The sequence below is a fragment of the Candidatus Zixiibacteriota bacterium genome, from assembly GCA_029860345.1.
Lineage (GTDB): Bacteria > Zixibacteria > MSB-5A5 > GN15 > FEB-12 > JAJRTA01.
Window position 1 is genome coordinate 1 of sequence record JAOUBJ010000001.1, and the last position, 57,671, is coordinate 57,671.

A 57,671-nucleotide genomic window follows, 5' to 3' on the forward strand; every position below is an offset into this window, starting at 1 on the left:
GGGGGAAGATCATTTGGGGGTGATCCTTGTAACCCGCCCCAAACAAGGTTTGAGACGGCCACCCGACGGCGAGTGGGTGGCACCCTCAAAGCCGCTTTGGGGGTGATCCTTGTAACCCGCCCCAAACAAGGTTTGAGACGGCCACCCGACGCCTGCGCTCAGGTTGACAGGCGAAGAGTCTGATTGTTACCACCCTTGCACATAGTGTATCGATCTGCGACCTGTGCAAAGAATCAGCATCCACAAAACCACACTGTGGGCAATCGTTTACGCCGCGGCACAGTTTGTCCATCGGTCGGCACGGTTGTTGTCCTATTACTGTCTGAGATGGCTTTTGGAATCGACATACTTGACCGCCTGGAATGTCCCTCCCGGCAACAGCGCCCACCGGTAGAGGCCACAGGTTGCCGAACCGGCCGACGGCCTTCCCGCCCTGCTGCCGATCTGCGGTCCGCGGCTATCACCCGGTGGCCACGGGGCCATCGCCGGTCGGCGGACAACTTCGGCGACAGAGCGGGACGGGGACGACCCAGCGACGGTCGATCGAGAGCAACCCGTTCCACCTGGGTCGACCCTTCCGACTCGACCTGATCTGACCCGGCTGACTTGAAGTGTAAACATGAACAGACCAACCCCAACAACCGCAGGAAAACCTGGATACCGCCGGGCGATCTTGACCGTGATCAATACCGTGACGGTTCTCTGTCTTGTGGCACTGCTGCTTCCCTCCCCAGCGGCATCGTTTGATCTGCCCGACTTCGATCCCTGGTACTATCAATCGAACGACGAATGGCAGTTCATGGTGCCGGACAAGGCTCAACACTATTACGGCTCACAGTTGCTGGTGGAAGGTGGCATGCACCCCGCCGCAGCGTTGGCCGCTGGGTTCATGTATGAAGTTTATCAGAACGAAATCGGGGTCGGGTTTTCTTACAAGGATTTGATTGCCGACGCTTTCGGCGTATTGGCGGGTACGGTCAACAGTGATAAATTCTACCTGTTCATGGATTACTCGACCCGCGACGAATTCGTCAAGCTCAACGCCGTGTTAACGTTTTGAGACTTACTCCTCTTGGGCAACTTTCGCGACATCGGTGACAAGGTCACCATCGGACATTTTGATCAAGCGTACGCCCTGGGTGTTGCGACCGATCACCGAGATATCTTTCACCGCCTGGCGGTTGGCTATCCCTTCTTTGGTAATCAAAATCAACTCATCGCCGTCGAGAGCTTCCATTATCGTGACGACCTCACCATTGCGGTCGGATGTCTTGACATTGATGATCCCTTTGCCGCCACGATTGGTGACCCGGTAATCGTTGACCGAAGAGCGTTTGCCGTAGCCGTTCTCGGTGACAACTAAGAGAGAACTGTCACGTTTGAGCACGACCATCCCGATAACATAGTCACCCTTGCCGAGGTTGATCCCCTTGACGCCATAGGCGGTGCGACCCATAGAGCGCACTTTGCTTTCGGGGAACCTGATGGCCATGCCCTTACGACTGGCCAGCACGATATCGGATGAACCGTCGGTTATCTGGGCTTCGATCAACTCGTCGTCGGTGGGCAGATTCATGGCGTTGACGCCAACGACGCGCGGATTGGAGAAAGCATCCAAAGGCGTCTTCTTGATCACACCCGAGCGCGTAGCCATCACCACGAACCGGTCGGGCGAGAAATCGCGGACGCGACAGAAAGCAGTGATTGTTTCGCCGCGCTCCAACTTGCACATGTTGACGATCGGTTTTCCCTTGGCCAGTTTACCGCCGGTGGGGATAGCGTGTACCTTCACCCAATAGCAGCGTCCCTTGGTGGAGAAGAAGAGAATAAATTCATGCGTTGAAGCGATAAAGAGATGCTCGGCAAAATCCTCTTCTTTGGTGGCGATTCCCTTCACGCCGCGACCACCACGGTTCTGGCGACGGTAGGCCGACACTGAGAGTCGTTTGATGTATCCAAGGTGCGAGATAGTGATAGCCATCTCTTCTTCAGCGATGAGGTCCTCGACACTGAGTTCCTCGGCGGCGTCCTGGATTTCGGTGCGACGGTCGTCGCCGAACCGTTTGGCCAGGTCCTCGGTCTCTTCTTTGATGATATTCATGCGCAGCGCCTTGGAAGCGAGAATCGCTTTGAGTTGCGTAATGCGCTTTATCAGTTCGCGGTATTCATCTTCGATCTTCTTGCGCTCAAGACCGGTCAGTCTTTGCAGACGCATCTCAAGGATGGCCGTCGCCTGCCGGTCGGAGAGCTTAAACTTCTTCATCAAACCGGCATGGGCGGTGGGAGTGTCTTTGGACTTTTTGATCAGCGTAATAACGGCGTCGATGTTGTCCAGGGCGATTCGGTATCCTTCGAGAATATGAGCCCGGGTCTCCGCCTTGTTCAGTTCAAACTGAGTGCGACGGGTGACAACCTCATGGCGGTGATCGACAAACGATTGGATCAGTTGTTTCAACGTTAGAAGCTTGGGAATACCGTGATCGAGTCCCAGCATCATCACCGAAAACGTCGTCTGCATGGTGGTGTGTTTGTATAGTTGATTGAGAACGATATCGGCTTGCTGATCGCGTTTGAGTTCCACGACGATACGCATGCCGTCACGATCGGATTCGTCGCGCAGATCGGAGATGCCTTCGATAACTTTGTCACGCACCAGGTCGGCTATTTTTTCAAGCAGGTTGGACTTGTTGACCTGATACGGAATCTCGGTGACGACTATAGCTTCCTTGCCGTTGGTCATGTGCTCAACGGCGGCCCGTGCGCGGACCAGCAGGCGACCCTTGCCGGTGCGGTAAGCTTCACGGATACCTTCGCGACCGTTGATAATGCCGCCGGTCGGGAAATCCGGCGCCGACACTATCTCCATCAGATCCTCGTTTTCACAATCCGGTTCGGCGATCGTTTTCAAGATAGCTTCGGCAATTTCGCTGAGGTTGTGCGGAGGTATACTGGTAGCCATGCCGACCGCGATGCCGGTGGTGCCGTTGCAAATCAGATTGGGAAACTTACCGGGCAATACGGTGGGTTCTTCACGCGTGGCGTCATAGTTGGACATGAAGTCGACCGTCTCTTTGTCGATGTCGGCGAGAATCTCTACTGCAATCGGCGTCAGTCGCGCTTCGGTGTAACGCATGGCCGCTGCGCCGTCACCATCGATGGAACCGAAGTTACCCTGACCATCCACAAGCGGATAGCGCATGTTGAACGGCTGGGCCATCCGCACCAGAGTCGGATAGACCACTTGTTCACCGTGCGGATGATAGTTACCCGAGGTGTCGCCGGCAATCTTGGCGCATTTGCGATGGGCCTTGCCGGGGTTCAGATTAAGATCGTTCATTGCCACCAGGATTCGACGGTTCGACGGTTTCATCCCATCACGGATATCCGGTAGAGCGCGGTTGGTGATGACCGACATGGAGTAGTCGAGATATGATGACTTCATTTCCTCTTCGAGGAAGACCGTTTCGATCTTTTCGCTTTCAAGCGGCATGAGGCGAATTCCTTATAAATCCGGGCAGTTTCGGTCAATTCATGGACTTTCAAAGTACGCATCTTAGTGGTTCAAGGCAACAAAAAACAGACCCCGGCCGTCAGTTGTATCCACTTGGGCTACTATCGGTTACGTCGCCACAGACAGGTCGTGCAAGGGCGTGGGTTGCATTGCTTTGGGCGAGTTGCATCGTTGAATCTTGACATCAACCGCCAAAACTGCGTATAAGATTAGAATGCATTACAAGCACACTCACAGTCTTATTGTTGTTACATGCATCATAGCAGTGGTAATGACGACCGTTGTAGTTGCCGTCGGCGACGAACCGCCGTTCGATCCATACGTCCTGCTGGGAGAATGGAGCGGCGCCGGAATGTTGGTGATGCCGATGACGGGTGTCGAGCTGGAGGTTGAAGGGAGCGCCAGCTTTGTACAAGATTCATCAGGTGGTTACATTCGCACCGGCATATCCGGTACCAAGTTTCTCTACACCTATTCAGATTCAGGACACTTCTACGTCAACCCCGACAACGACTCCCTGATCTGGGAAGTTTGGGACGGGTTTGGCCGCCACGGTATCTATGAAGGGATCGGCAGGGGCGACACGTTGACAGGTCGTCGGAGAGGCGGCAATGCTGTTTTCCAGGTCACAACGACGATGGTAACACCCGACAGCCTGGATTTGCATTTGTACTACCTTGACAACAACGGACGTCGGTACCAGAAGGCTCGGCTTAACCTGGGACGTAACAGGTAGGCGCCGCTGCATCACTCCTCAAAAGGATGATGATTGTCGAAATCCGGCAGATAATGCGCAGAGCTGGACAGGTCCTGCACCCATCCGCGATAAAAACCAAGAACCTCAAACTCATCGATCACGCGATTGTATTCTTGGACACCGAGACACCGGTGCAATTGTTCGTGGCCCCTTACGGCGGCTGTGGGGTGGTATTGGGCCATGAGCGAAATGTGCACGTCCACCGACAGTTCCTCGGCAATGAAACGCAAGACCTCTATACTGTTTTCGACGTGACCGGGCAACACCAAGTGTCTGATGATCAAACCGCTCGTTATGTAGCCGTCGTTATCCAGCTCAATGGCGGCTCCTTTTTGTCGGTACATTTCGTTGAGCGCTTTCGTAGCTACGCCGACATAGTCTGTTGCACCGGAGTACCGATGGGCTAGCTCATTGTCCATATACTTCATGTCCGGCAGGTAGACATCAATGACTCCCTCCAGGGAGCGAATGGTCTGAAGCCTGTCGTAACCGTTGGTATTGTAGACAAAGGTTGGGTTCCAGCCTCGATTGTTCAAGGCTGTCATGATGGCCCGCATCTGGGTCAGGCAGTGCGACGGCGATACAAAGCCAACGCCATGGGCGCCGCCCTTGAGAATGGTTTCGATTTGACCAACGGCCTCTTCAATGGACATGTCCACTGAGTTGAGGCTGCCTTGGTTGGAGGAGATTTGGTGGTTTTGACAGAAGATGCACTGCAAGTTGCAATGAGCGAAGAAGACATTGCATATACCCTGTGATCCCGACAACACCGGCTCCTCGCCCATGTGACAGCAGATCGATGATATTGGCAGTGAGGCATCGGTCCGACAGTATCCCAGTTGGCCGTCGATACGGTCGACGCCGCACTCGCGGGGGCATAGCGTACATCGGTTCATGGGGTCCGGTCTGCTGTTTGGGTTGCTCTCCGTTGACATGTTGATAAGATAGCAACAGTTCGTGTATCATTCAAGAGGTGGCATGCAACCTTTTTTGTGTTGGGCAGTATGGCCGTGTCACTGGGTGGGGCACCCACAGACCCGGTTTGAGGCGGCCACCCGTCCGTTCAGGGTGAGGTTGAAGAGATGCACTGAGTTAGATTCTGGGCGCGCGAAGCCCCAAAGAGCGATTTATAGCAAAAAAGAAGCGAGGAGTAAACTCCTCGCTTCTTATATAGTCAGTGAACTGACTTTCTAGGAGACTAGAAGCACCAGTCACCACACGGGCACGGGCCGTCGTTGTACAGGAACTCCGCGAGATAAATCACGTCGTCCATGTCAACGTCGCCGTCACAGTCAACGTCGCCCAGGTGCATAAACGGAATCGGTCCGGGACCGGTACCATTCACGTAGCGAGCGAGGCAAACTACGTCGCCAACATCGATGGCGCCGTCATTGTTGACGTCGCCACGACCAAAGCCGAGCCACTTGTTAGCCAATGCCGCGAGGGCGTCGACTTCAGTAGCGTCGCCTGAGGTTCCGTGCAGACCAAACTGAGCCACGGCGAGTTCGTATGTGTCGCCGCCGGCAAAGTCGTGTCCTGCGATAGTGAAGTGAGCTTCACGATCGCTGGTGAACGGAGCCTGGGAGTACTCACCGGCGGGCCGGTTCATGAAGTCCCAAGCAGAGTCGCCAAGATATAGAGTCGGAGTGTTGAACCACATACCGTCGCCGTGTCCGGAAACGGAGTTGATCAGCGGAGTGAAGTCCACATTCGGGTTGCTACCGCAACCAAACGGGAACTTGATCATACCCCATTGGGTATCACCAACACCACCATTGCTGACCCACGCCGCCGATCCGGCTGCGGAACGAGAAGCGATATCATCACTGCCAACGTCATAGTCCATGGTGGCACCCATGCGCCAGCCATCGACCGGGTCACCGTTACGCTCGGTGATTTCCATGATGTCAACGGTGAGGTCCTTCAGAGGCTCAAAGTCGACAGCACCCACCGTGCGTGAGTTACACATAAGACCCATGGTCAGATCGTTATCGAACGGTGCGCCGTAGTTCGACCAATCCCAGCCGCCACCCAGATCAAAGTTCTGCATGGAGTCAAGGTAGGTCGCACAAACACGGTTACCCATGATCGGCTCATATGTAAGGCCGTCAGTGGAGTATCCACCAAGACAGCTCAGCGTCACGCCTTCATCGATGTGAGCTTTACACATGTCGTCACACCAGTTCGGATCCGGCTGCATCGACCAATACGATTCAGCTTCGCCGCCACCAGAATACCAATCCTGGGTGCTAAGAGCCTGCTCAAAGACACCACCGGCCCAAACGAACGAACCCTGATAAACAGAGGCGTCGTCGCCGTCGATGTCGATAGCATGCGGATCCCAGTCGCCGGTACCGATACGACCATTGTTGGTCACGAGCTGCGTGTTACCGCCGCCCATGCCGAACTGCATGGTCGTAGTGTCGATAAGACAGCCACCCACGATAGTCACGTGGATTTCGGGGGCGCCATAGAGAGTCTGACCACAAACATCGTGGAGGTAGAAGTCAGGATCGTTTGACGGAATTACGATATAGAAATCCTGAGGTCCACGAAGGATCATCGACTGGTTGACGTCAAGAACGAGATCAGCCGTGTCGCCGGCGGCAAGAATGTCGCCTGCGTGCGGCCAGACAACCGCTTCGGTGTGAGTCGCGTACTGCAGGAACGGAACGCCTGCATCGGCGCCCAGATTCAACATCTGTTCGCCACGATCACGAAGCACGAAGTAGTCATCGACATCAGCTTCCGGACGGGCCGGGATAGCTTTGAGCTCGAATCCTTCAGTCAAACGATCGGTGATACTGGAGGCACGATCCATCACGTCTGGACGCACGTTGGCCGGAGCAAAGTCCGGAGGAATCCAGGGATGGTTCGCACTTGTGTTGGTCTCGAGTTGACCAAAGATCAAGTCGGTACAACCGGTGTTGACCAACTCATTCGGGAGCGGTACGTGCAAGGAGGTGGCCGGACCAAACTCAACCGAAGGAGAAGGCTGGTACGACTGAATCTCCAAGCGCGGACGATCATCACCCTTGGCCAATACGGAGAGAGTTCCGTAGAGGTCACTTATGGCCAGGTAGCCAGGACCAATCGCCGCACTGAGGGCGATAGAGTTCGGGAAACCACCATAAGTAATACGGCGACGGAAGATTTCGTCACCAGTTGCGGAATTGCGGAAGTCAATGAAGCCATGATGACCGACATCGATCAGAATGTCATCAGCGCCTTCCGGCTCGCAACTGAGGGCCATGTCGCCACGGTACGTATTGTACTCAGGGCTGGAGGTCGCCCACACCGAGGCACCAGTGGTTTTGTTGAACGCAAGGATCAACCCACCGGCCGGCGGGGTCGCCCACCAGGACTGACCGGCTTGATAGATGCGGGCACGGTCGACGACCGGGCCGGCAGCAGTACCGGCAGTATTGGGACGATGTGAAGGTACCGCGTAGGCTACTGATCCGTCGCTGGTGTTGATGCCATACATGACACCGTCACCGGGATGATACGGAGCAGCAATACTGGAGTTGACAAACAACAGACTCTTCTCCAGATCGACGGCGTTAGGAGCGGCAAAACCTTCACCACCCTGCGGGCCTTCCGGATAGACTGTGGCAGCCTGTAGGCCACCGGCTGTTGACAACTGCCAGTTGATGGCGCCGGAGGCGCCGTCGATGGCGTATACATCACCTTCCACACCACCCGGATAGGTGTTGTAGAAAAGCTGTGAGCCATCGGTCGAACCGGACTTAAGCGGTGCGCCAGGAGCTATGTACACCGGGTTGGAAGCCCAACCGCCGTACAGAGCGCCGGTCGCTGCATCGACAGCAACGATAGCACCGTCATCGGTACCGAAGTACAGAACGTCGGTTCCACCCTGATCCAGAATGATAAACGAACCGTAACGGGTCTGGCCAAAGAGGCCGCCGACGCCGACGGATGTAATATCACGGCTCCAGATCGGAGCGCCGGTAGCGAAGTCCCATGCACTTGTTGATTGCTGGTCACCACCGGACAGATACATGACACCACCAGCGATATGCGGGGTGCAACGAATCTGGTTACCCAGCGGGAAGCCAGTAAGCGTGTATAGGGCGGCACCAGTAGCCAAATCCTTCACCTGGACCTGGTTATCCCAGGCACAAGCAATCTTGTCGCCGGAAATAGCGGGACCGGTGTAGAAAATTTGGTTGGTGGGATGAGTGTAGCACCACTGCGTGGTCAGATCGCACTGAGCATCGCTAAAGGAATTGAACGATGCGCCGGTACGTTGCTGATCGTGCTGATGCGTGACCCAGCCTTCGCCATTAGGATCACATACCCGCTCTTCGTGCGGGATGCAACAATGATAGGATTCGGCGAGGAATGCGATATCGCAAGGCACGCCGCCCCAATCGACACAGAGCAGACCCCAGAAACCGTTCCAGAGTTCGGCTGCGCCATTCATCCAGCCACCGCCACCAAAGTCTGTCATGGTAGCAATACCCTCAGCTTCGGTCGGTGACAAGGATTCAATCGAGACCCAGTAGAGGCCTTGAATGGCCACGGCCAACGGAGCGAAGTCGACGGTTGTGTAACTGGGGAACATCACATAATCAGCCGGGGTCAAAGTAACAGAGGCCAATGCCGGGCCAGGCAGACCACCCACATCTTCGTGGACTGAAACCACGGAGTTGTGAGCATAGGCCACGCCCGGATTGAAGTCATAGAGAGCCCAGGAGACTTCTCTGACTTCACACTCTTGCCCAACGGATTTCATCAACTGGGCATCGGCAACGTCGCCGTAAGCATCCGGCAGAGTCCAGTAATACTGCGGACCTACGTCGTACCAAACCAACTCACATTCGAAGTAGGGGTCTTTACACAGGTTAGCAGTGTATTTCATGTCGACATCGATGCCAAAGAGGTCACCGATGGTCCACCAGTCGCCACCGTAGATACAGTAGGAACGACCGTGGCCGGTTGTTTCATCATCCGACAAGGTGCCTTCGAAGTCGCCGGCACCGAGATCACCGGTCGAGTTGAAGGAGACATAGAAGTCCCCCGAACCCAAGACCAGGTTGTGGGCTGAGAAATCAACATTAGTGTATGCCGGATGGTACACATAGGTTCCCGCCGGGACGGTTTCCTGTGCAATAACCGAGCCAGGATAGCCGGCATTGTCATCCCATACACTGATAATCAAGTCGTCATTACCGACGATACCGGCGTTCTGCGAGGAGGAACCCGTAAAGTCGTAGACATCGATATCTACGGACTGAAGGGTTTCAACTCCGGCTACAGTAAACCGTTGTGCATAGTCGATAATACCATAAGCGTCGTGAGGAGCTTTCCACCAGTAGGCAGTGCCCTCATCCCAGCTTTGAGAATAGCAATCGGTAAAAGGTAACTCATAGCAACAACGCTCAGATGTCATGAGGAAGCATACATCCTCACCCCAGTCAGCAAGCATCGTACCCCAGAAGCCGTTCCAGTTTTCACTGGCCCGTTCTTCACCGGTGTACGAGTGCGGACCGGTACCTTTATCGGACACGCACCACAACGTGTCACCATCGCCGCCCAGGGTAGACCAGCCGATATGGTATTCTTCACCATTAGTGAAGACCCAATCGGCAGCCGCCCAGTTGGCTTCGGCCCACCAGAAGGATCCGCCCATGGCGGCATTAGGTACATCGGTCGAGTCCAGCTTGTTGCCGGGGAAACCGAAGCCGTCGTCGTCCCATAGGTACACCCGCATATCCGGAGTACCGGTGGCAAAACCACCATACATCAGGACCCAACCGACCTTCAGAGTACACTCAATACCTTCTTCGACGGTAAAGCGCATATTCATGAGATCGTCGCCCCAGGCATCCGGAATACTCCACACCCAGACGGATGAAACCGTGTCGTCGTAGTAGCCTATGTCTTCACAGAAGTAGGCTGACGGAGGGCTTGAAGCAACGCCGGACATCTGAACCTCGATGGGACCTTGATCCATCGGCTTCTTGAACGAAGCCGGGGCTGGACGAGCGTCTTCGATGTCATTGTAGAGTTGAGCGTTCGGGTTGACAGTCGGTATAGCATTCAGCGCCTCTACCGGCTTCTCCCCGATGCCTGAAATTGCCGTACCGCTGAGGGAAAAAACGAGACCCAGAACGAATACTGCGAATAACAGTCTTTTTAACATTTATTCCTCCTTAAAGTAAGGAAAAAACTCAAATTCGATCGCTGAGGTTCGGTATACTGCCGGACTGATCGATCACTCATAATTAATCGACCGTCATGAGGCAACAGACCACGTCCTCGGTTATGTCTAGGGAAGGTGAGGACACAAACTTCAGGCAACGAATTCACTTTCTTCCTATCTTTTGGAGTCGGAGTCTATCCTGCATTGGATAAACACCGTTTTCAGCTGTAACATGTCAAGGCTAATGAACTTTATCTTTTCGATTCTAAATATCAAATTACCTCCTGTGAAGGGTAACATCCAAAAAACAGACTAAAAGTCGAGTTTCGGAGTGTTAGTAAGAGATAGAAAAATTAGAGGCGAAGACTTAACAGTGTGGTAAACGAAAATGTCAATTGCAGAACCACTACCGAAGCAGATTATTCTACAAACAACAGCAGACCTTGAGCTTTATCAGCCATCAGGTCAAAAACGTTAGCACTATTTAGTCAATCAAAAAGAAGTACTTATGTGCGGTTACGATTAGTGACTGGTATGGCTCTCGGGCACTGCACGTAACTTACACACGCTCAGTAAGCAAAGTACAGGGAAATGGCTTATTGTCAAGGAAAATATTGCCGTTTTAAGTGCATTTTTTCACCTTCAGGTCGGTTTTCGCCCCAATTATACCATCTTCTCCCGGTTGTCGGGCGGATCGGACGCTCTGGGCGTAGCGGAGGTCCACTTCTGCCCCGGCTCAAGAGGGGATTGGCCAGACCGATTCCCGTGGACCCGGTAAAAGTCACAGAAACCCCATTTAATGCCAACTCGAAAACCGAGACTATTTTCACCTTTTTCAGATATGCAATGCCAGGGCCAGGCACTGCCGCTCTGTATGGTGTAAGCAAAACCGGATAGGGAAACATGACCAGTATTCAGCCGGAGTCAATTCGAGGAGACAAGGGTATGCCCCGGTCACCCAACGGTGACGCTCATGGCCTGAAGGGCCACCTCGGCTGCTCACGAACTCATGGCTGCGATTGTCAAACAAAACACCGGCGACAGGCGATGGCACTACTGTCATACAGGGTCAGTCGCTTTCATCTGGAAAGGTAAAACCGAGACAGTTCAAAACCTGTAACTCATCATGGAGGTGAATTATGAAAAGGATGCTTCTCACAGGAACTGTATTCATGGCGGCCGTCCTCATCGGGGTTGGCCTCACGATGTTCGTGGCTCCCAACGCGGAAGCAGACAAGTGCGCACCTGTATTCCCGCCGATTCACGACTCGACATGCGACACCGGGCCTCTCTGCTCGGAACCAACACCATATTACCTGATCCAGTGCGATGGACGCATACTCGGCTCTGGCGAGCCATGTGACTGCTATTGGATTGGATGTTGGAGTGGATCTGGGTGCTAATGAAGCAATAGTATAGCTTTTGTCGGCTGACCCCGCCTTTTCGCCGGTGTCAATGTTAAACCGAGGAGGTACGTTAATGACTGGCCGAGGCTGCTCCATCCGGGGCAGCTTTGTTTGTTATTCCGTTTGAACGGCTTTGGCCTCACAATGTCCTTGACAGGTGGGTTAGGTGGCAGGTTTCTTAGCTATCAGATGCGCCTGCTCTCATTGGACATAAATAACTTCCGGGTTATCAGAAAGGCGACACTGCCGTTGCCGGATCGCGTCATCGGTGTGATCGGCCCCAACGGCGCCGGCAAGTCCTCACTGGTGGAGGCAATTGCCTGGGTGCTCTACGGCAACCAGGCGGCACGCAGCGGTAAAGATGAGATTAAGTCTCAGTTTGCCGGTGCCGGTGAAAACTGCGAGGTCACTTTGGATTTCGAGGTAAATGACGTGCCCTATAAAGTGACACGCCGGTTGGTGGGTAGGAAGGAAAAGGCCGAAGTGGAATTGTTCCGGGGTGAAGCGGCCGAATCGGTGGGCGTAAACGAGACTCGGCAGTATGTCGGCCAGCTTTTGGGGCTGGATTTCAAGGGGTTTCTGACATCGTTCCTGGCCCGCCAGCAGGAGTTGAACGCCCTCTCGGATCTTCAGCCCTCCAAACGTCGGGACCATCTTGCCGGGATGCTTGGTATCGAACGGCTTGATCGAGGCATAATCAAGCTGAAAGAAGACCTTCGCCTGGAATCACGTCAAATCGAATTCATGGAGCAGCAGTTAAGCCATCGGACCAACCTGGCTGCCGAGATCGAACGGCTGACCACCCACTTGGGACAACTCAGTGGTCGCCAGGTTTCAATAGAAACAGGGGTCAGGAATGCCGAAGCTGCGGTCAAGTCGGTATCTGATAGAGCGGCGCAGCTTCAGGATACCAAATCGCAGTGGACACAACTGACGGCTCAGATACAGGCAGAACAAGGATCATTGACCTCACTTGAGCAGCGGCAAGCCGACCTGCAGAAAGAGGCCGACAAGCTGGCCAAAATGAAAACCCAGGCAAAAACGCTGGCAGGCACCTTGCAGGCACTTCCGAAAGTTCGCCGGGAGCTGGAAAAACACAAGGCTGCCCGCAGCAGCGTAGACGTGCGGAAGCAGATAATAACACAGCTTGAGGCTGCCCGTTCTGACTTGAAGAATGTCACAGGCGCGATTGAACTTGGTCAGGGCCGATTGAAGTCCACCAAGGCCAAGCTGAAGGCAATACCTGCTGATGTCGCCGAGCAACTAAAACAGACGCAGAGCAATCTGGAAGATGCCCGCACCTCGTTTAGCCGGCTCAAAGCAACTCGTGATAGCCTGGCTACTCAGGCCGACAAACTGACCCGGCAGGTCGGTCAGGTGGACAGGTTTGGGCCGGACTCGGTCTGTGATCGCTGCCACCGACCCCTCGGCGAAGACCTGCCAACGATTCGTAAGCATCTGATTGAGGAACTGGACAGCCTAAAAAAGCAATTGGCCGAGCACGACCGCGACCTGCTCAAGCAGGAAAAGGGTGGTGGTCAACTCAAGAAACAGTGGTCGGAACTCGACCGGCAAACCAAGACAAGATACGAGGCTGAGGTCGACCGGATCGCAGATGAGAAAGAACAGGCCACATTAGAGAAGCGAAAAACAGACCTAACAACCGCTGTCGACAAGCTCACCGAGCAGTTGGCTCAGACTGCCGAAGTGACCCTGGACGAAGAGGCTCACACTCGGTTATCGGAGCAATTGGCCCAACTGGAGGAGGGCCAGAATCAGCGGCAGCTATTGTTGGGCAAACTGGATCGCCTGCCGGTGGTGTCCAAAGAGTCCACCGAGACCAAAACCAAACTGAACCAGGCGGCGGGTGCAATCGATAAGTTAAACGCACGGCTGACCGCCTTGAACTATGATCAGAAAGCAGCCGATCAGGTAGCGACCGAGCTGGTAACTGCACAAGAACATCTCGACAAAGCGCGCGGCGAGCAATATGCGCACACGAAAGACGTCGAGATCACACAGTCGGAGATGAATGAGAAGCTCCGGCAAAAGCAAGCTCTTGAAAAAGCCGAAGCCGAACTGGAAGAGCATCAGACCTCCCGTTACCATCGCGAGAAACTGGGCCTGCTGATGGCTGAGTTCAGGCAGCATCTGATCACACGTATCCGGCCACGGCTGGCTGACCTGTCGAGCGGACTGTTCTCGGACATGACCGGCGGGAAATACAGTATGGTCGAGCTTGACGAAAAGTATAACCTGCGAGTATGGGATTCCGGGCAGTTTTTCGGCGTCGAACGTTTCTCCGGCGGCGAGAAGGACCTGGCCAATCTCTGCCTGAGGCTAGCCATCTCATTGGCCCTGACCGAGTCGGCCGGGCTGAGTCGATCATTTGTCATCCTGGATGAGGTGTTTGGTTCGCAGGACAATGAGCGCAAGGAGCTCATTATTGGCGCCCTCGGCTCACTCAAAAACCGGTTCCCCCAGCTTTTGTTGATCACGCATGTCGAGGACATTAGGGACCGGGTCGAAGAGTTGATCGAAGTCAGGCCGACCTCACAGGGCTACTCGGAGGTGATCGTCAATGAAGTCGCCGTTGGTTAGATTTGGGCCCAAGGGCCGGACCCTTATCCGGGTCTCGTTGGTGATTCTGATCACCGCCGTGATTGTCTGTTACCGGCTGGCCGAGGACATCGGTGTTGACCTCAAACCGGATGATCGTTGGATCATTGTGACGGTCATCGACGGCGACACGGTCGAGTTGGCCGGCGGCGACAAACTGAGACTGGCCAATATCGACACACCTGAGATCGACGAACCATTCTTCGAAGAAGCCAAGCAGTTCCTGACCGACATAGCCTTGCACCAGTCGGCACGGGTGGAGTACATCCGAGAACGTCGAGACAAGTACGGACGGTTGCTGGGTTGCTTGTTTATCGACTCTGTTTTTGCCGGGGAGGCTATACTGGAACGAGGTTTAGGATACCTTCTGTTGTTCGACAACAATGATCTTAACCGCCCTCTGGTCCAGCGACTGTTGGCGGCCCAACATCGGGCAATGGAGTCGGGCCTTGGTCTTTTCTCTCTTGTCCGCACACCGGAAGAACACTACCTGGCGACATATCGAAGTTTTCGGTTTCATCGTCCCGGTTGCGAGTATGTGGGTGAGTACCGCCCTGATCGATATCGCATGTTCGACACTCGCGATAGCGCTTTATTCGAAGGCCTCTCCCCCTGCCGCAGTTGTAAGCCGTAGATGGGGCGGGCGGTCTAGTCCCCCGTTTCTTGTAGGTCGAAACCCCTGACCCGAAGGGTCGCCGAAGGCGGGTTTCGACATCTTCATCTGCGCGCCAGGCACACCCCATCAACCGCAATCAGATGTGCTTATGCCAAAAAACAACATGCATGCCGGACACTAATCATGATGGCCGGGTCCGCCCTCAAACCCGCCAAATCGTCGGGAATCCTGGTGGTGCTGACGCACCTGTCGGGACCATAAAGGTCCCGACCTACAAGAGAGAGCGTGCCCGGTCATACTGACGGAGGTCAGTATCCAGTCTTCGTATGCGGAATCCGGAATTCGACCAAGTCCGGCTTGACAATACTGTTGACTCGACCTCCGGATCAAACTATACTGAAGCCATTAGGGAGGGGCAGCCTCTTTGAGTCATGTCTTCGTGCCGTGCCCCTTTTACGGATCAAAACAAGATCGTCGATTACTTGTCGCCGGATTAATCCGTTCGCCCGTGCTTGAGCAACTTAAAGCTCCCGAATCTTTCCGTTCTGAAAGGAACGAACAGGACGGTGAGGCAGGATGGGGCGGCTGGTTGGTCAGCGATCACAAAAAAGGAGTTTTGTTATGGCCAGTGTAAAACCATCGTCGGCCAAAGCAGACGGTTCCGAAGTTCGGTTCGAGGTAGTGGTAAAACCGGAGGGTGAAAGCAGGTCGGTTTTCGACCCCGATGCCTTTCCCACTATTGCCAACCTGGACGAGTTCCGGTCTCCCAAGGGGCGGAGTATCAAAGCTGCGCGGAAACTACAAAAGAACGACATCACCGTTCACCACATAGGTGAGTTCAGCATTTCCGCTTCCTGTCCCGAAGCGAAATTCGAGTCGTTTTTCGGTACAAAGATCAGCCAGCACCGACCGCCCAAGAAAGCTCTGGCCCCCGCCGATTACGTGATGCGGGCACCCAAGAAAGGTGAGGACTGGAAACTTCCTACAGAGGATAATCTCGATAAACTCATCGAGAAAGCATACATCCAGCACGATCCTATACTGTTCGCCGGTGAGCGTCCGATACCGCCGTTCTGGAAGGACAAGTTTCGCCTGCGGGTGCCGGTCGACGTTGCCCAAATAATGAAGGCTTCGTCGGTGCACAAGAAAGGCATTACCGGCGATGGTGTGAGGGTGGTTATGCCGGATACCGGATTCTATCACCATCCCTACTTCAAGGAACAGGGGTACAATTTTCTGGCCGTGACGACCCCCGATGTTATCGACTATACGTCTGATGCCAGCGGTCACGGCACCGGCGAATGTGCCAATCTACTGGCCACGGCCCCCGGCATCAACTTCATCGGGTTGAAAAAAGGCAACACTACGCTGGCCATCAAAACCGCCGTCGAGTTGCGCGCCGACATTATCACCTGCAGTTGGGGTTATAGTGAAGATTTACCGGGGACAAGCATGCCGAGTTGGCTGAAGCCGCTCTATCTGGCCGTTCTCGACGCCGTGAGTAAAGGTATCACCGTTTGCTTCTCGGCTGGTAACGGCCACTTTGGTTTCCCCGGCAGCATGCCGGAAGTCATCAGCGTCGGGGGCGTAGTAGTCGATGAGAAACTGAACTACTCAGCCACCAGGTACACCAGCGGTTTCGAGTCAACCTGGTTCCCGGGACGCGATGTGCCGGACATATCCGGGTTGTGCGGTGCGCCGCCCTCCGCAGACTACATTGTTCTGCCTGTTCAGAAGGGCTGTAGTCTGGAGAAAGCCGGTGGCTGGGGCGCTTTCAGCGGAACCTCGGCGGCCAGTCCGATGGTGGCCGGTGTCTGCGCTCTGTTGAAAGAGGCTGACCCGACCTTGACACCCAATGACATCAAGAATATACTGAAGTACACGGCGCGTGATATCACAGTCGGCAAGAACTCCATGAACAAGAGCGCCGTTCCAGGACCGGACCTGGCCACCGGATACGGGCTGGTAGACGCCGAACGAGCCATGGAGACAGTATTATAAACCGACTGCCGGTCTGTGTCTGATCATTGTTCTGCGGCAGCTTTCGCCTTTTGGCGAGAGTTGCCGCCACTTTAAGAGAGAGATGACATGCCAGAGAGTCCCCAACAGCAAGTGCAGTTCGATCTAACGGTCAAGGCACCGGGGTCGGGTCAGGATGCCTCCCTGGCGACGATCGATCAACATCGCCCCAGTAGCGAACACATTGAGCGATGCCGGCGATGGTTGGCCTCGCTTGGCGTGGAATGTCATGCCACCGCCTTCGGTCTGGCCGGGAAAGCAGCGAAGCCGCTGTTTGAATCGATCTTCAGCTGCGCACTACGTCGGATTGATGCTGGTCCGGGACGGCCCTTGTGGGAAGCCTCTTCGCCACCCCAGGCTCCACCCGAAATCGAACAGTTCGTACACCAGATCACAATCGGCGCCGAACCGGAATTGTTCTAAGCAGAAAATGACAACCAGTGCTTGAACGATTGCCTGGTTTCTCCCATCAGGTAAGAAACGCCCGACCGTTCTCGGTCGGGCGTTGAGTTTGTTATGCGTGGTGTGGGTCCCGGTGCGACACGCAGCCATCGGGGCAAACCGAGGGTCTGCTCACGCCTGGACGTTAGAAGCAATCCACCGGTGCTGGGCCGCCGGTGAACATGAAGTCGACCATGTATACCAAATCGGAAATATCTATATTGGGCTCGGTGTCTCCGTTGACGTTGGCTTCGTCAAAGCAAGGCGCCGAAGGGCCGCCGGTGAACATGTGGTCGACCATGTACACCAAATCGGAGATGTCGATATTTTCGCCGGGGTCGCCGTCGACATTGCCGCGGATACCTATACAGCAGCCGGAGGCAACATAGCAGTGCGGGCCGTCCCAGGTGGGCGTACTGGTGCCGTTGGTCGAGTGCGACCAGAACCAGTACCCGGCCGGCGGGTAGTATGACGAATCGATACAGTATGTCTTGCCGTTTTGAGAGGGATCTATCTCAGTCGAAATAGAGAAAACCACCTGGTTGAACCCAACAACCATACCCGGCTTCACCATGGCAAAACCACCAAAGCCGATGGTGTCGGCGCCCGAACCGGTGACACTCCCCGGCGTAAGAAAGAGACCACCATCGAAAACATCACCCCAACCGATGCTGGCTGTGTCACCGACTATCGGCGACCAAGTGCCACCATCGGGTGAGTATAATCTGAAACCGTTGGTGGAACCCAGCAGATCGAAACTGGTCGTGTTGTTGAGGCGAATGTGGAAGGTAACGGTGCCTCCGGCGGCAATCTGCCCGGGGTCACCCTCACCGTCGACATGGTCGAGACTCACCGCGCCCTGCGCCATAATCGGCGAGGCGACAAAACATAGCAATAAGAAAAAAACGGCCAAAGAAGCAATCCGCTTCATTGTATCCTCCAGAGTGAACGCTATAGTTGGCGGGACCAATAGCGAGTAAACCGCAAACTGTCGTATCGACCCAATATACAGTTTATACGCACTTTGACAAGCGACATTTTGCGCACTACCGCCTTTACACCATTAGATTCGGCAGTTTGCGCCAGGGCCTTGATGTCTGTTGAAACTCAGTCGATGGCACATCCGCGCTGCGGCGCTGTACCCCCGCCGAAGAAGTATTCGACCAGATAGACCAGATCGCTGATGTCCACTACGCAGTCGGCATCGACATCCGCCGACGGCGGGAATTCCGGAGGGGGGCCGGCTCGAAACATGAAGTCGATGATGTACAACAGATCGGAAATATCGACACTGCCATCGAGCGTAATATCACCCGCCCGGTGGCCGGCCAGGATGAACCAGCCTCCGGCCGTCAATGAGTCGCCGTCGTTGAAGAGGCCGGTGAGGGTGTAGCCGCGATTGGTCATTCCCCAGGCTATCTCATAACCACTTAAGAAATCTATCGCTGAGAGATCCAACGCCACCGCCTCGCCGATGAAGTCCGGGTGGGTCGGCAGCAATTCGACCGACGACGGCACCAGAGCGCCGTTGATGGCCAGAGAGGATTGATCAATATCCCCGACCGTGTGCCCATCGTTAAGATCGCCGAAGTAGATCGTCACGGTGTCCGGTTCAAGGGCGTGCAGGGCCGTAGCGCTTATGGTGTCCGGTTCGATTTCAACCTTCCCCATGGGCGATGGGTAGATAGCTTCGATCAAGTCCCTCGCCGCCGGTTGTTCCATGTACCAAAGGTGGAAACCGAACCACCATACTTTCGTCCCCTCGTTGTCGACGGTCAGCCCGATAGGATCACCCTCATGTATTGAAGTATTCGGATAAAGTGTATGGGCTACATGGGTGACTTCGGCATCCTCGTTCACTCTGAAGGAAGCGACGTCCGGCGCACACTGTCCGCACGGCCAGAACATCTGGGCAATCGGTGTAAAGAAATCGTTTGCAGGGTCATAAACCATGTCGGGCATGGATCCGTTAACACTCTCCGCCCATGTGAATCCCGTTTGTTGGTGACAATACGTCTCCGGGCCACAGTAGATCCAGGACATGGACGCTACTGAATCGACACCGAAAAACCGCGAGATAAACCAGTGATAGGTTTTGTGAACAGTGGGCGGACTGTGGGATCCAAAACCGTTCAGTGCTGACAAAGAACCAAAGGCGGCCAGAGTTCCCCCCGAGAGCAGATAACGCGTAAATCCTCGCATCTGATCTTCGTAATCGGGGGACAGAATATTATGGGCGAAGTCACCGTCGACAATCACCACGCTATAGCGCATGAAGTCATGCCAATCGACACACTGCGGGAATCCGTCGGGACAGTACTGAGATCGGATGCTGTCTCCGACTAAGTAATAGTCGTGGTCATATCCCACAAGCAGCGAGTCGTAAAACTCCATAAGAGCCGACGGGGCGACAGCCATTGCCGGGATGGGTCTGCCTATCATAACCAAAATGTCCCTGGTCCGAGGCTCGATAAAGTGTAGCTGTGTCTGGTTGGAAAAAGGCGTCTCGTACCCATACTCGTCCACGGCGTTGACAAAGTATACATGGTCATCGACCGGCCCCAGATCGAGATAGCTTGTGGTTGAAGGCTCAAGTTCTGTGTGAGGCTCAAGGGCATAATAGTAATAGGTCTTGTCTTCATCTGCGATGTAGAAACTGTCGAGCGGTACGATACTATCGGCTGCCTCACCCTCGTCGTAAAAGGGGTGATACTTGATCGCGATGTCGGCTGAGTCGCCCCGGTAGAACAGATAATGATCGACCACCACTCCCTGGGGAGCTGTCCACTCGATCGTGGCCGGTTCAGTTTCCTGCAGAAACAAGTATTCAGTCGGCAACGTTGGACTCTGGTTGGATGGTCCGCCCGACCGTATGAATAATGGACTCCCCGGGTCACCTACACTGCCTTCGGCCACGCTGGCCACATTGACAAAGTAAAAGAGGCTGGGATCGAGGTTCTCGAATGTATACTCGGTCTGAGAAGTAGAGAGCTCGGCCTCAAGCACCAATTCCTCTGGTCTGAGCCACGGCGCCACGACACCCGGATATGGCAACATCTCAGGTGGTATCTGGCTGAAATAGACTTTGTAGCCATCAAGATTGAGAAAAGGTGCTCGCTGCCAGCTCACAGTTACGGTGGATATGGTCTTGTACGAGACTCTCAAACCCGAGACCGGATAAGGAGTGTTCCTTACCAACTGACCGAGCGAATCGGCCATCGTGGCGTTGGCCAGCAAGTTGTCGAAATTGAGATTGGCCAGATAGGTATCCGGATCATCCGGCAGGTTGTAGGCGTTGGTAGTGTCTACATGCACACTGTCGGCGGTGAAGGCCGCAAACAGAACGCGCTCGGTGGCGCCCGGTGGCAGTTCGAACGGACCCATAGACATAAGAAACCGAGCGTCGTAGCCATCGGCAAAATCCTGCGCGTGGGCTTGATCGGGGTACATCCAAATCGAGTCATCCGGCAGGATCGATGCCGTCTGTACCTGGTCGTAGTCCCACTCGACATGACTCAGGAGGTAGTACTTGTTGACATCCCCTTCGGGAGTACCTTTGCCACCGGTTCCAAAATCCATGAAGGGATCGTTCGGAGAACCCTTCAGCCGGGGTCCAAAGTCGAGAGTCGTATTGGAATTACTGATCCACCAGTTGAAAGCGGTGTCGGAGATTTCAAAGGAACTGTGCAGCCACTTTAGGGCCAGTATCTTTGGCGTCGTATACGGAGAGTACAGATGGTCACCATCGTTGTCAATGACGTAACCAATCTGGTGCTCGGGGATGGACCCGGCCAGATCGTCGCCGTGTCCATAGGTCCCGCTGCATTCATAACAAACATCGGCATCAACGAAAATCCCGATGTAGGCGTCGTGAACACTGTCAGCGCCGATATTTGTCACGCCCAGATCATAAACAATTATCTCGTCCAGGCCCGGCTGATCCCATGAGTGAGAGGCCAAAACTATGTCCAGGTTCATGGGTATATGGGGCCGTCCAAAGTAGTCCGGGTCGACGCCGGCGGTAAAAGTATCAACGCAATTGGCTGTGAGTGAATTGTCAGCGATGTGATCGACTTCGGCCATCGAACCTGATTGCGACCAAAGAGGCGCGAACAACTCACCTCCACCGGTCGACCAACCGTCGGCTCCGACCGACACCAGAGTGTCCGTACCAACGATACCGCCAACCCACACCGCCATTCCATACAGATACTCGACTTGGCTTCCCGGCGGCGTGATGAAACTCAGATCGGGCGCTCCCGTGTCGGCCGGAACTACCCCCGGATAATAGCCGCTACCGGCCGTGCCGTTACAGTTGACAGTAGCTTCGATCTTCGCCGTTCGGTGGAGGCCAAAGCTGGTTAACCCAGCGGCCGACGCATGGAGAGATTTGGCCCGTTGTTCGGTCTCGGATTTGAACGGGTGGGGGGAGGGTTCGGATTTGTTGTCCCGCGCTGAGGAAGAAATGGTGATGGAGCCGATGACAATGACCAGCGACGCAAGGAACTGCGGCGGGACCTTCATGTGGGACCTCCGATAATCTGGTTTGCCCGCGTCGATGCTGCAATCTGACGGTTTGTCCTGCGACGGGCAGGAATAATATAGTGCTCAACCCACATTCCTCCAAGCCAAAACGAGGTCGGAATCGACCGCCAGCCTGGATTTTGGGCAAGGAGAAGCCCTGCCTGCTAAGGATCAAGCACACGGGGAGGACAGGCAGGGCCTAGGAGGGCTTTTTTAGAATTCACCCACATTATACCACCTGTTGAGCCCTTGTCAACTGAAAACAATAAAAATATGCGTGTTATACCCTGTGTACGGAGTGACCTATCCTTCGATGGGGTGGCGTCGGAAAGTTACAATGTGAGAGCGGCCGCCCCACCGAAGTGGGACGGCCGTGTGGTTTCTTCGTCTTTGCTGCGAAAACAGGAAATTAGTTCTGTGCTCACGGACAGGACGGCGGCGGCGGACCGCCGGTGAACATATAGTCCACCAGATAGACCAGGTCGGAAATGTCGATACCACCACTGGCTTCTATGTCGGCCTCTTCAGAGCAGGGTGGCGTCGGTCTGCACCACCATTGGTTTTTGTTCAGGTATAGTATCGCTGCGCAGGTTCTGAACAGCAAAACAGCCTCCGCTTTGTATGAACATGCCACCTTGATGTATCTATACCCCCTTCCAGCAACAGCTTGAATGTAAGCAAGAAATGTTTTCCGATGTGCATCCAAGTTGCTTAACAAGAACTGGCACGTTACGGACATGTGAGGCTGAAAGGAGTCTTTTGATATGTCAAAGTCAGTTATAGTAATCTCTGCAATCCTACTTTGTTTGGTAGTGGGCTGCGGTCGTGAGCAATCACCTATGGGTCCGGGCAGTCCGGCTCTGCGCCATGAAAACACAGGTAACACGCAGGCACAACTGTCCGCTACGGAGGTTCTTTCGGTACAACTGAATCTGTTCGTCGGTTTTGCCAACGGTCAGCCGGTGAATGTACACCGGATTACCGCCGATTGGGAACCGGCGACTGTAACATGGAATAGTTTTGGTGGTGCCTACAACGCCAATGTCGAGGGATCTTTTGCAACCGTTACCAGCGGCTGGCAGAGTATCGACATCACCGGCCTGGTCCAGGACTGGGTCGATGATACTCAGCCCAATTTCGGACTGCTGTTGGATCAGGCAGTGTCTGGGTTCTCACCACAGATCATATCCAGTATGGAGACCGGCAGCCTGGCACCTTTTCTGGTGATCTGTTACGACCCGGGAGGTGACGTGGTCTGCGACACACTGACGGCTCAGGCCGATGTTTTTGTCGACCAAATGCTTCCCGACAACCCAACCGAGGGTAACACTGTTTTGCAGGTGGCCCAGATGATGACACCGAGCGCCGAGAAGCAAGCCCTGATACGGTTTGGCCTGCCCGACTTTGTTAACCAGCAACTGCCAGCCTCGATTGGCGGACAGGTTTGGGACGATGTTAATCAGGACGGCGTGCACGGTCAGGACGAGCCCGGTCTCTCGGGCGTTGTGGTGAATCTGTACGATTGCCTGGACAGTTTTGTTCTGGCCACAACCACCGATATTGGCGGCGCTTACTTGTTCGCAGACCTTCCAGCCGGAAGTTACCTGGTTGAGTTTGTCGCCGGCGAAGGATACCTCTTCAGCCCGCCCGGTCAAACGGCTGATGACTCGTTGGACAGTGATGCCGACCCGGCAACAGGTCTCACTGTGTGTCTTACGGTGGCCGAAGGTGAGGATGCATCTTTTTGGTCGGCTGGTATGTATCTTCCCCCTGATCCCGACGATCCCGATGATCCCGGCTGTACCAGAGGGAAAGGGTATTGGAAGAACCACGCCGGGTTTGGTCCTCAGTTGGACGAACTGAGCGACCTGCTGCCGCTTTCATTAGGTAGCGACGGCGGAGACATGAGCCTGTTTGTCGCGGATGCGCAGACAGCCGCCGACGTACTCGCCATGAAGACCTACGGCTCACCGAAAAACGGTATTACCAAGCTGTACGCCCATCTACTTACGGCCAAACTGAACATTGCATCCGGAGCCGATGCCGAAAAGGTTGCAGGCGTGATCGACGAGGCCGACGCCTTCCTGGCCGATCGTTCATGGGTCGACTGGAAAGAACTCGATCGGGATTCCAGGAATCTGGTGTTAGAATGGAAAGACGTTTTGGAATCGTACAACAATGGTGAGATCGGCCCCGGCAGTTGCGACTGATATGACCCCACATTGTGACCTAGCGGCGGGTCTTGACAGGCCCGCCGTTTTGTTTTGGTTATGTTCACCTTTCCTGTGGGGCAATCGGCCGCGGCGGACCGCCAAGAAAGGCTGGTCCGAAGACCGACCCACACCGATTGGTCAGCGGCTATACAGCTCAGTTCGAGGTCATATCCAGCACCACCCGTCCGACCACCTGACCATTCTGCAAGCGCCTGAAAATCTCGTTGATATTCTCAAGCGGCTGTTTTTCTACAGTAGTCCTGATGCCGACTTCAACAGCCAGCTTGACCGCTTCATCCATATCTCTGCGCGTTCCAATGATGGAGCCAATTACCGTTTGAGCGGCCAGGACAAAGTTGCAGATAGGTAATGGAAAATCTCCCGGCGGCAAACCATTCAATACACAAACACCGCCGCGGCGAAGCATCTCTACGCCGGAACGAAAGGCCGAGGCGGATGCGGCGGTGACAAGTACGGCGTGGGCGCCACCGGTTTCATCGTGCACCCTGGAGACAGCGTCGTCTTTGGCGGCGTTGACTGTTAACTCGGCCCCGTGTCGTTCAGCCAGCGCCAGTTTGTCATCATCGATGTCGACCGCCACAACTCTGTATCCAAACACTCGCGCGTACTGAACAGCCACATGCCCCAGTCCGCCCACACCGGAAATCACTACCCAGTCGCCGTGTTTCGCCTGAGTCTGTTTCAAACCTTTGTAGGTGGTGACGCCGGCGCAGAGGATCGGCGCCATCTCAAATGGATCAGCCTGCTCCGGTATCTGCACGACGAAGTCGCTCGGCGCTACGACGTACTCGGCAAAGCCACCATCGACAGAGTAGCCAGTGGCCAGTTGCCTTAAGCACAATGTCTCCCAGCCGCCGGTGCAGTGTTCACATTGGCCGCAGGCCCAGTGCAATGACGGCACTCCCACCAGGTCTCCCTCGCTCGTTCGGCTGACGTCCTTCCCCAGTGACACCACCCGTCCGACGATTTCATGGCCGGGGACAAACGGCAGTTTCGGATTGCCCGCCATGTCGCCTGCGGTAGCGTGCAAATCGGTGTGGCAAACGCCGCTGGCGATTATCTTAATGAGTACCTGTCCGGCGCCCGGTTGGGGAACAGCGATGTCCTCGACTATGAGCTCGTCGCCATAAGCATGAATCCGTGCAGCTTTCATAGTAGCAGCCATGCAAGAGTTCCTTTCGTCAAAGTGTTGCGGCCACTCGGTCGTCCCGTTTAACGGTCACACCAGGTGAAACCATTCAACCCTGAATACTATGGCCCCATCCCGTGCTTGGCAACTTGTTTTGGCCGTATCCGGCGTTGGATCGATGTTATCCATTTTGCCCCTCCTGACGGTTGACAATTCGGGCAGCAGGCTATAACATACGAGGTACAGGACGCGCTGGAAAAGTCACCTGCGTCTTGAAACAGCTGGGAAAATGTAACCGGACGGTTCGCCCCTCCAATGCAATTTGGTATTAGCTTCTTCACTCAAAACGGGTGAACCTTCCCGAGGTCATCGATGCGTCGACTTAAACTGCTGTTGCTCACAATCGTCATCCTCATCGGACCGCCACGCCCTGTGTGTAGCCAATCGTATGACGAGTTGTCCAACCAGGCCGAATCTCTCAATGTTGCCCAGAACTTTGACTCGGCTATGGTGATTGGCAGAATGGCTCTGAAGTTAGCCGAGGAGCGATTCGGAAAAGAAGATCTGAGGGTGGCCAAGGCCTGGAACAAACTGGGGGGACTCCTGTGGGAACAAGGACACTACCTAAGAGCCGATTCCTGTTTTCTTCGTGCAACAGCCGTGTGTGAAGCCGGGGGCGAAGAGAGTGACCGGGTTGCCATCGCCTCGCTGGGTAGTCGGGCGGACGTCCGTCAAGTTCTGGGTGACTATGCCGAGGCAGAACGGCTCTACCTGAAAGCGTTGAAGGCGAGTGAGCATCACATTAAAGTCGGCGCGCGGGGACGTGCCCTGATCCACCTGGCCCAGTTGTATCGTCGTTTGGGTCGGTTGGCCGAGGCAGAGCCACTGGTCAAACAGGCTCTGGCCATCATCGGACAAGCGCTGGGACCCGAACACCCACTCATAGCGCAGAGTCTGCATCAGTTAGCACTCATATATCATGGCCAGGGACGACTGTCCGAAGCTATACCGCTCGAAGAGCAAGCCTTGGAAATACGGAAGAAGTGGGCTGGACCGGCCCACTCGGAAGTTGCGTCCTGCATGAACGACCTGGCCAATTATTATTGGGAGTTAGGACAATACGCGCAGGCCGAATCGCTCCAAACCAGCGCCCTGACTATAATGGAGGAGGCGTTGGGATCGCTGCATCCGTGGGTCGGGGGGACCATGACCGACCTGGCCAGAATCTACGTTAGCCAGCACAGGTATGACGAAGCGGGTCCGCTTTACCAACGTGCGCTGTCAATCCTTGATGAGGCTCTGGGGCCCGACCATCCGGAGGTCGCTGACGGACACAACAATCTGGCGGTTTTGCTTACCAAGCTGGACAAGTACACGGAGGCCGAGAGTCACTTTCAAAAGGCATTGACGATCAGACAGAAGGTCCTGGGAAATGATCATCATCTTGTGGCCGAAAGCCTGGAGGGCTATTCAACGCTGCAAAGATGTCAAAAGAGCTACGCCGAGGCTCTTGAATCTGCCGATAGAGCGGTTGGTATCAGGCATCTGAACTTCACCGAAAATTCATCCGCACTGAGCGAACCGGACGCGCTGGTTTATTCGGACCTGATGCGCCGTTCCACCGACAACCTCCTGAGTTGCTACCTGGATATCGAAGCATCCACACCGACCACTGAAGTCAGGGTCGCCGATGCTGTCATATCTACCAAGGGTCAGGTATCCGATGCTATTTTTGAACGCCAAAAGAACCTCGTTACAGAAACCGACTCGGCAACGATCGATCTTGCTCTGAAACTGAAGCAGTCAAAACATCAACTGGCCGAGCTGTACGTTCGGGGGACGGTCGGTGATCCGGCCGGGTTTCGCCTGAGGACGGACTCACTCACAACCGCAACCCGGGATCTTGAGGCGGAACTATCTCGGCGCAGCCTGAGCTATCGAAGGCGGCAGGAGTCCAGAGATATCAGTGTGGAGCGGCTGGTCTCCCAGTTGCCCGACCAAGCTGTCCTCGTGGAGTACTTGAAGTACAACCTGACGGAGCCCCAGAAGGACAGTACCACTGCTCACTACCTGGCCGTTGTGTTCGACGGTACCGGCGTGGTCAATCTGATCGACATGGGTGAGGCATCCCAGACAGACAAGCTGATCGACCAATACCGTCAGCACATGGTGTTGGCCACCCAGACCGCGGGTCTGCCGTCCGGCGACGATCTTGCCCGGTATCGCACAATCGCGGTACAGCTCTGGGCGAGAATCTGGCAACCGATAGAGGCGTACACGCGCGACAAGGAGCTGATCATGATTGCGCCGGACGGCGGCTTGTCGCTCGTTTCATTTGCCGGCCTAATCGATGAACAAGGCCAATACCTCGTGGAGAAATCCACCGTACACTATCTGAGCGCCGGTCGAGACCTGATTCCGCTGCAACATCGGGACAAACCGGCCAGTGGGCTGTTTGCTATCGGCGCCCCGGACTTCGATGCTTCGATTGCCCAGCGCTTGGCCGGTCTGGGTCCCCGGGGTGACAGTGGAAAAATCGGCACCGGATACTACGGTCTCAGAGGCAGTGTTCCGACGTGCAGCGAGTTTATGTGGTCGGGAGTATCGAGTTTACCGCTCAGCCAATACGAGGTTGAGGCGATAGCAAACTCTTGGCGCGGCGCTTCTGAGGAACGGGTAACGGCCTACTTCGGGGCCCAGGCCAGCGAAGATCGCTTCAAGGCCATGGCTCCGCGCCACCGGGTCATTCACCTGGCCACGCATGGTTATTTTATCAGCGCCGCCTGCCATACAGATCGCATAAATGGTTCGACCGGAAGCTATGTCGGGGATCATCCGCTTCTGCTGTCGGGATTGTTTCTGGCTGGAGCCAATCTCCGGGGTGGCGGGACAGACAGTACTGACGTCGAAGACGGCATTCTCACGGCCTATGAACTGTCATCGATGGACCTTACCGGCACGCAGCTGGTGGTGTTGTCGGCCTGCGAAACCGGGCTTGGCAGTGTTCAGGAAGGTGAGGGTGTCTACGGCCTCAGGCGCGCCTTTCAGATGGCCGGGGCCAGGACGGTGATCAGTTCACTGTGGGCGGTATCGGATCGACAGACGGCTACCTTTATGACCAGGCTCTATGAGGCTGGTGATGAGAGTATTCCATTTAAGCTCCGACAGCTCCAACTATCCGCTTTGAGTGATCTTAGGTCCAAAGGTCTTTCTGATCACCCGGTCAGTTGGGGGCCTTTCATTGCCAGTGGCGATTGGAAATAGGTAACCGGGCAGAATGGGCGAGCGCGTTTACGGGTGGCACCATCGGACTGTGTCGCAGTGGTAAGTTCCTCCGGTTCCTGCGTTCGTCGAAGGGGAGCGTGTGAACCGGAGGTTTCAAAGGCTGTTTTTACACAACGCCTCAGTGAGAGTCGCAGGGTCACAACCACGCCTAGGGCGTGGTCAGGACCCTGCAAAACCACAATATGTCACAGCCTGAAGGTTAAATCGCTCTCCTGCGCTGCACGGCCTGTGACTATATCAGTGAGTGCATTAGGCAGTGTGCGCGAAGCGCCAAGAACAGGCTTGCCTGCCACCTTGGGGCTTGTTGAAGAAGGCCCGCTTGGCGTCATTGCGCGCGAGCCCGCCACCGGCGGGCCAATCTCATGCCTCGACTCCGCTCGGCATGACACGTGTGCAACGAATTGAGATTGCCACGGCACACAAGGCGCCTCTCGCACTGACGAGTCCGTGGGTTTATCAACAAGCCCCTTGTTGAAGGGCTTCGAGATTAGAATTCGATTATAAACATGAGGGTATCCGTGCCCAGGGCAGAGACATCCTTCGGATTGCGTATCGTGACAGTGTACTCACCCGCGTTCAGGAGACTGTTCGGCAATCGCAGGTGTGCGGTCTGGCGTTCATCAAATGACAGCCGAGTGTTCTCGTAGACCAAGCCGAGTTGTTCCGATTGAACGCGGACCTCATAACGATCACCGGGGACAGCACCATCGAAACCAAAGGTCAGCACCATGTCCATCCCCGGCTGCGGTCGAATTGTTGTAGTCGCACCCCTGGTTGACACCAGTTGTACATTGTGCACGGGTGCTATCTGAGGCCGGACCGGCCTGTCTCGCAGGATACCGTGATAGGCCAGGGGAAGTAAAAGCACCACCAGCAGATAAACCAGGGCAGGTCTCATCAACAGATTTGTTTTTGGCCACAACAGTTGAACCAGGCGTTGCCGCAGGGTGGTCTCCCTCTCTTTCTCGCTCACCGACCGCCGCACCGCCGCCTTAACCGTATCATCATCGGTGAGGAGCCTGGCCGTGGATTCAAGCTGAGTTACCTCCTGCGTACAGAAATCGCAGTCCATCAAGTGCAACTCAAAACGTTCCTGATTCTCTTCGGTCAGCCAGTTCATCTCGTAGTCATGAAGCAGTTTTCCAACCTCTTTGTCGATACATCCATTCATGACAGAACCCCTTTTTCGGCCAGACAGTCGCGAAGCATGGATCGTCCTCGACCGACATACACATAATACTGCTCAGGTTTCAAGACCATTCTGCGGCAAATCTCTTCGGTGCTGTAACCCTGGTAGCGCAGGTTGACTATTCTGGCATATTTCGAGAACGATCTGGCCAGCCTGCCGATACAGTCCAGCAACGACTGTCTGAGCATCGGGTGCGACGGTGAGGCCTGTGGCCACTCAAAATCACGGGCCAGAGCTGTTTTCTTGTCGGCCCGTCGTCCTTTGTCTCTTCCGAATTGTCTGACAGTCATTTTTAGCACTCCGTAAGCCCAGGCCTGAAAGCTGACGGTGAAAGTTTCTGTTTTGTACTTTTGCAACACCGTAATGCATGCCTGCTGGGCAATCTCTTCTGCGTTTTCTGTGTCGACCCTATGTGCCGCGAAGCACCGAAACCTAACAGAGAGTTCGCGAAAGAGTTCTTGTTCGGCTGCTTTGTCGCCGTTTTTGGCGTTTTCGACCAATTGCTCCATTGTGAACAGACTTTCAGGACTGAATGTGTCTTCTCTATTAATGTAGGTAGACTATTTCGGTGTCAAGGAACAAAGAGCCCCGATCCAGAGTGAGAGTTTTCCTTGGGACCGCCCGGATCATTTCTGAGTTTTCTTGAACATCGTCAGTTAGGTTTGGCGCTCGGGTGGCACATAGGGCATAAGCATGAGACATAAAGATTTCGAACCAAGAACAATGACTCAGCACGTCTAAAGGAGCAATATCATGAAACTCAGCCACACGGTCCTTGCATCATTACTGATCATCGTCACACAGATGGTTGGGACGGCTGCCGCCACCGAACCTGGAACGCCGGTTATTGACCGATCCAGGGCTAGTATCGAGTTGCCGGTGTCCACCCCACTCGACCATCAGAATAGAGCCATCAATCCGAAAGAGGCGCCTGATCGCCTGGCCTCTGCGGTCGATACCTGTCTCGACTTGAGTTATGCGGGCTCCCCCGCCTTCGTGTGGCCGCTGCCGTCGAATTCGGGCATTGTCGAGTACGCCATGCGCTTCGACGGCGACGGAGCGCAAGTTCTGACCTCAGTTGAGATTCCCATCTACAACAACGGGGACGGCGAGTTCGGTGACAACAACCTTCACCTGGCCATCTACGAAGACGACGGCGACGGATTGCCGGGGACACTGATCGCAGCCGACACCATACTGGCCGGAACATACTCTTCCTACCCGGCCTCGACACTGTTTGATCTGGAATCACTCAACCTGGTCGTGAACGATACTTTCCATGTAGGCATCGCCACCGACGCCGCGCCGGGAATGGGAGAGAATGAGTTGATCATCTCGGACGACGGATCGGGCGGGCTGGGTCGATCTTCACTTTACGCCTTTGGAGCATGGATGACGTTACCTGACGCTTTCGGCACCGATGAGTCCTTCCTGATGAACGTAGTGCTCTGCCCGATTGTTGACATGTCCGATACGGCGGGCATGGGCATCACCATCAGCGGTCCCGGGGCCGGTCCCGGAAACACGATCCTGTGCGGACAAACTATCGACTTCAACATTCATCTCAGGAACAACACCGGCAATGACCTTTTGCATCTGGCCAACGGTTTTCATCTGTATTCACTCAACGCTATAAGCTGGGCCACTCCCACTTTCAGCGTCGATCCCGCCATGAGTACTGTTTTTCCTCAGACGAATACGTTCACCTACAGCCTGGACGGCGCCGGAGCCGATTCTGTGAGTCTTGACTACCTGACTGTTGTGGGCGGTTTGCCTCCTGACTGGGAGGGCACAGTGGCGACCCTCGCCACCACTTTCAGCTGCGCCGACACCGGTATGGTTGCTTGTATCGACTCCTGCTGGACCCCAGGCTCCGGCCCATGGACCTGGTGGCCGAACGGCGGTTCGCCGATGCCACCATCATGGACGGGTCCTCATTGCTTCATGGTGGCGCCGGATTCACTCTTCGGCATCGAAATCGTTTTTGAGCACGACGTACAGGCGTCCGAAACCATCCACTTCGCCAATAACATCCCACCCAACAATCCGGTCCATATCCAATTTAAGCCGTGGGTGCACTTCCTGCCTGAATCGGTGCCGATCAAGGTTCTCCATGACGGCGACTCTTCCGAGTACACATTCCATGTCTCCGATATCAGCGGCAACTGGATGATGCCTTTGGACACGCATGAGATAGTGTTCAATGACACGGTGATGTGGCAGCTCGACGAGGGCACCCACGAATACCGGGTGGACCTGGGCGTTGATTCCACCACGATCACTCGGCTGAGAGAATATATCACGCAAGACAAACCGTTTGCCGATGGCGGATGCTGGGCGGTTCCACAGCTTAGCCTCTTTGATCCGTCGCTCGAACTGTACAGGATCGATACTCACTTCCCGCCGTATGACCCTATATTCCGCGTTTATTACACCGATGCCCGCTTCTTTCGCCCCAACGTGACATACGAGTACGATTTTAGTGTTTCGGCGGATATATCGCAGGAGTTCAATCTGAATGGTACAATGGACATCGACGTCACCAGTCTCTACTGTATGAAGCTGCACGGAAGGAGTATTCTGTGCGGAGACATCAATTTGTCGGCGAGGGAACTGGGGCCCGACCTTGGACAAATACCTCGCATGGCCACGCTGGATTTCCCCAGTCTTTTTGAAATCGATCCAATCAGGCTCTACAAGGGATACATGGTAAAAATCAAGGCCGGCAAACTTCTGAATATCGAAGCCGGCGGCAGCATCAAACTCCGAGACGCTTCATTGGAGCATGACACTTACCTGCGGCTACCTTGTGACCCATACGTGTTTGGAGTTGCCATTACGCCGCATCTCGATGTCGGTGTGAAGGCTTACGGAAAACTGGAACTGCTCGGCGGAGCGGCCAGCGCCAAAGCCCGTATCTGGGCGGAAACCGAATTCAGTATACCATGCAGTCTCAAAGTAGCCCCGGACTTCTCGTTCGACATCAGTGCCGATCCCTGCTTCTTTCTCGATCTGAAATACCGAGCCACAGTAAAGGCATGGAAACTCAGCTACACCTACCAAGGTAGCTACACTTTGATAGACACATGCCTAAGCGTCCATCTACCCTCGGGTGAAACCAGGGACCAAGGACGGATCCCGATGACCACTTCAGTTGCAGACAGCCGGTACTACGGACCGCCGGCATTGGCCTCGCACGGGTCGGCCAGCATGTCTGTCTTCGTCAACAGCCAGTCCCCTGGCGATGAACAAATCTACTACTCCAAACTTGATACCACATCCGGATGGGCCTGGACGGCACCGGCCAAGATGACCACCAGCAACGACGCCAAGTTCCACCCCGACATCACCAACCTGGGCGACACGGCCTTTGTGGCCATCTGGGTGGAGAGCGTGGGAGCCACCGAGCCGGACTCTACTGTTTACGATTCGGGGCTGAGTCTGGATCAACTCTACGATGTCAACAAAACCAACGAAATCTTCGTGAATACCTATCACACCGGTTCGGGTTCCTGGGGAACTCCGCAGAAACTAACCAACGATGGATACGCCGATGGCGGTCCGGCCATTGCCGCGAGTTCCAATCATCACCTCTGTGCCGTGTGGAGCTACAATGATGACGCCTCGTCATACGATCCGATGAACCAGAAGATCAGGTTTGCGTATTACAACGGCATTAGCTGGTGGCATGCCGTGCTTCCGAATCAGTCCGGCTACAACGTCCAACCCTCCGTTACTTTCGACCGCAACGATAACGCTGTGATCGTGTGGGTGCACGACGGCAGTCCCGTGGATGGCGCCAGTGACGCCAGTAGTCGAGAACTTCTTCAGACTACCATCCCGCCTACCGGTACACCTACCGGCACCAACCTTGTCGTTACTACGGCGCGCGGCCCACTCAATCCCAGCGTCGCGATTGGAATGGACAGCACGGTGGCAGTCGCTTACGAATTCTATGGATTGCATGACAGCGCGGGCGTATTGCTGGACTCCGTCGTATTCGGCGATAACATCCAGGTCGCGGTCAGCCTGGGCGACCTGGCAACACCCTCACAGTGGCAAGTTGACACCGTTGGCTTCAGCGACAGCCTGAGTTTCGGGTCCATGCCGAAGTTACTGGCTCATGACAATCTGTTGCTGCTGACTTACGTAGGCTATGAACACGATGTAAGCGTGCTGCCCGACGGTAATTTGCGCTACACCGAATTGAACCTAATGAGCCCTGCCCCGACATGGAAGACTCCTGCAATCTATGCCGATGAAGACACTGTCGACACATACCTGGGCGATCTTACAATCGACCCGACCGGTATGGCAAGAATCCAATACCAGTTGGACTCGGCTGCCACAAACAACTATCCGTCCGGGTACAATAAGATTCATGAACTGACCCTGGTACCGAACGTAGACTGCTGCGAAGGCATGCGCGGAAACATCGACGGCGGCGAATTCGAAGTCCCGCCCGACATTACCGATCTGGTTTACATGGTTGACTGGATGTTCATTCTGGGCGATGAACCACCATGCCCGGAGGAGGCCGATGTGGACGCCAGTGGAGAAATCGACATAGGCGATCTGGTCTTTGTGGTAGACTTCATGTTTAACGGCGGTATCGAACCACTACCGTGTGACGACAAGGCAGGCATGGATAAGGAAACGCGGCGTGATGGATTGGGGATAATGATTGAGTCGGTAATCGAACCCGGCGCCACCACAATCTACCTGAAGTCGCCGGTCGACCTGCGCGGGATTCAACTCGAACTGAAAAGCGAGAGCGAAGTATCACCTGCCAACCTGATCGGAGACCGGATCGATATGCCTTTCGGTCAACGAGGCGGAATAGCCAAGCTGGGACTTCTTGATCTCGACGGCGATGAGATCATCGCGGCCGGTGACTACCCCATTGTAAAACTCGATGGAGAGTGCCGGATAGTCTCGGCCAAGGTTGCGGACAGGCGAGCCCGTCCTATCGTACCGAGTATCAGGGCCTCATCCGGGCCGGTCGAGCTTCCCACAACCTACCAACTGTATCCAAACTACCCTAACCCATTCAACCCGAATACGACTATTCGCTTCGCTTTACCTGAAGAGACAGATGTACGACTGACCCTGTTCAATCTGCTCGGTCAGATCGTGGCGCCGCTTATAAACGAACATCTCGCGGCCGGTCAGCACCAGGTGGATTGGGACGGACGCAATCAGTTCGGCCGGGCCGTGGCCAGTGGTGTCTACTTTTATCGCCTGGATACCCAACGATTCAGCCAAACAAGGAAAATGGTATTGTTGAAATAGCCATCATTATCGAATTGTACTCAGACAAGGGACAGTACCTGAATGTGCTGTCCCTTCGTTATGTCGTACACGTAAGAATACTCTTGATCGACCAGGCGGGGGGGCTTGACGATAGACCCTCGCCAGCGTCATTGCGAACCCGCCGCAGGCGGGTGCGGCAATCTCGATTCGCTGCACACCTGTCATGCCGAGCGGAGTCGATGTATGAGATTGCCGCGCGACCAACGGCACGAGTGCCTTTGGTCGCGCGCAATGACGCCGAAAGGTTTTTCGACCCTCAGATGCGTGTTCTGCATGGTATCATCTTTAAGGCAGTTTCTGCAATTAACATGCGTCAAACCATCCACTTTGCCGTATACAAGATTAAGTGAAGTCTCATTAACTGACTGCTCTGGAAGGCATTGACTTCTTGCCGGCGACGTGAGCCGGAGTCAGCAAATGGAGACTTATTACGCATGCCCTCAAAAACCCCCAAAGAAAACCTGCCTGAGTTGTCTCGCCGAGAGCTTATCAAAGCGGGTGGTGTGGCGATGGCCGCGATGGCCGCCGGTACCGCCGCCGAGCGAGCGCTGGCTGCAAGTGATGCCGTGCGCTCGGCCAAAGGTCGGCGCCTGGCCATGGTGATAGACCTGGACCGTTGCATTGGCTGCAAGTCTTGTGCGGTTGCCTGCAAATCCGAAAATGGCGTCCGATTGGGCGGCTTTCGGTCATGGGTCTCAGAACGTGAAGACGGCCGGTACCCTCAGGTGACACGATATATGTTGCCGCGTCTGTGCAACCATTGTGAAGAACCGGCCTGTTTGAAAGTCTGTCCTGTGGGTGCGACGGTTAAGCGGCCCGACGGTCTGGTCAACATCGATAAATCCAGGTGCATCGGCTGCCGCTACTGTATGGTGGCTTGTCCCTACAATGCCCGCTACTTCAATCCTCGACATGATTCTGACGGTGAACAACTATATCCGGCCCGCACCCACGGAACGGTCGACAAGTGTAACCTCTGCGCACATCGTGTGGACAACGGTGTCGTGCCCTCCTGTGTGAACACTTGTCCGGCCGGAGCGCGCCTGTTCGGCGATCTGAACGATGCCGACAGCGACGTTCATAAGAAGTATGAGAGTGAGCAACCGGAGCCGCTTCTGCCTGAGTTCGGCACCAGTCCGTCGGTCTTTTACAAAGGTGGGAAACCACACTTGTTCAAAGAGGATCAGAACCGGCCGGAAGCCACTCTCGTGAGTGAAGGAGAATGACACCATGAAGGCATTATCTTTGGAGACGCACATCAAACCGATTGTCGGCAAGTACAGAGGCAGCAACATAGTGAGCATTATGTTGACCGCCTGCGCGGCCTACTGGCTGTATCATTGTTGGCGCATCCTTTCGGAGGGACTCACTACGCTCGGCATCGATACTTACAGCGCCACCTGGGGTGTTCTCGTGGCCAACACGGTGCATATTATCGGCATCAGCCATGTCGGGATTGCAATCTCGGCTGCGGTGCGGGTCCTGCATCTGGATCGTTATCGCAATATCGCCCGGCTGGCGGAACTTGTCACGGTGATCGCACTCGTCATGGCCGTGGCCAACCTCTTGCTGCATGTCGGCCGACCTGATCGATTCATCCTGAATGTCGTCCTTTACGGCAAGTGGCATTCCCCTATGGTTTGGTCGATGACCGTGTTCACGACCTACTTCCTGGCCAGTTCTGTTTACTTGTACCTGTCCATGCGGCGAGACCTATGGTCGATGTCAAACATTACCGACAGGTTTGGGAAGCTCTACAGGTTTCTGACCTTCGGTTACACCGACAGCAGTGATCAACGAGCGCGCCACGAACGAACGCTTTTTTGGATGGCCCTAATCCTGATCCCGATCATGGTCTCGGTGCACTCGGTGTACGGCTTGCTGTTCGGCATGATCTCGGCGCAAGCCGGATGGTACAACCCGCTTCAGGCGCCCTACTTCGTTTTGGGGGCCATCGTCTCGGGCTTCTCGGCTATTATCGTTATTGCCGCCCTCCTGCGCAAAACTTTCGCCTGGCAGCAACTGCTTACCGATCAGTTGTTCAAAGCGTTCGGCGCCTTCCTGACTTTTGTAGTCTTCCTGTATCTCTACTTCATTTTGAGTGAACAACTGACCTCGCAGTACCTTCCAATGGAATCGGAGAGGGCGGTTTCAGATTCTTTGTTAACCGGTCGTTTTGCCGTATCGTTTTGGACAGCTACCAGCCTGGGGCTAATCCTGCCGTTTGTCTATTTGCTCGTTCAATCGGTGAAAAGGAACTATGTTCACATTGGCTTAACAGCAATGTCGGCAGTCCTGATAAACGTCGCTATGTGGGTCAAGCGCTATCTGATCGTCGTCCCGACCCAATACCAGGCGAATCTGCCCATGGCTCGGCCATCGTTCGAGTATACGCCTACCTACACCGAGTGGGTGGTGACGCTGGGCTCGTATGTTGTGGCCGCCCTCATCCTGGTTTTCCTTTTGAGATTGCTCCCATTGTTTGAGCTACCGGTCGTGACCGAGCAAGTCTCGGCAACACACCTTACAGATCGCCCCTCGGCCCGACGAGTGGTAATGGTCCTGTCGCTGATAAGCGGACTACTGATGATAGCCTGGGGTGTTGCTACTCGCGAAGGCGATTTTGGACCGGTCAAGTGGCTCACGGGTATTGTCTTTCTGTTGGTGATTCCTATGGCCAACTGTTTGATAGACATTACGCCAAGGGAGCCTGAGGGAAAATCAAAAGTACAGCACTAAACACGACTTTGAAAAAACAGGTGGATATATAATGAGTACTACAGATCGAAGAAAATTCCTAAAGCTGGCCGCGCTCGGTTCCAGCAGCCTGCTGGGGATGGACACTGTTTTCGGACAACCATCAAGCCTGGAGGGCAACCTTGAACTCGCCGGCGGCGGGAGAAGTTTTTCACTGGTGGAAAACGGTGAACGCAAAGCTGTCCCATCGGCCTGCTGGCAATGTGTCAACTCGTGCGCCAATGTCGGCTATCTTGAAAATGGCAGGCTGGTAAAGATCGAAGGCAATCCGCTCTTCGCTACCAACCAGGGCAAGATATGCGCGCGCGGTCAAGCGGGCATCAATCAAGTTTACAATCCGGACCGACTGCTTCATCCCATGGTGCGGGTCGGCAAGCGTGGCGAAGGCAAATGGAAGAAGATATCCTGGGACGAAGCTCTCACTCTTTTGGTCGAGGGCGGAGAAATTGCCGGACGCCAGGTTAAGGGCTTGAGAACTTTGCGCGATGAAGGCACGCCTGAGAAATATCTCTTTCATTATGGCCGCATGGTCGGCAGCGACTGGCTGCTCAACATCTACTATTTCTGCCAGGCCTACGGCACGGACTCAATCGGCGATCACAACTCGATCTGTGTCAATGCGGGTAGTATCGCCGGCAGTCTCATGGGTCATACTTCACCGGCCGTTTCGATTAAGGAGTGCAGAACAATCCTTCTCTTTGGCTCCAGTATTTTCGATGCCGGTTTCGGCTTCATACCGCGGATAAGAAACTATACGGAAGCCCTGGCTCGCGGCGCCAAGATGTATGTTTTCGACACTCGCCTGTCCAACACGGCAGCCAAAGGGACCGAGTGGATTCCTATCAAGCCGGGCACCGATCAGGCGGTGGTGCTGGCCTTGTGTCATGAATTGATCCGGACCGGTCTGTACGACAAGGACTTCATCGAGAAACACGCCAATATCTCACCGGCCGAATTGACCGCGGAGTTGGACCGGTACTCACCCGAATGGGCCGAGCAGATCAGCACTGTCCCGGCCGACAAGATCCGCTTGATCGCTCGTGAGTTCGGCTCCAACCAGCCCAACCATGTCACCAGTTCGCGCGGCGCCTTTATGCACCACAACGGTGTCCAGACCCAACGGGCCGTTTATATGTTGCGGGCGCTTTCGGGTGTCCTGTCTCTTACCGGTACGCGCGGCTCACGACCTCGGTGGAACTATGCCTTTCCTTTTCCTCAGCCGGACCCACGACCCAAGAGCATGGATTTGTTCCAGGGTCGAAAAGACAAATACGCCATCCCGGACTATGGTGTCTCACATCAGATACTTGACATGATCGAGAAAGGACCGGAACGACCGGATATCTACCTGGTTTATTGTCACAATCCGGTCTTCTCCAACGGTAACTGTAAAGAGAATGCGAAAACCTATCGCGACGAGGAGAAGATTCCGTTTTTAGTGGCCGTCGATGTGGTTCTGAGTGAAACATCGGAACTGGCCGACCTGGTGCTGCCCGACGCTACCTATCTGGAACGCTGGACCCTGCACGGCACTACCTCACCCGATGATATTCCGGAATACTATATCCGCCAACCGATGCATGCGCCGCTGGGTGAGGCACGTAATTTCTGTGATGTCACTCTTGAGATAGCCGAACGTCTCGGTCTCAACCTGGGTTTCACCACAACAGAAGAATTCGTGCGCGAGACGATTAACAACACCGATGGCGTAAAGGAAGCGGGTGGATTTGAGTATATGAAAGCACACGGCATCTGGCATGACACCGAAGCAGCGGTAACTGCTACCGAGCCGGGTCATGTTACTATCAAGTCGGACCGGCTGGCCGGGCTTGGTTTTGATGCCATCCCAGCCTGGATGCCGATCCCCGCCCACGAGGAGATGAGCGATGATGATTTGATCCTGACTACTTTCAAAGTACCGGTGCAAACTCATTCACGAACTCAAAACTGCAAGTGGTTGACAGAACTATTCCACAAAAACCCGGCCTGGATAAATCCAAAGACGGCCGCCAAAAGAGGTATCCGCGATGGCGACAGCATTCGAGTGAAATCTGCAATCGGCGAGATCGTCACCACGGCCAACGTAACTGAAGGAGTGCACCCGGGCGCAATTGCCATAGCCCACCACGCCGGGCACTGGGCGCATGGTGTATACGCCGGTGGCGGCAAGAGCAGTGTGCATAGGTCGGAAACGGACTGCGACAACAAGTGGTGGCAAGACAATGGTGAGCATGTCAACCTCATAATACCCAGGGTGGGTGATCCCATCAGCGGCTCCATGTGCTGGATGGATACGGTGGTTCAGGTGGAGAAGACGTAGCAGGCAAGCCTGTTTTTTGCGCTTCGCGGCCATCCATCCGTGGTAGTGTCGGATCAAAGCCGAAGATGGACCCCCGCCTTCGCGGGGGTGACAGATAGGAAGCGGGGGTGGCAGAAAGGAAGCGGGGGTGACAGAAAGGAGGTGGGAGTGACAGAAAAGAGGCGGGAGTGACAGAAAGGAAGCTGGGGTGGCAGAAAGGAATCCGGGGTGACACACAATGCTCCGGTAGGTGTGAGCTTGCAGGGCAGGTTTCACAACAGCTTGTAGGGCGGGTCCGTCTTCGCCTGCGCGCCGTGGCGTGAACCCGCCATTGGTAAGCAGCAGAACCAGAAACGGTTCATACCCCTACGACTTCCCACAGCAAGCTGTGGGGCACCCACGCCCCACAGACCTGCCGACAAAACCGGGTCCGGAGACGCCCCAATACTCACTCTCTACTATGGACAGCCGTCGTCGTCGGGGAACCGAATCCAGCTCCACATCGTTTCCACTGATAGTACCTGACAGATTATGAAACGAGGTGCCCTGCTCAAGGACATCGGAAGGAGCGAAGAGATCATGACTATACAAACCCTTGGTCTGGCCACAGTACTTATGTTATTGGTAGGATCAGCCTGCAGCAAGAAGTCCGACACCGGCGCCGAAGGCGAGAACACGGAGTCGGCAGACATGGAGGTTTCACAGAAGACGGCCGTGGATTACAGGTCCATCCCCTTTCAAACGATTACCGACAACACCACCAGTCTTGCCGACTTTGACGGCCAGGTAGTGTTGTTGGTCAACGTTGCCAGCAAGTGCGGCTACACGCCGCAGTATACCGACCTTGAGAAACTGTATCGCAGTTTCAAAGACAGCGGCTTTGTAGTGATAGGATTCCCGGCCAATAACTTCGGCGGACAGGAACCGGGTACCAATGCCGAGATTATCGAGTTTTGCAAGAAAACCTACGACATCTCCTTTCCGATCATGGCCAAAGTGAGTGTGGCTGGCGACGATAAGCATCCGTTATTCGTTGAACTCACCGAGAATTCATCTGTGCAGGGTGAGATCAAGTGGAACTTCTCGAAGATGCTTTTGGATAGACAGGGTAATTTGATTTCGCGGTATGATTCCGGTGTGGAACCTTTGTCGGAAAAGCTTGTGGGCGAGATTCGGAAACTGTTGTAGCAACAATCTCGTAGGGTGGGTCCGTCTTCGCCTGCGCGCCGCGGCGTGGACCCGCCGATCATGGCAGTGCTGCGGACAGACCCGCCCTCCCAAAAAAGGACCCCGACTCAAGCCGGGGTCCATCGAGTGTCAGGTAGCTGTCAGGCGAGTCGCCTGGCGGCACCCAATGGCGGAACCACTAAGAGGGTTCCGCCCTGCTAAGGCACCACTTGCGCAGGGTCCATCAGATCAGCATTTTATTTCTGCATTCTTCCGGGCATAGTACCACCAGTTGACAAGCAGACAACTCAGATAGTATCCGGCGAATCCGTACAGCGCATATTCAGGAGTTCCGGACTTGATCTGGGTGGCGAAAATCTTGGGAATCAGGAAGGCTCCATAGGCCGCGATTGCCGAGGTCCATCCCAGAACCGGCCCGGCTTGGTCCTTTGGGAAGATGATTGCAATCATGCGAAAGGTGGAACCGTTGCCGATACCGGTAGTGGCAAAGAGCACGATGAACAACAACAGAAACGGTATGAAGTACTGTTCCGGTGTCGGTGAACTGTTGGCCAGACTGACCGTGTATCCGCAGGCTAATGCGGCGAAGATCATAATCAGTGTGTCCCAGTGGGTGACGCGCGCTCCACCCAGTTTGTCGGATAGCCATCCGCCGAGCGGGCGAATAGCAGCGCCCATGGCGGCGCCAAGGAAGGCGAATTTGAGAATGTCCGGCGCGTTGGGGTTGACAATAGCCTCGGCCAGTTGTTGGCCTTCAGGACCCACGCGAATGTATCCGAATACATCCTTCAACAGCTTGGGGAAGGCATTGGCGTAACCGATGAACGATCCGAAGGTCATAATATAGAGCCAGGTCATCACCCAGTTGTGTTTATTATTGAAAATCGCAAACTGGCCGACCAGGTTGTCCTTGGTCTCCTTCGGAGTCAGATACCTCATGAGGACAAGCGTACAGATCACCGCAATGACCAACACCACCAGAATCTTCAACAGAATCGGGAAACCGCCCCACGGCGTGATCAGACAGACGACCCCGATTGTACCGCCGGCATAGCCGAGTATCTCCAACCACAGGTACTTACCTACCGCAACCGGCGTGGAACCGCATTTGTGTTGGGGCAGGTTGTTCATGAAGAAGAAAGCGAGAATTGCGAAAACCGCCAGCACCGGCACCCAAACCAGCGCCGCGTTCTGAATCCAGATAGGGCTTTGGCGCAACAGATGAGACTCACCGCCAAAGACGCCTACCGTGATAATGAACGGAATCGTTACCTGCATTACAGCCACGCCAAGGTTGCCTATCCCGGCGTTGAGTCCGAGGGTCAAACCTTGCATCCGTTTCGGGAAGAAGAAACTGATATTGGACATAGACGAGGCAAACGCTCCGCCACCGATACCCGAAAGCGCGGCCAGAACAATAAAGGTCAGGAAGCTCGTACTTGGGTCCTTGAGAGCCAAGCCGGTACCCAGGGCGGGTAGAATCAACAACAGCGTGGTCATAAATTTGACGTTGCGGCCGCCACAGATCGCAATCATGAAAGAATTAGGTATCCGTGTCGTCGCCCCGACGAGTCCTGCCACGGCCGGCAGCGTGTACAAAAGAGCTTTGTAGGCGTCACCGGTCAGCGGAACACCGTCATTGCCAAAACTGAAATTGAACAGGCTGGGATCGATGTCGTGCAGCCCCTGCATTAATCCGACAATGACACCCCAGTAAATCCAGACGGCAAAGCCCAACAAAAGATTGGGAATCGATATCCACAGGTTTCGATTGGCAATGCTCTTGCCCGTGCTTTCCCAGAATGACTGGTCCTCTACATCCCAACGATTAAGCGTTGTAGCCATCCAGACACTTCTCCTTTTCCACGACTAAAGCGGGTTCTATTTGCGGTTTCAAGAAATGATCTATCGAGGCTCTGCCTGCCCCTTTCCACAACACCAAAAGCAGGGCGAACAGGACGAACAGTGAAAACTCCAGGCCCCGGCTTTCCGAAAACAGGCCGTCGGCCGAATGGACGAAAACGACCGCGCCAATCAAGACCGTTACGTTTAGCGCCGATGCGATACGTGTGCCCAATCCCACGAGCAGTGCAAAACCGCCTATAATATGAACGAAAACCACATACCAGGCGAGTACGTTCTCCAACAGGCCAATGCTGCCCACCATTGCCTCTATCTCCTGCATGTTCAACACAAAGTAAATCCCCTGGATAACCAGTGCTCCACCCAGGTACATGCGCAACGCCGTCATTGGGCTGAAAGTCTGCATAATTGAGGCCAGTTGCGGTACCCTGAGTTTCCTCGGTGTCGCCTTAGCTGTGGCGGCACGATCCCGCAGGGCTTGTTCATACTCGGACTTGGCTTCAGTTTCATGACTTGGTGAGAATGATATCATATATGTAGCGAAGGAGCAAACCAAAACCAAACCACCCATAATCAGCAGCGCGTTGGGCCAGCTTAATGCATCCACCCTCAACAGGAATCCGGCCGCTACCGCTCCCATGTTCCCACCGGCTCCGACGATACCGGCCACTGAACCAAGCGCCTTCTTACTTATAAAAGGAACCACCGAGTAGGTTGCCCCTTCCGACATCTGTACGAAAAGGCTGAACCCGATCATGGCAGCGATAGCCAACGGCAGAACAGTCATCCGGGAGAAGATCATCAGGGCAACTCCCTCAACGGCCAGCGCGATGAAGAGCCATTTCACCCTCCCCCTCAGCCCCCCTTTGAGAGCGAACCTGTCACCGATGATTCCACCCATAGTGCGGGCGAAGATGTTCATCAATCCGAACAGACCGGCCACCAGACCGGCTGTGGCCAGACCCAGTCCAAAATAATCTTTGTAGTACAGTGCGGCCATGTTGTTAATTGTCAGCTCGATCCCGAAACATGCGGCATAGATAATAAACAGCGCCCACACTCGCTTGTCTTTTGCCGCCAGCATGAATGTGCCGTTGGTCCCTTTGCTGTCGCGCATTTCCTTTTTGGCGCGAAGTTCCTTGAAATTGCCGTCGGGAAGATCGGTAGTCAGGAAATAGTATGCGATACCGGCCAGGAAACAGACGGCTCCCGCCACTACCATCGAAAGGCGCCAACTCCAGAAATCGCTGTACCCAAGCCCGACAAAAGCAGCGAAGATCAAAGGCATGACCATCTGTGTGACGCCGCCCCCGAGGTTACCCCACCCGGCACTGGTTGCATTGGCCGTGCCGACACAGTTGGGCGCAAACATAACCGACGTGTGATACTGGGTGATCACAAAGGAGGCGCCAATAGCGCCGATGGCCAGACGGAACAGAAGAAAAGTAGTGTAGTCATGCGCAAACCCGATACCCATCACCGGAATCGCTCCCAGCATCAAGAGCCAGGTATATGTACGTCGGGGTCCGATGCGGTCGCAGAGCCACCCGATGACCAGCCGAGCCACTATCGTGATAGCCACCGAGGCAATGATAGTATTTCCGATCTGTGTCTTGGTCAGACCCAGTTCGTCCCTGACCACAGCCATCAACGGCGCAATACCAAACCAGGCGAAGAAACAAAGGAAGAACGACAGCCAGGTGGTGTGGAAGGCACGCATCTGCCTCGTCGAATAGCTGAATAAATTGATCCGTGTTGCCTTGTTTCTAATCTCCATTCTTCTTCTCCATCAGGTTGACCAAGTTCGCTTCAGTTGGCCGATTGTCAATCTCAGTGCCAGTCACGCCCGGCCGTTGCTAATGACGGCCAGGTTCTATTATGTAGAACTGACTTGACCTGCTGCGGCAGGAAGTCATAATGGAACCACGATCCAATTATGTCGTGAGGCGCGCTTTGCGCCGATCTTTGTACCATCTAACAACCTGGGTCCGGCGCCACAGGTACGGATTGGGAACCACCAGTATATGCACCAGGCGTGTGAACGGGAAAAACGTGACCAGCCCAAAAGCCAACACCACGTGCAGCTTGACCATCCACGGCATCCCGCTCATATACGTCACATTGGGACTAAATTTCACCAGTGACCAGAGGTACGGCGTCATGGAAGTTGCATACCACGACGATCCCCAGCGATAGACAACCGCGATGTAGATACCTATCGCGACTTGCGCAGCCAGCATGATGAGGAGAATCCAGTCTGATACGGACGTGACCTCGTTTATCTTGCTGTACTTGCGCCGTCTTACGATCAGATTCACCAGGCCAACCAAGGCCAGCACCGCGAATATCAGAGCAGAAATCTCCAGCACGAACAAACGCCAGGGCACCCGATTCCAGGCCAGCAGTTGCTCCGGTATCAGAAAGGCCACAAGGTGACCGGTCAGAATGGTCAGGATTCCATAGTGAAAAGGAACCATGCCCCAGAAGTGGAATTGGTTTTCGAGAAACTGCGATGACAGCGAGGAGTAACTGAACGACTGAGCTCTATAACGCTGTATCGTTACCAGGAAGAAAACGAACAGCGCCATGTACGGCAGAACTCCGAACAGCAGCTGGTTATAATCTGTTAAGAAACTACCCATTATTCACTCCTTGTGCCGATAGATTGTGTCGGCTTTTTATCTCCCGACAAATGCCATCAAGCACATTCGAGTACACATTATCTTTACCTTCGAATCCCGCCAGCATTTTCTCAACCGCCGGCAGGACAAACATCGAGGCAAACTCACCCGCTTCGTCAGCGTCCATTTTACCTAAAGCCTCAAGAACATGGGGCAGATGATCCGGCAGCTCGGCCGATTCGGTCAGACCAAGCTGACGAAGTGTCTGCCGCATTTTGACAATGAAAGTACCTCGTTCGTATCGTTCGCCAAAGAGATGCCAGCCGACTTCCAGGGCGCAAACCGGATTGATATCAAAGGTGCGGGTGTACAGCTCCTGCATCTGTTCAAGCGAGGCATCTCGAATACCTTCCACGAATCGCCGCACCGGGTCCAGCGCAGTCGAGTCGGCCCTATCAAGGCCGCTGACACAATCGTCCAGGCGCAAGGTCTGATCGGTCTCCGGGTACTTCAGCAAGCGACCGAGGCTTTCATAGATATTGTTGGTGACATGATCGTTCACAATCCCCTCCTGGGGCCGGAAGTGAATCCAAAGCCTGCTTCCTGCCTGCGAACATGTGGATCGGTGAGCGCCTCGATAGCTTCCTCACGATGCGACGGTGGGATTACAAACCGGTCTTCAAAGGTACACAGCGAAGTGAGCCGGTAAATCTCTTCGGCCTGTTCCCGCGTACAATCAGCTTCGTGAAGCATCCGGTCTACGGTTTCGGCGGAAACATCACCGACGGTGAGCGACCTTCGATACCAGCGCACCGCTTTCTGTTTGCGCAGGGCGTAGGCAACTTTGCCGGTCTGCCCGGCGGCCAGAAGGTTGCCGAGGAACTTCATGGGGACCCGTGATTCGTCGATGTCATGGAACAAATCATCGGATACACTTTTAAGCGTGTTGTCCTTGTCGGTAGCAATCACCGGCGACATCGGCGGCACATAGAACAACATCGGGAGAGTCCTGAATTCCAGATGCGGCGGCAGGGCCATCTTCCATTCCTTAACATACTTGTAAACGGGTGAAGCCTGGGCCGACTTGATTACCGAATCATGAATGCCGGACCGTTGTGCTGCCGCGATTACTTCCGGGTCTGATGGATTCAGAATCATCGAACGGTGTCCTTCAATCAGCTCGTCCTGCGGCATCTCCGCAACTTCCTCGACCCGGTCGGCATCATAGAGCAGCACACCGAGATATCGAATGCGACCCACGCATGAATGGAAGCAAGCCGGCGCCTGTCCGGTCTCAATTCGTGGATAGCACAGGAGACACTTTTCCGATTTCCCCGTTGACCAGTTGTAGTAGGTCTTTTTGTAGGGACAGGCTGAGATGCACGAGCGCCAGGCCCGGCAGCGGCTCTGGTCGATCAGCACGATTCCGTCCTCGCCACGTTTATAAAGCGCACCCGATGGACACGAAGCTACACAGGCCGGGTTCAAACAGTGGTTGCAAATGCGCGGGAGATAGAAAAACACCAACTGCTGCACGGCAAACAACTGCTTACGCTGCTCCTCGGTCAGACCTTCAAGGTTGGGATCGTTCTCCGCATACAGCGGCGATCCTCCGAGGTCATCATCCCAGTTGGGACCGGCTTCGACATCGATATGTTCACCGGTGACCATCGAAATGGGACGCGCTGTCGGCTGGTCGTCCCCCTGGGGAGCATTGAAGAGATTCTGGTAGTCGTAGGTCCAGGGTTCGTAGTAGTCGTCCATGCTGGGCTGATTGGGATTGTGAAATATATTTGGAATCAGCCGCGCCGGTCCGGTCGATTTGAGTTGGACCTTGTTTCCTTTCTTTTCCCAACCGCCTTTGTATTTGTCCTGGTCCTCCCACTTGGTGGGATATCCCGTGCCCGGTTTTGTTTCGACATTGTTGAACCACATGTACTCGGTGCCTTTGCGGTCGGTCCAGATGTTTTTGCAGGCAATACTGCAAGTGTGACAACCGATGCACTTGTCCAGATGGAACATCATTGATATTTGCGAACGCACATTCATGCTATAGACTCCTTATCTGCTACCAGATCAACTGGGGAAGTTTGCGCACCAGTATGTGGGTGTCACGGTTGCAACCGATCGGCCCCCAGTAGTTGAAGTGATATGTAAATTGGCCGTAACCACCGGCCATAAAATTCGGTTTTAGCCGCGTGCGGGTAAGACTGTTGTGCCCACCGGCGCGACGGCCTTTGCGAAGAGGAGACTTGGGCACAGAGTATGTGCGCTCCGGCGAATGATACTGGATGCACACGCCCGGGGGTATGCGAGCACTGACGGCGGCGCGAGTGACCACGACACCGTGGTCGTTGTGCACTTCGACCCAGTCGTTGTCGACCACACCGATATCCTCGGCATCCTTAACGTTCATCCAGAGCGGCTCCACCCCGCGCGACAGAGTCGTCATGCGCTGGTTGTCGCCGTATGTCGAATGAATGTGCCACTTGCCGTGCGGTGTCAGGTAGTTCAGCATCTTAGACGCACCTGCCTCCTTGTCAAAACGCAGGTCCGAATACTGTGTTGGAAGTGGTTTCGGTTTATAGGTAGGCAAATGTTCACCGAATTGCAGATACATCGGATGATCCAGGTAGAAATGCTGACGTCCGGTCAGAGTGCGCCACGGCACCAACGCTTCGACATTGTATGTGAACGGCGAATATGCGCGCCCTTCCTCGATCAGTCCGGACCACATCGGGCTGTTGATGAATCGCTGGGGTTGAGCCTGGATACCTTTGTAGGTGGCCCGTACCGACCGATACTTCTCAACCAGATGCACCAGCGGCAGGCCGACTTTCTTTTCCATGTTCTGATAAGAGCGGTAGGCCAGTTCGCCATTGGTTACACTGGCAAACTCCAGGATGATGTTGCAGACATCGGCGTCATTCTTGAGTGACAAATATGTTCCGCCGTTCCAACTTTCGGTCGGTAAGCGCGTCAGGGCTTCCTCATACACATCATCAATCTGGTATTGTGTACCGTGGGCGCTCAATCCGGCCTTGCGGACATTGGGACCATACGATATCAGCTGCTGGTAGAGGTCCTTGTATTGTCGTTTGACCACTTTCAGGTTCGGCATGGTTTTGCCGGGGATCGGCTCGACCTCTCCCTTCTTCCAGTCTTTCAACTCAGGCTGCGCAATCTCTGCCGGAGAATCGTGAGCCAACGGCGCCGCAACCAGGTCTTCGACCGGTTCGGGGAAATGTTTTTCGGACAACTCGGAGAATTTCTTGGCTATGGCCTGAAATATCTGCCAATCACTTTTCGATTCCCAACATGGCGGTACCGCCTCGGACAAGGGATGAATGAAGCTATGCATGTCGGTGGAGTTCAAGTCGGCCTTCTCGTACCAGGTTGCGGCGGGCAAAACGATATCCGAGTACAACGCCGAGGTATCCATGCGGAAGTTCAGGTCTACGACAAGGTCCATCTTTCCTTGCGGCGCGTGCTCATGCCACTTGATCTCTTTGACGGATTCCTCGGCCATATCTTCGGCAATGGTGTTGGTGTGGGTGCCGAGATAGTGTTTCAAAAAGTACTCATGCCCCTTGGAGGAGGACATCAACGCGTTACCGCGCCAGATATACCAGACGCGCGGCCAGTTTTCCGGTGCGTCCGGGTCCTCGACGGAGAACTTCAAATCGCCTGACTTCAGTTGTGACACTACCTTCTTGACAACTTCGTCGTTGTCGGCAGCGCCGTCCGCCTTGGCATCCTTGACGACATCTATCGGGTTCTTATTGAACTGAGGATAGAACGGCAGCCAGCCATTACGCACGGCGCGCGACTGCACGTCCATGGTATGCCCTTTGGCCAGCGTGTTCGCAGGCTGCTGACGCGGCACGGTGTGATAGTCGGTGAACTCTTTTTCATAGCGCCACTGGTCGGTGTGAACATAGTGCCAGCTGGGTGCATTCTGGACCCGTGACGGTGGGAACCAGTCTTTGGCCAGTGCAATACTACCCCACGACTCGCCGGGAGCCAGTTTTTCCTGACCGACATAGTGCGCCAGGCCGCCGCCGTTGACGCCGATACAGCCACAGAACATCAAAGCGTTGATCCCGGCCCGGTACATCAAGTTGGCGTGGTACCAGTGGTTGATACCAGCGCCGATAATTATCGTGCATTTGCCGTTGGTGTGTTCGGCTGTCGATGCCCACTCGCGTGCGAAGCGGATAACCATATCACGGTTCATGCCGGTATACTTCTCCGACCAGGCGGGCGTGTACGGGGCGTCATCGTCGTATGACGAAGGGTAGGACCCATCGAGACCGCGCGCGACGCCATACTGAGCCATGAGCAAATCGTAGGCTGTCGTGACCAAAACAGTTTCGCCTGAGTGGGTGGTGATTCTCTTCACCGGCACGGCGCGGTTGAACTCATCGGCTTGACCGAAGTCATCGAAATTGACCGACACGGTTGCATCGTTGGCATCAAGAAAGGTCAGTTCCGGATCAATACTGCTGCCGTCGACACCGTCTTTCAAAGTCAGGTTCCATTTCCCCATCTCCTTGCCCCAGCGATGACCCACGCTGCCCATCGGCATCTTGGGTTTCTGATCGGCGGCATCCCACATGAGGAACTTCCAGTCGCCATTCTCGACGTCTTTGTATGGGTCGAGACGGTTAGCGCGAAGCAGTTGTCCCGGGCGGTAGGTGCCTTCCTCGTCACCTTCGGTCAACTCAACCAGCATGGGAGCGTCGGTGTACTTCTTGGTGTATTCGATGAAGTAAGGCGTCTTTTTTTCGTGGTGAAACTCTTTGAGAATGACATGATTGACGGCCATCCACCATGCGCCGTCCTGTCCGGCATTGAGCGACACCCATTCGTCGGCGTACTTGGCTACTTGGTTGAAATCCGGAGCGAAGACCCACATCTTGGAACCGTTGTGGCGCGCCTCGGCGGCAAAGTGACAGTCGGGCGTCCGAGTCATGTTAAGGTTGGAACCCATCACGGCCAGCATCTTGGCGTTGTACCAATCGGCTGACTCCTGTACATCGGTCTGCTCACCCCAGGTTTCCGGAGAGGCGGGCGGCAGATCGCAGTACCAATCGTAGAACGAAAGCGAGATGCCACCCATCAATTGGAGCATCCGGGACCCAGCCGCATAGCTGATCATCGACATTGCCGGAATGGGTGAGAAACCGGCGATTCGGTCGGGGCCGTGCTTCTTGATAGTGTAGATATTGGCCGCAGCCATGATCTCAAGCACCGTATCCCAACTGGCCCTGCGGAACCCACCCTTTCCTCGCGCCGTCTGCCAGCGCGCCCGCGCTTCGGGGTCTTCGACCATGGCCGTCCACGCTTTGACCGGGTCTTCGTGTTCATCGCGGGCTTGCTTGTAGATGTCCAGCAAAGTGCCGCGAATGTAGGGATACTTCACGCGCAAGGGGCTGTAGAGATACCATGAGAACGAAATACCGCGTTGACAGCCGCGAGGCTCGTAGGGAGGTAGCGAGGCTTCCAGGGAGGGATAGTCAAGCTGTTGCATTTCCCAGGTTACGATCCCTTCTTTGACACATATCTGCCAACTGCATCCGCCGGTGCAATTGACCCCGTGCGTACTCCTGACCACCTTGTCATGCTGCCAGCGATTGCGGTAGAACTCTTCCCAGCTTCTCAGCTTGGGATCTATTTCATCTTTTATCCAGGGAATGGATCCATGCTTACTCAATGGTCACCTCTTCTTTATTGACTCAGTAATGAGAGGGCGCCTGACCGCGCGGAACCGTTTGCTCCAGATTCCGCCGAAGGCCACCATACCGAAAATACCGCCACCCAGGCCGCAAACAACGACGGCCAGCCAGATGATGAATGTGTCGGGATCATACTCAGCCTGCCCCGACACCGACTCAAAGAACATGGCCAGTTCTCTGGTTTCATCCGCATCTAACTCGTGGCCTTTGAAAACCGAACGCATAGTCTCCGTCGCCGGTGAGGACAACCAGGCCTGAAGCGCCGTGCGGCCGTTGAGGCGTCCGAAGATACCGGTCAGGTCCGGCCCCAGTTGGCCACCCAGACCGGAACCTGAAGCGTTGACACTATGACATGAAACACAGGCCGGACCGCCTTTGGCCAACATCTTCCGGCCGGCAAATATCTCCAGCCCCAGAGCGGCCACGCTGTCGGAGAAAGGCTCCAGCGCTTTGGGCGTACCGAAAAACTGTGAGGAATCAAGGGCCGATTCGGCATCTATGAAATCCAGGAGCGCTTCGACGTTGGCGCGAGTGATCCCCGGGACATTGGTCATCAGGGCGCCGTTGGATTCGTCTTTCAGTTTCATGGCCACCGGGTCCTGCGCGTCGAGCATCGACTTGGGATCGAGAATAAATCGGATCATCCAGTTGCGATCCTGCCTCTGCGACACGTTTTTCAAATCCGGGCCGACCAGTCGTCCGCCGCCGATCCAGTGGCAGTTTGCACAGTTCTGTTTGAAGTATTGGGCTATATCGATTTGGCCGCGGACACTCGGCGCCATGCTCAGTAGAAGGACCAACGCTCCGGCGAGTACCAAGGGTAAACCGGCCAATCTCGACCGTAGAAAACGGATCGTCCTGGGGCTTTTTGTTTTGTTCAACTGCGAACTCATCGCGTATACCTCACAGTCTCGTGTTTCCTGCTCATCGTCCCGACCCGGGCGATGTTGATTCTTCAGCCATCAATTCCATGGCGCGGTCGATCGGTATTCGGTAATGTGTGCCGGCCGAGTCAAGTGGCTCCTGGGCGTTCAACAGCGCGTCCTCTCTACCCTGCAAATCGATCAACTCCCGCGGAATCCGAGGGGGCGACTGGCCCGACCGCACCTGGTCCTGCACCGATACGACATATTCGTTCAGGCAGACAAAGGCCAACACCAATAGAGTCACAGCGACATAGGTGATGACGATCAGGGATCGCGTACGAACACCGCGTCTTGTATTCAACGATCTGTTTTGGTCGTTTGAGTCACTCATGCTTAAGTATTCTCGAACTTCATTGAGTTCTTTAGACTTGGATCGCCCATCGGTATCACCGGGTGTGAACTGTATTTTCGCCAGAAGTACCAAACGAATATCCCACCGACGCCAACTATGGATGTGAGATCCATCCACGACAGGTGCGGACTGTGTTCATGCAGCGTCGGGAACACCAGCCAGTGCAGGTCGACCCAGCGCATAAGCAGTACCCACACGGCCATGGAGCCCAGCACAATCAGGTTGCGTTTGGATGCCCGCGTTATCAGCACTACAAAAGGAAGCACAAAATGACCGAAGATCATCAACAGACTGACCCAGCGCCAGCCGCTATACCAGCGATGATGGAACCAAATGGTCTCTTCGGGGATGTTCGCATACCAGATCAGCATATACTGTGAAAAGCCCATGTAGGCCCAGAAGATGATAAAACCGAACAGCAGTTTTCCAAGGTCGTGATAGTGTTCGATTGTCACCACCTCGTTCAAGACCGATCGGCGTCTCAGATGGATACCTATGAGGACCATGAATGACAGAACGGCCAGCAAGCTGCCGGTGAAAAAATAGACGCCGAAAATGGTCGAATACCAGTGTGCATCCAATGACATCAGCCAGTCAAACGATGCAAAACTCAAGGTCAGAGCAAACAGTATCATGCCCGGCGCGCTGATTCTTCTGAATCTCTGAGTCAGTGAGGCTGAGTGACCGCTATCCTGTTTGAGCGATGTGCGGTAGAGAGACAAGGCCAGAATCGACCAGATTACAAAGTAGCCGATGGATCGTATCACGAAGAAAGTCGGGTTGAGATAGGGCGCCTTTTGAGTTAGGATGGCATCGTTGGCCACCACCTCGACATGACTCCAATGATACAATTCACCCATCCCCAACAGCACGGGGATAGCAAACACGGCCATCAACGGCAGTGTCGCGGCAACGCTTTCCGACCAGCGGCGGAGCACTGTGCTCCACTCGGCGTTGACCAAATGATGCAACATGGTGAAAAACAATCCACCCAGGCCGATGGATACCCAGAACGCAAAAGCAACCAGGTAGGAATGATAGAACTGTTTCGTGTCGGTAAAATACCCCAGCGAAGTAGCGGCCAGTCCGATCAGACCAATAACTAACGACACCGAGCCGAGCTTGCCTTTGTCGGTAAGCCTGAATGTGTTTTGGTCAAGTTTCATTCTGTCCGGTCCTGCTGTGTGGTGTCGACCGGCGGTGGCGGGAGATCATCCGCGGTTGCATTCTGAGAGCGCTGCAAGGCTCTCACGTATGCGACTATTGCCCACCGATCGGCCACCGGCACCTGGAAACGATAGGCCGCCATGTTATTCTTGCCGTTGGTGATAACGTTGAATATGTGTCCGTCTTCGATGTTTCGCATCCGTTCGTCGTGAAGAGTCGGCGGCGGCAACATGCCGCGTTGGCTCATGACGCCTTTGCCGTCACCCACCCGGCCGTGGCAGGGCGAACAGAAAATGTCGAATCGTTCCTGTCCCCGTTTCAGAAGATGCATACTGATCGGCAGCGGTGACTTCTTCACCAATTGGCTGTCAACAACGAATCCGGTGTTGTACACCATGTCTGTGGTGAGTTGTCCGCGCGCAATGGTTCCTTCGATTGGTTTTCGCATGGCCATGTTATTGTCAAAGAACGGTCCCGCTTCCTGGGCTTCGTACCTCGGTTGATCATCCATGTTCGGCACGACGTGGATCGGCGTATCCTGCGACGGCCGGCCGCGATGGCAACCCGGAATTACTGCCACAAGAGACAGCAAGAATACTCCCGCCTTCGCAAGCACGCGCAATTGTGGCCACATCCGTGTCATTTGCTCTTTACAACCTCCACATTGGTGGCACCTATCGATTTCAGCAAAGCTACCGTCTCCGCTTGAATGAACTTGGGGTCATCCGCCTCGACACTGACAAAGAAACCGCCATCGGTCACTCGCCTGAACTGCTCGGAAGAAAACAACGGATGGTGCAACCGGGGAAACTTGTTAAGAGCTATCATTCCCAGGGTCGCCATGATAGCTGAAGCGAGAATAGTTATCGCGAAAATCGGGGGGATGAAGGCCTGGTAACTAAACAGCGGCTTGCCCGAGATTATCAACGGGTAATCAAGCACGCTCACCCAGTAAATGAACAGAGTGATGCCGAGCAATCCGGCCAGCCCGGCAATACCTATCATATATCCCAACGGGGACCTACCCAGACCCATGCTTTTGTCCATACCGTGAATGGGAAACGGTGAGTGGCAATCAAACTTCGAATAGCCTGCGCCGCGAATCTGCCCGGCTGCTTTCAGCAGAGTGTCCGAACCTGAAAACTCAGCCAGGATGCCGAAGACTTTTTTGCTGCTATCAGACATGGGCATCTCCCTTGGCGTGCGGATCAGCCTGCGGCAGGATTGCTTTTACCTCCGACATGGCCACCATCGGCAGGAACCTGAGGAACAACAGGAACATGGTGAAAAACAGACCGAACGATCCGATCAGCAAACCGATATCGTGCCAGGTTGGGCTGTAGTAATCCCACGCCGACGGCAGGTAATCGCGGGCCAGCGTGATCACGATCACGAATCGCTCGAACCACATGCCTACATTGATGAGAATCGATGCGATAAACATCACCACCAGATGGTTGCGCAGTTTTTTGAACCAGAAAAGTTGCGGCACGAATACATTGCATGAGATCATTATCCAGTAAGCCCAGGCATAAGGGCCGAAGGCGCGGTTGACGAAGGCAAACTGTTCGTACATGTTGCCTGAGTACCATGAGATGAAGAACTCCATCCCATAAGCGTAGCCGACCATCATACCAGTCAGCAACATGATCATGTTCATGCGTTCGAGCACTTTCTGCGTGATGATGTGCTGCAGCTTGAAGGCATAGCGCGCGATCAATGACAGCGTCATGACCATGGCAAAGCCTGAAAAAATCGCACCCGCCACGAAATAGGGCGGGAAGATGGTGGTGTGCCATCCCGGAACGACGGCGGTTGCAAAGTCGGTCGAAACAATACTGTGAACGGACAGCACCAACGGAGTCGAGAGCCCGGCCAGAACCAGGTAAGCCAGTTCATAATGTCGCCATTGGCGATTACCACCGCGCCAACCGAGTGAGAAAAGACCATAGAGCACTTGCTTGATTTTGCCCACGGCCCGATCACGCAGGGTGGCCAGGTCGGGAATCAGCCCCACATACCAAAACATAAACGAACAGGCAAAGTATGTCCCCACCGCGAAGGCATCCCACAAAAGCGGACTACGGAAATTGGGCCACATATACATCTGATTGGGAATGGGCATGGTCCAGTAGATCACCCAGATGCGGCCGACATGGATAGTCGGGAAAATCAGAGCGCAGATGACGGCAAAAATCGTCATCGCCTCGGCGAAACGGTTGATCGCCGTGCGCCAGCGTTGACGCAGCAAGAATAGAATGGCGGAGATCAAGGTTCCGGCATGACCGATACCTACCCAGAAAACAAAATTCACAATTGCAAAACCCCAGCCGACCGGGTTCTGCAATCCCCAAACGCCGATCCCTTCCCAAAAGAGATAGCCGATCAGAGCGAAAAAACCGATGGCCAGCGTAAGTGAAGTGCTGAACATCACCTTCCAGGCGGTGGGCGTTTTCGCTTCCGGGATGCGGCAGACCGACTCGGTGATTGACTCGAAAGTCGGATTGCCCGTCACCAGAACATCGGGGCCACTTTGGTCCGTGCTTGAACTCAACTCGGCATCTCCGGGTTAGGGTTGCGAACCTTGGCCAGGTAGGAGGTTCTGGGCTTGACATTCAGTTCCGCCAGCAGATCGTAACTGCGCTTGTTCAATTTGACACGGGACACTTCACTCTTGGGGTCATTGATGTCTCCAAATACGATGGCGCCGCTGGGGCAAGCCTGCTGACAAGCCGGGCTGACCTCGCCGTCCTGCACCTGGCGGCCTTCCAGCTTGGCCGTGCGCTTGGCAGCGGTGATTCGCTGCGCGCAGTAGCTGCATTTTTCCATCACACCTCGTGAACGAACCGTTACGTCGGGATTCTGGGCCATCTTGGTGACCTCGGGCATGTTTTCGGTAAGATGGAAGAAATTAAATCGCCTGACTTTGTAGGGACAGTTGTTGGCGCAATAGCGGGTGCCAACGCAACGATTGTAGACCATCGCATTCAGACCTTCCGAATCATGAACGGTGGCCGCAACCGGGCAGACCTGTTCGCAAGGTGCATTCTCACAGTGATGACAAGCGACCGGCTGATGGACTATCTGAGGATCATCAACATCGCCTACGAAGTAGCGGTCGAGCCTGATCCAATGCATCTCGCGACCCATGCGAGTCTCAGCCTTGCCGACAATCGGAATATTGTTTTCACTTTGACAGGCAATCGTGCAAACGTTGCAGCCAGTGCACTTGGTAAGATCGATGGTCATCCCCCATTGGTGTCCCTTGTCGTATTCGTGCTCCTTCCACAACGATTTGAGAGGTGGATGCTCGACCGCCGCCTTGGCAAACGACGGCAGAATTCGATACTTTTCCAAATCCGCCTCACGAACAATCGGACGGCCCTCCATGCTGCCGTGATCCTGGGTATTGGCCAACTCGTACTCGCGGCCGGTGGCCGTCAGTGACACGTCATGGCCATAATGAAGGGCCGACATAGTTCTGAGAGTATAGGTATTAAAACCGACCCCGTTGCCAACCCTGCCAGATTCTGTACGGCCATAGCCGA

35 protein-coding genes and 1 pseudogene (1 of these 36 running past the window's edge) are annotated in these 57,671 nt (G+C 54.8%); 13 read left to right on the plus strand and 23 right to left on the minus strand.

The genetic code is table 11. The features are described from left to right. Positions 1-619 precede the first annotated feature (619 nt). Positions 620-1,060 (plus strand): hypothetical protein, encoded by a 441-nt coding sequence (locus OEV49_00005; protein MDH3889440.1) that lies wholly within the window; start codon positions 620-622, stop codon positions 1,058-1,060. Positions 1,061-1,063: 3 nt separating this feature from the next. Here the strand turns inward: OEV49_00005 and gyrA are convergent, their stop codons facing one another. Next, positions 1,064-3,490: a DNA gyrase subunit A gene (gene gyrA / locus OEV49_00010; protein MDH3889441.1), complete on the minus strand. Its 2,427-nt coding sequence runs from the start codon at positions 3,488-3,490 to the stop codon at positions 1,064-1,066. Positions 3,491-3,782: 292 nt separating this feature from the next. On the opposite strand from gyrA, the gene OEV49_00015 reads away from it, so the two are divergent. Next, positions 3,783-4,247: a hypothetical protein gene (locus tag OEV49_00015; protein ID MDH3889442.1), complete on the plus strand. Its 465-nt coding sequence runs from the start codon at positions 3,783-3,785 to the stop codon at positions 4,245-4,247. Between the two features lie 11 nt (positions 4,248-4,258). On the opposite strand, the gene OEV49_00020 is transcribed toward OEV49_00015, so the two are convergent. Further along, the gene (locus OEV49_00020; GenBank protein MDH3889443.1) at positions 4,259-5,164 is read right to left on the minus strand and encodes a radical SAM protein; all 906 of its coding nucleotides are present in this window, start codon (positions 5,162-5,164) and stop codon (positions 4,259-4,261) included. A 302-nt stretch (positions 5,165-5,466) separates the two neighbouring features. Next, entirely contained in the window at positions 5,467-10,437 is a 4,971-nt protein-coding gene (locus OEV49_00025) for a PQQ-binding-like beta-propeller repeat protein (protein MDH3889444.1), read from the minus strand. Between the two features lie 1,595 nt (positions 10,438-12,032). Between OEV49_00025 and OEV49_00030 the strand changes: the two genes are divergently transcribed. The 4 genes from OEV49_00030 (at position 12,033) to OEV49_00045 (ending at position 17,520) form a co-directional block, all read left to right on the plus strand. Next, positions 12,033-14,444, plus strand: a complete 2,412-nt coding sequence (locus OEV49_00030) for an SMC family ATPase (GenBank protein ID MDH3889445.1) — start codon at positions 12,033-12,035, stop codon at positions 14,442-14,444. Further along, positions 14,425-15,096, plus strand: a complete 672-nt coding sequence (locus OEV49_00035; GenBank protein MDH3889446.1) for a thermonuclease family protein — start codon at positions 14,425-14,427, stop codon at positions 15,094-15,096. The genes OEV49_00030 and OEV49_00035 overlap by 20 nt, the downstream gene beginning before the upstream one ends. A 603-nt stretch (positions 15,097-15,699) precedes the next feature. Next, on the plus strand, positions 15,700-17,079 hold the full coding sequence (locus OEV49_00040) for a S8 family serine peptidase (GenBank protein MDH3889447.1): 1,380 nt from the start codon (positions 15,700-15,702) through the stop codon (positions 17,077-17,079). An 87-nt stretch (positions 17,080-17,166) separates the two neighbouring features. Further along, positions 17,167-17,520, plus strand: a complete 354-nt coding sequence (locus OEV49_00045) for a hypothetical protein (protein ID MDH3889448.1) — start codon at positions 17,167-17,169, stop codon at positions 17,518-17,520. 163 nt (positions 17,521-17,683) lie between these two features. Here the strand turns inward: OEV49_00045 and OEV49_00050 are convergent, their stop codons facing one another. The 3 genes from OEV49_00050 to OEV49_00060 all read right to left on the minus strand — a co-directional run bounded on the left by OEV49_00050 (position 17,684) and on the right by OEV49_00060 (position 22,666). After that, complete coding sequence (locus tag OEV49_00050) at positions 17,684-18,469, minus strand: hypothetical protein (protein MDH3889449.1); 786 nt, start codon at positions 18,467-18,469, stop codon at positions 17,684-17,686. Between the two features lie 176 nt (positions 18,470-18,645). Further along, positions 18,646-22,062, minus strand: coding sequence for a hypothetical protein (locus OEV49_00055; GenBank protein ID MDH3889450.1), 3,417 nt, complete (start codon positions 22,060-22,062; stop codon positions 18,646-18,648). Positions 22,063-22,483: 421 nt separating this feature from the next. After that, a complete protein-coding gene (locus OEV49_00060; GenBank protein ID MDH3889451.1) occupies positions 22,484-22,666 on the minus strand; it encodes a hypothetical protein in 183 nt (60 codons plus the stop codon). A 160-nt stretch (positions 22,667-22,826) separates the two neighbouring features. Between OEV49_00060 and OEV49_00065 the strand changes: the two genes are divergently transcribed. Further along, complete coding sequence (locus tag OEV49_00065; protein ID MDH3889452.1) at positions 22,827-24,272, plus strand: DNRLRE domain-containing protein; 1,446 nt, start codon at positions 22,827-22,829, stop codon at positions 24,270-24,272. 157 nt (positions 24,273-24,429) lie between these two features. Here OEV49_00065 and OEV49_00070 read toward each other — a convergent pair whose 3' ends face one another. Then, a complete protein-coding gene (locus OEV49_00070; protein MDH3889453.1) occupies positions 24,430-25,461 on the minus strand; it encodes a zinc-dependent alcohol dehydrogenase in 1,032 nt (343 codons plus the stop codon). A gap of 336 nt (positions 25,462-25,797) precedes the next feature. On the opposite strand from OEV49_00070, the gene OEV49_00075 reads away from it, so the two are divergent. Further along, complete coding sequence (locus OEV49_00075) at positions 25,798-28,689, plus strand: CHAT domain-containing protein (protein ID MDH3889454.1); 2,892 nt, start codon at positions 25,798-25,800, stop codon at positions 28,687-28,689. Between the two features lie 508 nt (positions 28,690-29,197). On the opposite strand, the gene OEV49_00080 is transcribed toward OEV49_00075, so the two are convergent. Together OEV49_00080 and OEV49_00085 are read right to left on the minus strand one after the other, a co-directional pair. Next, positions 29,198-29,881, minus strand: a complete 684-nt coding sequence (locus OEV49_00080) for a hypothetical protein (GenBank protein ID MDH3889455.1) — start codon at positions 29,879-29,881, stop codon at positions 29,198-29,200. Further along, positions 29,878-30,408, minus strand: a complete 531-nt coding sequence (locus tag OEV49_00085; GenBank protein MDH3889456.1) for an ECF-type sigma factor — start codon at positions 30,406-30,408, stop codon at positions 29,878-29,880. Before OEV49_00085 ends, OEV49_00080 begins: the two co-directional genes overlap by 4 nt. Positions 30,409-30,652: 244 nt before the next feature. On the opposite strand from OEV49_00085, the gene OEV49_00090 reads away from it, so the two are divergent. The 5 genes from OEV49_00090 to OEV49_00110 all read left to right on the plus strand — a co-directional run bounded on the left by OEV49_00090 (position 30,653) and on the right by OEV49_00110 (position 41,456). After that, positions 30,653-35,191, plus strand: coding sequence for a T9SS type A sorting domain-containing protein (locus OEV49_00090; GenBank protein ID MDH3889457.1), 4,539 nt, complete (start codon positions 30,653-30,655; stop codon positions 35,189-35,191). 455 nt (positions 35,192-35,646) lie between these two features. Continuing rightward, the gene (locus tag OEV49_00095; GenBank protein MDH3889458.1) at positions 35,647-36,438 is read left to right on the plus strand and encodes a 4Fe-4S dicluster domain-containing protein; all 792 of its coding nucleotides are present in this window, start codon (positions 35,647-35,649) and stop codon (positions 36,436-36,438) included. Positions 36,439-36,442: 4 nt separating this feature from the next. Next, the gene (nrfD, locus tag OEV49_00100) at positions 36,443-37,951 is read left to right on the plus strand and encodes a polysulfide reductase NrfD (GenBank protein ID MDH3889459.1); all 1,509 of its coding nucleotides are present in this window, start codon (positions 36,443-36,445) and stop codon (positions 37,949-37,951) included. 31 nt (positions 37,952-37,982) lie between these two features. Beyond that, entirely contained in the window at positions 37,983-40,289 is a 2,307-nt protein-coding gene (locus OEV49_00105) for a molybdopterin-dependent oxidoreductase (protein MDH3889460.1), read from the plus strand. Positions 40,290-40,847: 558 nt separating this feature from the next. Then, the gene (locus OEV49_00110) at positions 40,848-41,456 is read left to right on the plus strand and encodes a glutathione peroxidase (protein MDH3889461.1); all 609 of its coding nucleotides are present in this window, start codon (positions 40,848-40,850) and stop codon (positions 41,454-41,456) included. A gap of 228 nt (positions 41,457-41,684) precedes the next feature. Here OEV49_00110 and OEV49_00115 read toward each other — a convergent pair whose 3' ends face one another. The 14 genes and pseudogenes from OEV49_00115 to OEV49_00180 form a co-directional block, all read right to left on the minus strand. After that, entirely contained in the window at positions 41,685-43,301 is a 1,617-nt protein-coding gene (locus OEV49_00115) for a NarK/NasA family nitrate transporter (protein MDH3889462.1), read from the minus strand. After that, on the minus strand, positions 43,285-43,692 hold the full coding sequence (locus OEV49_00120) for a DoxX family protein (GenBank protein MDH3889463.1): 408 nt from the start codon (positions 43,690-43,692) through the stop codon (positions 43,285-43,287). Before OEV49_00120 ends, OEV49_00115 begins: the two co-directional genes overlap by 17 nt. A gap of 141 nt (positions 43,693-43,833) precedes the next feature. After that, a pseudogene (locus OEV49_00125) lies at positions 43,834-45,096 on the minus strand (MFS transporter). 157 nt (positions 45,097-45,253) lie between these two features. Then, positions 45,254-45,961, minus strand: a complete 708-nt coding sequence (gene narI, locus OEV49_00130) for a respiratory nitrate reductase subunit gamma (GenBank protein MDH3889464.1) — start codon at positions 45,959-45,961, stop codon at positions 45,254-45,256. Continuing rightward, a complete protein-coding gene (narJ, locus tag OEV49_00135; protein MDH3889465.1) occupies positions 45,954-46,502 on the minus strand; it encodes a nitrate reductase molybdenum cofactor assembly chaperone in 549 nt (182 codons plus the stop codon). The genes narI and narJ overlap by 8 nt, the downstream gene beginning before the upstream one ends. Further along, on the minus strand, positions 46,499-47,989 hold the full coding sequence (gene narH, locus OEV49_00140; GenBank protein MDH3889466.1) for a nitrate reductase subunit beta: 1,491 nt from the start codon (positions 47,987-47,989) through the stop codon (positions 46,499-46,501). Before narH ends, narJ begins: the two co-directional genes overlap by 4 nt. Before the next feature lie 19 nt (positions 47,990-48,008). After that, the gene (locus tag OEV49_00145; GenBank protein ID MDH3889467.1) at positions 48,009-51,638 is read right to left on the minus strand and encodes a nitrate reductase subunit alpha; all 3,630 of its coding nucleotides are present in this window, start codon (positions 51,636-51,638) and stop codon (positions 48,009-48,011) included. A 21-nt stretch (positions 51,639-51,659) separates the two neighbouring features. Then, positions 51,660-52,559: a cytochrome c gene (locus OEV49_00150; GenBank protein MDH3889468.1), complete on the minus strand. Its 900-nt coding sequence runs from the start codon at positions 52,557-52,559 to the stop codon at positions 51,660-51,662. A gap of 43 nt (positions 52,560-52,602) precedes the next feature. Then, positions 52,603-52,935, minus strand: coding sequence for a hypothetical protein (locus OEV49_00155; protein MDH3889469.1), 333 nt, complete (start codon positions 52,933-52,935; stop codon positions 52,603-52,605). Positions 52,936-52,937: 2 nt separating this feature from the next. After that, entirely contained in the window at positions 52,938-54,122 is a 1,185-nt protein-coding gene (locus OEV49_00160) for a hypothetical protein (GenBank protein ID MDH3889470.1), read from the minus strand. Continuing rightward, complete coding sequence (locus OEV49_00165; GenBank protein MDH3889471.1) at positions 54,119-54,715, minus strand: cytochrome c; 597 nt, start codon at positions 54,713-54,715, stop codon at positions 54,119-54,121. The genes OEV49_00160 and OEV49_00165 overlap by 4 nt, the downstream gene beginning before the upstream one ends. A gap of 47 nt (positions 54,716-54,762) precedes the next feature. Continuing rightward, on the minus strand, positions 54,763-55,308 hold the full coding sequence (locus OEV49_00170; GenBank protein MDH3889472.1) for a DUF3341 domain-containing protein: 546 nt from the start codon (positions 55,306-55,308) through the stop codon (positions 54,763-54,765). Then, a complete protein-coding gene (nrfD, locus tag OEV49_00175) occupies positions 55,301-56,554 on the minus strand; it encodes a polysulfide reductase NrfD (protein ID MDH3889473.1) in 1,254 nt (417 codons plus the stop codon). The genes OEV49_00170 and nrfD (OEV49_00175) overlap by 8 nt, the downstream gene beginning before the upstream one ends. 119 nt (positions 56,555-56,673) lie before the next feature. After that, positions 56,674-57,671, minus strand: the final stretch of a protein-coding gene (locus OEV49_00180) for a TAT-variant-translocated molybdopterin oxidoreductase (protein MDH3889474.1). The gene runs 1,966 nt beyond the window's last position; the window shows 998 of its 2,964 coding nt (coding positions 1,967-2,964); the start codon falls outside the window, past its right edge; its stop codon occupies positions 56,674-56,676.

Coding starts and splice junctions, on each gene's coding strand:
- OEV49_00005 (MDH3889440.1), top strand. CDS start 620: ATGAACAGACCAACCCCAACAACCGCAGGAAAACCTGGATACCGCCGG.
- gyrA (MDH3889441.1), bottom strand. CDS start 3,490: ATGCCGCTTGAAAGCGAAAAGATCGAAACGGTCTTCCTCGAAGAGGAA.
- OEV49_00015 (MDH3889442.1), top strand. CDS start 3,783: ATGACGACCGTTGTAGTTGCCGTCGGCGACGAACCGCCGTTCGATCCA.
- OEV49_00020 (MDH3889443.1), bottom strand. CDS start 5,164: ATGAACCGATGTACGCTATGCCCCCGCGAGTGCGGCGTCGACCGTATC.
- OEV49_00025 (MDH3889444.1), bottom strand. CDS start 10,437: ATGTTAAAAAGACTGTTATTCGCAGTATTCGTTCTGGGTCTCGTTTTT.
- OEV49_00030 (MDH3889445.1), top strand. CDS start 12,033: ATGCGCCTGCTCTCATTGGACATAAATAACTTCCGGGTTATCAGAAAG.
- OEV49_00035 (MDH3889446.1), top strand. CDS start 14,425: ATGAAGTCGCCGTTGGTTAGATTTGGGCCCAAGGGCCGGACCCTTATC.
- OEV49_00040 (MDH3889447.1), top strand. CDS start 15,700: ATGGCCAGTGTAAAACCATCGTCGGCCAAAGCAGACGGTTCCGAAGTT.
- OEV49_00045 (MDH3889448.1), top strand. CDS start 17,167: ATGCCAGAGAGTCCCCAACAGCAAGTGCAGTTCGATCTAACGGTCAAG.
- OEV49_00050 (MDH3889449.1), bottom strand. CDS start 18,469: ATGAAGCGGATTGCTTCTTTGGCCGTTTTTTTCTTATTGCTATGTTTT.
- OEV49_00055 (MDH3889450.1), bottom strand. CDS start 22,062: ATGAAGGTCCCGCCGCAGTTCCTTGCGTCGCTGGTCATTGTCATCGGC.
- OEV49_00065 (MDH3889452.1), top strand. CDS start 22,827: ATGTCAAAGTCAGTTATAGTAATCTCTGCAATCCTACTTTGTTTGGTA.
- OEV49_00070 (MDH3889453.1), bottom strand. CDS start 25,461: ATGGCTGCTACTATGAAAGCTGCACGGATTCATGCTTATGGCGACGAG.
- OEV49_00075 (MDH3889454.1), top strand. CDS start 25,798: ATGCGTCGACTTAAACTGCTGTTGCTCACAATCGTCATCCTCATCGGA.
- OEV49_00080 (MDH3889455.1), bottom strand. CDS start 29,881: ATGAATGGATGTATCGACAAAGAGGTTGGAAAACTGCTTCATGACTAC.
- OEV49_00085 (MDH3889456.1), bottom strand. CDS start 30,408: ATGGAGCAATTGGTCGAAAACGCCAAAAACGGCGACAAAGCAGCCGAA.
- OEV49_00090 (MDH3889457.1), top strand. CDS start 30,653: ATGAAACTCAGCCACACGGTCCTTGCATCATTACTGATCATCGTCACA.
- OEV49_00095 (MDH3889458.1), top strand. CDS start 35,647: ATGCCCTCAAAAACCCCCAAAGAAAACCTGCCTGAGTTGTCTCGCCGA.
- nrfD (MDH3889459.1), top strand. CDS start 36,443: ATGAAGGCATTATCTTTGGAGACGCACATCAAACCGATTGTCGGCAAG.
- OEV49_00105 (MDH3889460.1), top strand. CDS start 37,983: ATGAGTACTACAGATCGAAGAAAATTCCTAAAGCTGGCCGCGCTCGGT.
- OEV49_00110 (MDH3889461.1), top strand. CDS start 40,848: ATGACTATACAAACCCTTGGTCTGGCCACAGTACTTATGTTATTGGTA.
- OEV49_00115 (MDH3889462.1), bottom strand. CDS start 43,301: ATGGCTACAACGCTTAATCGTTGGGATGTAGAGGACCAGTCATTCTGG.
- OEV49_00120 (MDH3889463.1), bottom strand. CDS start 43,692: ATGTACCTGGGTGGAGCACTGGTTATCCAGGGGATTTACTTTGTGTTG.
- narI (MDH3889464.1), bottom strand. CDS start 45,961: ATGGGTAGTTTCTTAACAGATTATAACCAGCTGCTGTTCGGAGTTCTG.
- narH (MDH3889466.1), bottom strand. CDS start 47,989: ATGAATGTGCGTTCGCAAATATCAATGATGTTCCATCTGGACAAGTGC.
- OEV49_00155 (MDH3889469.1), bottom strand. CDS start 52,935: ATGAGTGACTCAAACGACCAAAACAGATCGTTGAATACAAGACGCGGT.
- OEV49_00160 (MDH3889470.1), bottom strand. CDS start 54,122: ATGAAACTTGACCAAAACACATTCAGGCTTACCGACAAAGGCAAGCTC.
- OEV49_00170 (MDH3889472.1), bottom strand. CDS start 55,308: ATGTCTGATAGCAGCAAAAAAGTCTTCGGCATCCTGGCTGAGTTTTCA.
- nrfD (MDH3889473.1), bottom strand. CDS start 56,554: ATGTTCAGCACTTCACTTACGCTGGCCATCGGTTTTTTCGCTCTGATC.